Source organism: Nocardia abscessus NBRC 100374 (assembly GCF_000308455.1).
Taxonomy (GTDB): Bacteria; Actinomycetota; Actinomycetes; order Mycobacteriales; family Mycobacteriaceae; genus Nocardia; species Nocardia abscessus.
The window spans coordinates 1-57,363 of sequence record NZ_BAFP01000113.1; the positions used below are offsets into that span (position 1 = coordinate 1).

The 57,363-nt window shown below is 69.6% G+C and carries 54 protein-coding genes and 1 pseudogene (1 of these 55 only partly in view); 28 read left to right on the forward strand and 27 right to left on the reverse strand.

The annotated features are described in order from the left end of the window. The first annotated feature begins 502 nt into the window (after window positions 1-502). The 7 genes from ON19_RS23315 (at window position 503) to ON19_RS42180 (ending at window position 7,635) form a co-directional block, all read left to right on the forward strand. Complete coding sequence (locus ON19_RS23315; RefSeq protein ID WP_086006697.1) at window positions 503-1,924, forward strand: WS/DGAT/MGAT family O-acyltransferase; 1,422 nt, start codon at window positions 503-505, stop codon at window positions 1,922-1,924. A 10-nt stretch (window positions 1,925-1,934) separates the two neighbouring features. Further along, entirely contained in the window at window positions 1,935-2,483 is a 549-nt protein-coding gene (locus ON19_RS23320) for a DUF6912 family protein (protein WP_043696994.1), read from the forward strand. A 123-nt stretch (window positions 2,484-2,606) separates the two neighbouring features. Then, window positions 2,607-3,764 (forward strand): ferredoxin reductase, encoded by a 1,158-nt coding sequence (locus ON19_RS23325; RefSeq protein WP_043696839.1) that lies wholly within the window; start codon window positions 2,607-2,609, stop codon window positions 3,762-3,764. 46 nt (window positions 3,765-3,810) lie between these two features. Continuing rightward, window positions 3,811-5,247 carry a fatty acid desaturase gene (locus tag ON19_RS23330; RefSeq protein ID WP_043696841.1) on the forward strand — a complete coding sequence of 479 codons (1,437 nt, stop codon included), beginning with the start codon at window positions 3,811-3,813 and terminating at the stop codon, window positions 5,245-5,247. A gap of 99 nt (window positions 5,248-5,346) precedes the next feature. After that, window positions 5,347-6,603: a fatty acid desaturase family protein gene (locus tag ON19_RS23335; protein WP_043696844.1), complete on the forward strand. Its 1,257-nt coding sequence runs from the start codon at window positions 5,347-5,349 to the stop codon at window positions 6,601-6,603. Between the two features lie 94 nt (window positions 6,604-6,697). Next, a complete protein-coding gene (bluB, locus tag ON19_RS23340) occupies window positions 6,698-7,318 on the forward strand; it encodes a 5,6-dimethylbenzimidazole synthase (RefSeq protein WP_043696998.1) in 621 nt (206 codons plus the stop codon). Window positions 7,319-7,464: 146 nt separating this feature from the next. Next, the gene (locus ON19_RS42180) at window positions 7,465-7,635 is read left to right on the forward strand and encodes a hypothetical protein (RefSeq protein WP_157229814.1); all 171 of its coding nucleotides are present in this window, start codon (window positions 7,465-7,467) and stop codon (window positions 7,633-7,635) included. Between the two features lie 70 nt (window positions 7,636-7,705). Here ON19_RS42180 and ON19_RS23345 read toward each other — a convergent pair whose 3' ends face one another. Further along, window positions 7,706-8,998, reverse strand: a complete 1,293-nt coding sequence (locus ON19_RS23345) for an acetyl-CoA C-acyltransferase (RefSeq protein WP_043696845.1) — start codon at window positions 8,996-8,998, stop codon at window positions 7,706-7,708. Between the two features lie 310 nt (window positions 8,999-9,308). Between ON19_RS23345 and ON19_RS23350 the strand changes: the two genes are divergently transcribed. From ON19_RS23350 to ON19_RS23360, 3 genes are read left to right on the forward strand one after another with little or no spacing between them, the layout of a single operon-like run. Next, window positions 9,309-10,010: a helix-turn-helix domain-containing protein gene (locus ON19_RS23350; protein WP_051169217.1), complete on the forward strand. Its 702-nt coding sequence runs from the start codon at window positions 9,309-9,311 to the stop codon at window positions 10,008-10,010. Between the two features lie 10 nt (window positions 10,011-10,020). Further along, complete coding sequence (locus ON19_RS23355) at window positions 10,021-10,458, forward strand: hypothetical protein (protein ID WP_043696847.1); 438 nt, start codon at window positions 10,021-10,023, stop codon at window positions 10,456-10,458. Between the two features lie 47 nt (window positions 10,459-10,505). Beyond that, a complete protein-coding gene (locus ON19_RS23360) occupies window positions 10,506-11,030 on the forward strand; it encodes a hypothetical protein (RefSeq protein WP_043696851.1) in 525 nt (174 codons plus the stop codon). Window positions 11,031-11,335: 305 nt separating this feature from the next. On the opposite strand, the gene hpf is transcribed toward ON19_RS23360, so the two are convergent. The 15 genes and pseudogenes from hpf to cofD form a co-directional block, all read right to left on the reverse strand. Continuing rightward, window positions 11,336-12,022 (reverse strand): ribosome hibernation-promoting factor, HPF/YfiA family, encoded by a 687-nt coding sequence (gene hpf, locus ON19_RS23365; protein ID WP_086006700.1) that lies wholly within the window; start codon window positions 12,020-12,022, stop codon window positions 11,336-11,338. 226 nt (window positions 12,023-12,248) lie between these two features. After that, a complete protein-coding gene (locus ON19_RS23370; protein WP_043696854.1) occupies window positions 12,249-12,893 on the reverse strand; it encodes a ComF family protein in 645 nt (214 codons plus the stop codon). 276 nt (window positions 12,894-13,169) lie between these two features. Next, on the reverse strand, window positions 13,170-14,993 hold the full coding sequence (lpqB, locus tag ON19_RS23375) for an MtrAB system accessory lipoprotein LpqB (protein WP_043696857.1): 1,824 nt from the start codon (window positions 14,991-14,993) through the stop codon (window positions 13,170-13,172). Between the two features lie 616 nt (window positions 14,994-15,609). After that, window positions 15,610-17,158: pseudogene (gene mtrB, locus ON19_RS23380) on the reverse strand (MtrAB system histidine kinase MtrB); the annotation flags it as partial. Window positions 17,159-17,202: 44 nt separating this feature from the next. Further along, on the reverse strand, window positions 17,203-17,880 hold the full coding sequence (gene mtrA / locus ON19_RS23385; protein ID WP_039800350.1) for an MtrAB system response regulator MtrA: 678 nt from the start codon (window positions 17,878-17,880) through the stop codon (window positions 17,203-17,205). A 78-nt stretch (window positions 17,881-17,958) separates the two neighbouring features. Beyond that, the gene (locus ON19_RS23390) at window positions 17,959-18,606 is read right to left on the reverse strand and encodes a dTMP kinase (protein WP_043696862.1); all 648 of its coding nucleotides are present in this window, start codon (window positions 18,604-18,606) and stop codon (window positions 17,959-17,961) included. A 146-nt stretch (window positions 18,607-18,752) separates the two neighbouring features. Then, window positions 18,753-20,237 carry an adenosylhomocysteinase gene (ahcY, locus tag ON19_RS23395; RefSeq protein WP_043696865.1) on the reverse strand — a complete coding sequence of 495 codons (1,485 nt, stop codon included), beginning with the start codon at window positions 20,235-20,237 and terminating at the stop codon, window positions 18,753-18,755. 116 nt (window positions 20,238-20,353) lie between these two features. Then, on the reverse strand, window positions 20,354-21,490 hold the full coding sequence (locus ON19_RS23400; protein ID WP_227954636.1) for an alkane 1-monooxygenase: 1,137 nt from the start codon (window positions 21,488-21,490) through the stop codon (window positions 20,354-20,356). A 191-nt stretch (window positions 21,491-21,681) separates the two neighbouring features. After that, window positions 21,682-22,302 (reverse strand): TetR/AcrR family transcriptional regulator, encoded by a 621-nt coding sequence (locus ON19_RS23405; protein ID WP_051169218.1) that lies wholly within the window; start codon window positions 22,300-22,302, stop codon window positions 21,682-21,684. A gap of 40 nt (window positions 22,303-22,342) precedes the next feature. Next, complete coding sequence (locus tag ON19_RS23410; RefSeq protein WP_043696873.1) at window positions 22,343-22,525, reverse strand: rubredoxin; 183 nt, start codon at window positions 22,523-22,525, stop codon at window positions 22,343-22,345. Beyond that, window positions 22,522-22,695, reverse strand: a complete 174-nt coding sequence (locus ON19_RS23415) for a rubredoxin (protein ID WP_043696876.1) — start codon at window positions 22,693-22,695, stop codon at window positions 22,522-22,524. Before ON19_RS23415 ends, ON19_RS23410 begins: the two co-directional genes overlap by 4 nt. Next, the gene (locus ON19_RS23420) at window positions 22,692-23,948 is read right to left on the reverse strand and encodes an alkane 1-monooxygenase (protein ID WP_043696879.1); all 1,257 of its coding nucleotides are present in this window, start codon (window positions 23,946-23,948) and stop codon (window positions 22,692-22,694) included. Before ON19_RS23420 ends, ON19_RS23415 begins: the two co-directional genes overlap by 4 nt. Window positions 23,949-24,122: 174 nt before the next feature. After that, window positions 24,123-24,641, reverse strand: a complete 519-nt coding sequence (locus ON19_RS23425) for an NUDIX hydrolase (RefSeq protein ID WP_043696882.1) — start codon at window positions 24,639-24,641, stop codon at window positions 24,123-24,125. Between the two features lie 34 nt (window positions 24,642-24,675). After that, entirely contained in the window at window positions 24,676-26,022 is a 1,347-nt protein-coding gene (locus ON19_RS23430; RefSeq protein ID WP_043696886.1) for a coenzyme F420-0:L-glutamate ligase, read from the reverse strand. Further along, window positions 26,019-27,017: a 2-phospho-L-lactate transferase gene (cofD, locus tag ON19_RS23435; protein WP_051169219.1), complete on the reverse strand. Its 999-nt coding sequence runs from the start codon at window positions 27,015-27,017 to the stop codon at window positions 26,019-26,021. Before cofD ends, ON19_RS23430 begins: the two co-directional genes overlap by 4 nt. A gap of 491 nt (window positions 27,018-27,508) precedes the next feature. Here cofD and ON19_RS23440 point away from each other — a divergent pair, with 491 nt between their 5' ends. The 7 genes from ON19_RS23440 to ON19_RS23470 all read left to right on the forward strand — a co-directional run bounded on the left by ON19_RS23440 (window position 27,509) and on the right by ON19_RS23470 (window position 34,024). Next, window positions 27,509-27,742 (forward strand): WhiB family transcriptional regulator, encoded by a 234-nt coding sequence (locus ON19_RS23440; RefSeq protein WP_029901515.1) that lies wholly within the window; start codon window positions 27,509-27,511, stop codon window positions 27,740-27,742. Between the two features lie 125 nt (window positions 27,743-27,867). Next, on the forward strand, window positions 27,868-28,347 hold the full coding sequence (locus ON19_RS23445; protein WP_167477524.1) for a metallopeptidase family protein: 480 nt from the start codon (window positions 27,868-27,870) through the stop codon (window positions 28,345-28,347). Window positions 28,348-28,671: 324 nt separating this feature from the next. After that, the gene (locus ON19_RS23450; protein WP_043697013.1) at window positions 28,672-29,052 is read left to right on the forward strand and encodes a DUF3499 domain-containing protein; all 381 of its coding nucleotides are present in this window, start codon (window positions 28,672-28,674) and stop codon (window positions 29,050-29,052) included. 52 nt (window positions 29,053-29,104) lie between these two features. Then, window positions 29,105-30,481 carry a phosphomannomutase/phosphoglucomutase gene (locus ON19_RS23455; RefSeq protein ID WP_043696894.1) on the forward strand — a complete coding sequence of 459 codons (1,377 nt, stop codon included), beginning with the start codon at window positions 29,105-29,107 and terminating at the stop codon, window positions 30,479-30,481. 118 nt (window positions 30,482-30,599) lie between these two features. Then, entirely contained in the window at window positions 30,600-31,802 is a 1,203-nt protein-coding gene (locus ON19_RS23460) for a serine/threonine-protein kinase (RefSeq protein WP_043696897.1), read from the forward strand. Next, window positions 31,802-33,022 (forward strand): mannose-6-phosphate isomerase, class I, encoded by a 1,221-nt coding sequence (gene manA, locus ON19_RS23465; protein WP_043696902.1) that lies wholly within the window; start codon window positions 31,802-31,804, stop codon window positions 33,020-33,022. The genes ON19_RS23460 and manA overlap by 1 nt, the downstream gene beginning before the upstream one ends. 75 nt (window positions 33,023-33,097) lie before the next feature. Beyond that, on the forward strand, window positions 33,098-34,024 hold the full coding sequence (locus tag ON19_RS23470) for a cation diffusion facilitator family transporter (protein WP_043696905.1): 927 nt from the start codon (window positions 33,098-33,100) through the stop codon (window positions 34,022-34,024). A 73-nt stretch (window positions 34,025-34,097) separates the two neighbouring features. Here ON19_RS23470 and ON19_RS23475 read toward each other — a convergent pair whose 3' ends face one another. Both ON19_RS23475 and ON19_RS44745 read right to left on the reverse strand, forming a co-directional pair. Continuing rightward, window positions 34,098-35,567 carry a phytoene desaturase family protein gene (locus ON19_RS23475; RefSeq protein WP_043696913.1) on the reverse strand — a complete coding sequence of 490 codons (1,470 nt, stop codon included), beginning with the start codon at window positions 35,565-35,567 and terminating at the stop codon, window positions 34,098-34,100. A gap of 9 nt (window positions 35,568-35,576) precedes the next feature. Next, window positions 35,577-35,741 (reverse strand): hypothetical protein, encoded by a 165-nt coding sequence (locus ON19_RS44745; protein ID WP_342214798.1) that lies wholly within the window; start codon window positions 35,739-35,741, stop codon window positions 35,577-35,579. On the opposite strand from ON19_RS44745, the gene ON19_RS44545 reads away from it, so the two are divergent. From ON19_RS44545 to ON19_RS23485, 3 genes are all read left to right on the forward strand, one after another. After that, window positions 35,682-35,828 carry a hypothetical protein gene (locus tag ON19_RS44545; RefSeq protein ID WP_306307058.1) on the forward strand — a complete coding sequence of 49 codons (147 nt, stop codon included), beginning with the start codon at window positions 35,682-35,684 and terminating at the stop codon, window positions 35,826-35,828. The genes ON19_RS44745 and ON19_RS44545 overlap by 60 nt on opposite strands. 117 nt (window positions 35,829-35,945) lie before the next feature. Further along, window positions 35,946-36,371: a DUF4267 domain-containing protein gene (locus tag ON19_RS23480; protein WP_043696920.1), complete on the forward strand. Its 426-nt coding sequence runs from the start codon at window positions 35,946-35,948 to the stop codon at window positions 36,369-36,371. Between the two features lie 153 nt (window positions 36,372-36,524). Beyond that, entirely contained in the window at window positions 36,525-36,740 is a 216-nt protein-coding gene (locus ON19_RS23485) for a DUF4287 domain-containing protein (RefSeq protein ID WP_043696928.1), read from the forward strand. 108 nt (window positions 36,741-36,848) lie between these two features. Here the strand turns inward: ON19_RS23485 and ON19_RS23490 are convergent, their stop codons facing one another. Then, entirely contained in the window at window positions 36,849-38,213 is a 1,365-nt protein-coding gene (locus tag ON19_RS23490; protein ID WP_051169220.1) for a cation:dicarboxylate symporter family transporter, read from the reverse strand. Window positions 38,214-38,335: 122 nt separating this feature from the next. Here ON19_RS23490 and ON19_RS23495 point away from each other — a divergent pair, with 122 nt between their 5' ends. Continuing rightward, entirely contained in the window at window positions 38,336-39,904 is a 1,569-nt protein-coding gene (locus tag ON19_RS23495) for a sensor histidine kinase (protein ID WP_043696931.1), read from the forward strand. Further along, a complete protein-coding gene (locus ON19_RS23500) occupies window positions 39,901-40,605 on the forward strand; it encodes a response regulator (RefSeq protein WP_043696937.1) in 705 nt (234 codons plus the stop codon). The genes ON19_RS23495 and ON19_RS23500 overlap by 4 nt, the downstream gene beginning before the upstream one ends. Here the strand turns inward: ON19_RS23500 and ON19_RS23505 are convergent, their stop codons facing one another. The 3 genes from ON19_RS23505 to ON19_RS23515 all read right to left on the reverse strand — a co-directional run bounded on the left by ON19_RS23505 (window position 40,606) and on the right by ON19_RS23515 (window position 44,324). Next, a complete protein-coding gene (locus ON19_RS23505; protein WP_043696940.1) occupies window positions 40,606-41,907 on the reverse strand; it encodes a cytochrome P450 in 1,302 nt (433 codons plus the stop codon). Window positions 41,908-42,041: 134 nt separating this feature from the next. Beyond that, a complete protein-coding gene (locus ON19_RS23510) occupies window positions 42,042-42,764 on the reverse strand; it encodes a TIGR03089 family protein (protein ID WP_043696944.1) in 723 nt (240 codons plus the stop codon). 3 nt (window positions 42,765-42,767) lie between these two features. Then, entirely contained in the window at window positions 42,768-44,324 is a 1,557-nt protein-coding gene (locus ON19_RS23515; RefSeq protein ID WP_083899578.1) for an LCP family protein, read from the reverse strand. 111 nt (window positions 44,325-44,435) lie between these two features. Here ON19_RS23515 and rfbD point away from each other — a divergent pair, with 111 nt between their 5' ends. The 3 genes from rfbD (at window position 44,436) to manB (ending at window position 47,656) form a co-directional block, all read left to right on the forward strand. Next, window positions 44,436-45,305, forward strand: coding sequence for a dTDP-4-dehydrorhamnose reductase (gene rfbD, locus ON19_RS23520; protein ID WP_051169221.1), 870 nt, complete (start codon window positions 44,436-44,438; stop codon window positions 45,303-45,305). A 335-nt stretch (window positions 45,306-45,640) separates the two neighbouring features. Then, a complete protein-coding gene (locus ON19_RS23525) occupies window positions 45,641-46,537 on the forward strand; it encodes a glycosyltransferase family 2 protein (RefSeq protein ID WP_043697026.1) in 897 nt (298 codons plus the stop codon). 39 nt (window positions 46,538-46,576) lie between these two features. After that, entirely contained in the window at window positions 46,577-47,656 is a 1,080-nt protein-coding gene (gene manB / locus ON19_RS23530; protein ID WP_043696952.1) for a mannose-1-phosphate guanylyltransferase, read from the forward strand. 128 nt (window positions 47,657-47,784) lie between these two features. Here manB and ON19_RS23535 read toward each other — a convergent pair whose 3' ends face one another. Then, a complete protein-coding gene (locus ON19_RS23535) occupies window positions 47,785-49,380 on the reverse strand; it encodes a carboxylesterase/lipase family protein (RefSeq protein WP_083899576.1) in 1,596 nt (531 codons plus the stop codon). Window positions 49,381-49,676: 296 nt separating this feature from the next. Here ON19_RS23535 and ON19_RS40620 point away from each other — a divergent pair, with 296 nt between their 5' ends. Next, entirely contained in the window at window positions 49,677-49,904 is a 228-nt protein-coding gene (locus ON19_RS40620; protein WP_043696959.1) for an FmdB family zinc ribbon protein, read from the forward strand. 21 nt (window positions 49,905-49,925) lie between these two features. On the opposite strand, the gene ON19_RS23545 is transcribed toward ON19_RS40620, so the two are convergent. The 4 genes from ON19_RS23545 to ON19_RS23560 form a co-directional block, all read right to left on the reverse strand. Beyond that, a complete protein-coding gene (locus tag ON19_RS23545; RefSeq protein ID WP_043696962.1) occupies window positions 49,926-50,201 on the reverse strand; it encodes an Rdx family protein in 276 nt (91 codons plus the stop codon). 18 nt (window positions 50,202-50,219) lie between these two features. Beyond that, window positions 50,220-50,609 (reverse strand): YchJ family protein, encoded by a 390-nt coding sequence (locus ON19_RS23550; protein WP_043696965.1) that lies wholly within the window; start codon window positions 50,607-50,609, stop codon window positions 50,220-50,222. Between the two features lie 371 nt (window positions 50,610-50,980). After that, on the reverse strand, window positions 50,981-51,466 hold the full coding sequence (locus ON19_RS23555) for a hypothetical protein (protein ID WP_043696968.1): 486 nt from the start codon (window positions 51,464-51,466) through the stop codon (window positions 50,981-50,983). Window positions 51,467-51,473: 7 nt separating this feature from the next. Next, window positions 51,474-53,918 carry an ATP-binding protein gene (locus ON19_RS23560; protein WP_051169222.1) on the reverse strand — a complete coding sequence of 815 codons (2,445 nt, stop codon included), beginning with the start codon at window positions 53,916-53,918 and terminating at the stop codon, window positions 51,474-51,476. Window positions 53,919-54,353: 435 nt separating this feature from the next. Between ON19_RS23560 and ON19_RS23565 the strand changes: the two genes are divergently transcribed. Beyond that, entirely contained in the window at window positions 54,354-57,221 is a 2,868-nt protein-coding gene (locus tag ON19_RS23565) for an SWIM zinc finger family protein (RefSeq protein ID WP_043696971.1), read from the forward strand. Further along, a protein-coding gene (locus ON19_RS23570) for an ATP-binding protein (RefSeq protein ID WP_043696974.1) crosses the window boundary here: on the forward strand, window positions 57,218-57,363 show its 5' end (the start). The gene runs 955 nt beyond the window's last position; only the first 146 of its 1,101 coding nucleotides appear in the window; its start codon is at window positions 57,218-57,220; its stop codon lies beyond the right edge, outside the window. Before ON19_RS23565 ends, ON19_RS23570 begins: the two co-directional genes overlap by 4 nt.

Sequence of the window (57,363 nt, forward strand, 5' to 3'; positions counted from 1 at the left end):
GGATGCTCGGTCTCGCTTCGCTCGAAACCTGGGGTTGAGGTGAGCAGGGCGCGTGAGGTGGTAGCCGCACGATCGGGGGATGCCGATGTCTTCGTTCGGAACGGCGCTCGGACTGCTACGACCGAGACCGGAGGTTGGGCCGATGTGGGGCGTCGAACTACGAGCCGGTGTAGGTGAAATTCCGGAGCGCGGGTGAGCGAACGGTGTCGGCGACTGCGGCGCCCGCACCCTCGGCCGCCGCACCGCCGCACCGCGAGTATCAGGTCACAGGATCGGCACGAGGCAAGCGGTGCCTTCGACACGGCGGAGGCCAAGTGCTTCGACCGTGCATCCCGGTTCGCGCTGTGATCGAATCGGTTTGCCGAGCTCGAACGGACCAGCGTGCCACGGGACCCCCGGGACGCACCGAATCCAGCAGAAATGCCACAACGGCCGGGGTAACGGTTGCTGGGGCAGCACAATGAGCGGGGGGACCGCATCGGGCAAAGGAGTACCGGGCAGCGTGATCACGAGACTGACGCCGCAGGACACGGCGTTCTACCGGCTCGAGTCGAGCAGCAACCCGATCCACATCGGCTCTCTCGCGATCGTGCGCAACACCGAATCCGGCGACAACACCGGGCAGGCGATCCTGGACTACGACCGACTGGTCGACCTGGTCGAGAGCAGGCTCCCGCTGGTTCCGAGGTACCGGCGCAAAGTGCGCGAGATCCCGCTGTCGCTCGGGCGGCCGGTCTGGGTCGAGGACAGCCGGTTCGACATCACCTACCACATCCGGCGTTCGGCGCTCCCCGGTCCCGGCACCGACGAACAACTGCACGACCTGGTCGCCCGGCTCACCTCCCACCCGTTGGATCCGGCCCGGCCGCTGTGGGAGATTTATCTGATCGAGCGGCTGGCCGACGGTCGCTGCGCGATCTTCACCAAGACCCATTCCGCGCTGGTGGACGGGGACACCGCACTCGAGATCGGCCACGTGATCCTCGACGCGGGGCCCGCCCCCCGCGTGCTGGCCGACGACGACTGGATCGCGCCGCGCGAACCCGGCGAGGTCGAACTGCTGGTGGGCGCACTGGCCCATCTCGCCGCGCAGCCGGGCAAAGCGCTGGAAGTGGCCCGGCAGGCGAGCGCGGGCGCGTTCGCGATGCTCGGGACGGCGGGCAGGGCGGTCGAGTCGGTGGTCGCGGCGGTGCGCACCGCCGCGACCGGCGCGCCCGCCAGCCCCCTGAACACCCGTACCTCGCGGAACCGGCGCTTCGACGTGGTGCGCACCGACCTGGCGGACTACCGCACCATTCGCAGCCGATTCAACTGCTCGATCAACGACGCGATCCTCGCGGTGGTCACCGGCGCCCTGCGCAACTGGCTGCTGTCGCGCGGCGAAGCGCTCACCGAGTCGACCACGCTGCGGGCGGTGGTGCCGATGTCGGTATATGTCGAGGGAGCCGCCGGCGAGCAGGCCCACTCGGCGAGCGAGGTGTCGTCGTTCCTGCTCGACCTGCCGGTCGGTGAGCCGAATCCGGTGATGCGGCTGTCGCACATCGCGCACGCCACCGAATACAACGGACGTCAGCGGCGCGGCGTCCGCGCGCGCACCCTCGTGCATCTGGCCGGATTCGCTCCGGCCAGCCTGCATGCGATGAGTGTGCGCGCGGCGAGTACGTTCGCAGAACACACGTTCAATCTGGTGATCACCAACGCGCCGGGTCCGCAGGCGCCGATGTACATCGGCGGCGCGCGGATGCTGGAGATGTACCCGGTGTCGCCACTGCTGCGCAATCAGGCGTCGAGTATCGGGATCACGTCCTACGACGGACGCGTCTTCTACGGTCTCAACGCCGACCGCGACGCGATGGCCGACATCGGCGTGCTCGCCACGGCGGTGCGCGATTCCATGGAGGAGATGCTCGGTGCCTGCGTCTGATCAGAAGAAGCTGCGGGTCTACATCCCGGCTACGGTCCCGATGCTGCGCGAGCTGGTCGACAACCGGGAGCTGGCCCCCATCGGCGGTACCGCGTTCGCGGTGACGCCCGCGCTGCGCGAGGCGTACGCCTCCGGCGACGAGGAGGAGCTCGGCGAGGTCGCCATGAACGAGGCCGCTCGCGCATCGCTGCGGCTGCTCGCCGCCGAACGCGAGGCGATCGGGTCGGCGGAGGACTCCGAAGACGACGCCGCGCCGGTCGCGGGCGGCCGTCCGGTCTACCGGCGCGCGGTGATCGCCGCCGACGTGACCGGCGCGAAATTGCGACCCGACCTCGACGACGCGGTGGTCCGGCTCGCGGGTCCGATCAGCTATCAGCAGATCGCCTCGGTGCACGTCGACCTGGCCGACGCCGAGCCACAGGTGGCCAAGGCCGTAGACGTGGTCGACGCCGCCGACCTCGGCGACACCGACGCCGAATTCGTCCTCGGGGACGCCGAGGACCATCAACTGGCCTGGTACGCCGCCCAGGAGCTGCCGTTCCTGCTCGAATTGCTCTGATCCTCGGCATCGTTCGCGGGCTCACCCCCCGCGGTAACCTACGATGCCGTAACCTTGCCGCGTGGCCTCCGATCGGGGAGACGGCGGCCTGCGCATCCGACGACAGGGAGACCAACGGCAGCGATGGGTTCGAAAATTGGGAGCTTCTCCGTGCGAGGCGTCCGCGCGTGGCTGGAGGCACCCGCCGCAGCCGTCGCCGAGCGCGGCGGCAAACTGAACGTGCTGCGCGGCGCCGTGGCGCGGGTGACCACGCCACTACTGCCCGACGACTACCTTCACCTGGCCAATCCGCTGTGGTCGGCCCGTGAGTTGCGCGGACGCATCGTGGAGGTGCGCAAGGAGACCAACGACTCCGCGACGCTGGTGATCCAGCCGGGGTGGGGTTTCGACTTCAAATATGAGCCCGGCCAGTACATCGGCATCGGCATCCTGGTCGACGGGCGCTGGCACTGGCGTTCGTACTCGCTGACCTGCCCGCCGAATTGGTCCGCGCCCGGCCACGGCGGAAAACGGCTGATCTCCATCGCCGTGAAGGCCATGCCGGAAGGCTTCCTGTCCAGCCACCTGGTCAGCGGCGTGCCGGTCGGCACCGTCGTCCGGCTCGCCGCGCCGCAGGGCGGATTCGTGCTGCCGTACCCGCCGCCGGAGAAGGTGCTGTTCCTGACGGCGGGCAGCGGCATCACCCCGGTGATGTCGATGCTGCGCGCGCTGGATCGCCGTGAGCTGTTCACCGACGTGGCGCACCTGCACTCGGCGCGGACCGCCGACGACGTGATGTTCGGCGCGGAGCTGCGCGCCCTGCACGAGCGCAACCCGAGCTTCCTGACCCGCCTGCATCTCACCGCCGAGCAGGGCAAGTTCGCGCTCGCCGATCTGGACACCGCGTTCCCGGACTGGCGCGAACGGCACACCTGGGCGTGCGGGCCCGCCGGCATGCTCGACGAAATCGAGAACCACTGGCGCGAGGCGGGTCTGTCGGACCGGCTGCACGTGGAGCGCTTCGAGATCGAGCGCTCCGCGGTGGGCGCGGGCGGCACCGTCACCTTCGGCCGAACCGGACGCACCGTCGAGGCGGACGGCGCGACCAGCTTGCTCGAGGCCGGTGAGTCCGCGGGCGTGCAGATGCCGTTCGGCTGCCGGATGGGCATCTGCCAGACCTGCGTGGTCACCCTGAGTTCCGGCCACGCGCGCGATTTGCGCAACGGTGAGGAGCGCCGCGAAGGCGACAAGGTGCAGACCTGCATCTCGGTGGCGGCGGGCGACTGCACCCTGGACGTGTAGTCCGGCAGGTACTCTCGACGGGGAATCGCGTAAGGAAAGGACCCCGGTGGCCATCACCGACATCAAGACGTTTGCCCACCTCACGGCGGCCGATATCGAGACACTGGGGCAGGAACTCGATTCCATCCGGCGTTCGGTGGAGCTGTCGCGTGGTGAACGCGACGCGAAGTACATCCGGCGCGCGATCGCGGCCCAACGCGGTCTCGAGGTGGCGGCCCGCGCCGTGCTGTTCGGCAGCCGCAACCGCTGGGCCTGGCTGACCGGCACCGCGCTGCTGTCGGTCGCCAAGATCATCGAGAACATGGAGCTCGGGCACAACGTCAGCCACGGGCAATGGGACTGGATGAACGACCCGGAGATCCACTCCACCTCGTGGGAATGGGACATGACGGGCCCCTCGGCGCAGTGGCGCCGCGCGCACAACTACTCCCATCACACCTACACCAATGTGCTGGGCAAGGACGAAGATCTGGGCTTCGGCATCCTGCGGATGACCCGCGACGAGCCGTGGCGGCCGATCCACCTGGTACAGCCGTTGGCGAACCTGCTGCTCGCCGCGACCTTCGAGTGGGGCATCGCGCTGCACGACTGGAGCATCGAGAAGGAGCTGTCGGACACCCCGCGCCGGCAGCTGATGTCGGAGCCGAACGTGGCGTTCGGACGCAAGATCCGTCGTCAGGTGGCCAAGGACTTCCTGTTCTATCCCGCGCTCACCGGCCCGGCGTTCAAGCAGACGCTGAAGGCGAACGCGACGGCGAACCTGGTGCGCAATCTATGGGCCTACGCGGTGATCTTCTGCGGCCATTTCCCCGACGGCGCGGAGAAGTTCACCATCGAGCAACTCGAGGACGAGACCAGCGGCGAGTGGTATCTGCGCCAGATGCTCGGCAGCGCGAACTTCAAGGCGGGGCCCGCCATGGCGTTCATGAGCGGCAACCTCTGCTATCAGATCGAGCACCACCTGTTCCCCGACCTGCCGAGCAACCGGTACCCGGAGATCGCGGTGCGGGTGCGCGAGCTGTGCGACAAGTACGACCTGCCCTACACCACCGGGTCGCTGGGCAAGCAGTATCTGCTCGCCTTCCGCACGATCCACAAGCTGGCGCTGCCGGACCGGTTCCTCAAGGCGACCGCCGACAACGCGCCCGAGACCTCGTCGGAACGCAAGTTCGCCGGGATCACGCTGCCGTCGCGGGGCACGGAGTCGACGCACTGGCTGCGCATCGATCCGGAGACCGGCAAACGGCGCGGCCTGCGCTCGGCGCTGCACGAGGCGAAGATCGTGCTGCAGGAGAAGGCGCGGCAGGAGAAGGAGATGCTACGCGAGGCCAAGGCGGCCTTGAAGGTGAAGGCCGACCACGAGCGGCAGGTGCTGCGCGAGGCCAAGCACGCGCTCCAGGAGCGGGCCCGCCACGAACAAGCGGCGCTGCGCGAAAAAGCCATGCGGGACAAGCGTTTTCGCCTTCGCCGAAGGGCGCGCTAACTTACCAGCCGACAGCCGGGATCGCAATAGGGTATTTGACACATCGACGCGGCCGACTTCGCAACCTACGGTCTCGTAACTTACGATAAAGTAACCCGTATGGCGATCTCGGATGTCAAGGAATATGCGCACCTCACCGAGGCCGACGTGGAAGCACTCGGCGCGGAATTCGACGCGATCCGGCGAGAAATCGAAGCCTCGCGCGGCGAGCGCGACGCGAAGTACATCCGCAATGTCATCAGGTTGCAGCGCGTTCTCGAGATCAGCGGCCGCGCGGTGCTGTTCGCCAGCCCGAAACGCGCCGCGTGGCTGGCCGGCGTCGCCCTGCTCGGCACCGCCAAGATCATCGAGAACATGGAGATCGGGCACAACGTCATGCACGGCCAGTGGGACTGGATGAACGATCCGGAGATCCACTCCAGCTCGTGGGAATGGGACAACACCGGCGCCGCCAAGCACTGGAAGCACACCCACAACTACCTGCACCACAAGTACACCAACGTGCTCGGCATGGACGACGACATCGGTTACGGACTGCTGCGGGTGACGCGCGACCAGCGCTGGAAGCCGTTCAACCTGGGCAACCCGGTCTACAACCTGGTGCTGCAGCTGTTCTTCGAATACGGCGTGGCCATCCAGCACCTGGAGCTCGGCAAGCTGGCGGCGGGCCGGTACAAGCCCGGCTCCCCCGAGCGGGCCGAATTCGAGCGCAAGCGCAACGAGGCGCTCACCAAGATGGGCAAGCAGGTCCTGAAGGATTACGTGATCTTCCCTGCGCTCACCGGGCCCGCGTTCTCCTCCACCTTCACCGCCAATCTGGCCGCCAACGCGATCCGCAACGTCTGGTCCAACGCGGTGATCTTCTGCGGACACTTCCCCGACGGCGCGGAGAAGTTCACCAAGGCCGATATCGACGGTGAGACAAAGGGCCAGTGGTACCTGCGCCAGATGCTGGGCAGTGCCAACATCTCCGGCGGCCCGGTCACGCACTTCATGACCGGCAACCTGAGCCACCAGATCGAGCACCACCTCTTCCCCGACCTGCCGAGCAACCGGTACGCCGACATCGCGGTGCGGGTGCGCGAGCTGGCCGACAAATACGACCTGCCCTACACCACCGGCTCGCTGCCGGTGCAGTACTTCAAGGCGTGGCGCACGATCCTCAAGTTGGCGCTGCCGAACAAGTACCTGCGGGCCACCGCCGACGATGCCCCCGAGACGGCCTCGGAACGCAGGTTCGGCGGCAGCACCACGGCCACCGTCGATCCGGTGACCGGTCGGCGCCGCGGCCTGCGCACCGCGCTGGCCCAAGGCCGTCGCAGGCTCGCCAGGCGCACCGCTTCCGCAGCCCGCTGAACTTCGCGTCGCGGGGTGCGTCCGAGCCGACGCACCCCGCCGTGCGCGGGGGGATCGCCGGGTTTGATTGACTCGGGCGGTGCATCCTGAGGTTCTGAGCGTCTACGAGGTGATCCGGCGGCGCCGTGACGTGCGCGCGGAGTTCACCGGCGAACCCGTGGACGATGCGACACTGTGGCGGCTGCTGGATGCCGCGCACCGGGCGCCCAGCGTGGGGAATTCGCAACCCTGGGACTTCGTGGTCGTTCGCGAGCCGGCGACGCTTCGCAAGTTCGCCGACCATGTGGCGCACAAGCGCGTGGAATTCCGGGACGCGCTGCCACCTGAGCGCGCCGCGACTTTCGAGCCGATCAAGATCGAGGGCATTCTGGAGAGCGGCACCGGCGTCGTGGTCTGCTACGACCACGCTCGTGGCGGGCCCCAGGTACTCGGCCGGGCCACGGTGCCCGAAACTGGTATCTATTCCGCGGTGCTCGCCATCCAGAACCTGTGGCTGGCCGCTACCGCCGAAGGCGTCGGCGTCGGTTGGGTGTCGTTCTACGACCCCACATTCCTGGCCGACCTGATCGACCTCCCGGCGGGCGTCCGCACGGTCGCTTGGCTCTGCGTCGGGCCGGTGCGGGAATTCCAGCGCGTTCCTGATCTCGAGCGCTTCGGCTGGCGCGCCGGGAGACCGCTGACGGAGGCGGTGCACCAGGAAACCTATCGCGGCTGACCGTCCCGCACCGGTGCCGCATCGTTACCCAAATGTGTGGATCGTTCATGGTTCAATCGGATACCGACTGGGTACGACAAGGGCGAAACTGCTTCGCACGCAGTGCTGTTCATGAGGATGTTCGCCGGTTCCAGGAGGTTTGTGCAATGGCCAATGTCGATGCTGTTCGGCTGTCGAGCGAGCTGGGCATCGATCTGGCACAGGCGATGTTGCGCCTGCGTCGGGAAGGCATCCCCGGCGAGACCAAGCACCAGACCTGTCTGCGAATCATCGCGGACGAGGGACGCAAGCGGCGAGGCACCACCGGCAAGCCCTGACGCCGCCTGCCGCAATCGGTAATGGGCCCGCCGCCGACTCCCCTGGTCGGTCGGCGGGCGACGGGGCGCGTCAGACTCGTTCGAGCACCGCCGAGGCGCCGATCCCGCCCGCGGCGCAGATGCCCAGCAGGGCCGTGCTCTTTCCCGTGCGCGCCAACTCGTTGGCCATGGTGGTCACCATGCGCGCCCCGGTGGCGCCGAAGGGGTGACCGAGCGAGATCGAGCCGCCGTGCACGTTCAGCCGGTCGATGTCGACCTCGCCGACAGCGGTGTCGCGATCCAGCCGGGTCTTGGCCCACTCGTCACTGGCGAGCGCGGTGAGCACCGACAAGGTCTGGGCGGCGAAGGCCTCGTGGATGTCGACGAGATCGGCGTCCTCCAGCGTCATTCCGGCCTTCTCCAGCGCCCGCGGCATCGAAATCGCGGGCCCGATGAGCACCTGATCGGTCGGATCGACACTCACGTAGCTCCACGACCGGAACGCCGCCAGCGGGCGATACCCGAGGGCGTGCGCTTTCTCTTCACTCATCAGCAGCACCGCGGCGGCCCCGTCGGTGAGCGGACTGGCATTACCCGCGGTGACACTGCCGTCGGCCGCGAAAACCGGCTTCAGACCGGCGAGTTTCGCGACGCTGGTGTCGCCGCGGACCAGACCGTCGCGCAGGATCTCCACGTCCTCGGGAGTGCGCACCCGCAGCACCTCGTCGTCGAACCGGCCCGACTCGATGGCCGCCGCCGCGCGGTGATGTGAGCGGGCGGCGAACTCGTCCTGGTCGGCGCGGCTCACGCCGTGGATGCGGGCCATCTTCTCGGCCGACTCGCCCATCACCTCACCGGTGGTGCGCTCGGCGATCCTGGGCCGGCTCGGCAGCAGGTCGGTGAACGGCGCCAGGCGCGCGACCGCGGACAGGTAGTCTTTCGGCTTCGGCTTGCCCAGCGCCAGCGGCGCCGCCGCGTGCACGACCTTCTGCGGCAGTTTGACCTCGGCGTTCGAGGTGGAATCACTGCCGCCGGCGATCATGATGTCGTACTCGCCCCGCTCGATCGCCGCCGCGGCCGACGTGACCGCCTGCAATCCGGAGGCGCAGGCCCTGGTCACCGTGTAGCCCTCGCAGCCCGGGTCCAGCCGAAGGTCCAGCGCGATTTCCCTGGCGATGTTCGGCGCCGCGCCGGGCAGGATGACACCGCCCCAGACGATCGCCTCCACCTGCGCGCCGGGCAGCCCGGTGCGCTCCAGCAACCCGCGAACCGCGGCGTCGGCGAGCGCGATGGAGTCCATCCTGGTGTATCCGGTGAACGCCCGCAGGAACGGCGTGCGCGCACCGGACACGATCACGGCACGGCGAGCGGCTTTGGTGGCCATGCGATTTCCTTTCGAAAGCCGGAGACCACCAAACTTACTCTAAAGTAAGTTCACCGTCGACCCCCTTCGCCGACGGTGAACCCCGACGCAGCGACGATCCCCTCCACCGCCGCTGAACCGACCTGCCACGCGCCGTTGAGCGACAGGCCGGAGACGTCCGTCCCGGCGAACGCCCCTGCCCGTTCCGGAACCGCGCCACATGGCTCCCCGGCCATCCGACGCAAAACACCGTATCAAACTTTCGACCTGTTTTCCAAACAGTTTCTATTGGTTTGCCTAAAACCTGCGAACGGCTTACCATGAACTCACTATGCATAGCCCTTCGGAGCTGTCGCGGCAGAAGAGATTCGGGCGAATCATCAGAGAACGCCGGGACGAGCTCGGCCTCACCCAGCTACAGATCGGCGACCTCGGGGGACCTTCGGCGCCGACCATCCGGAAGATCGAAGACGGCGAGGCCGCGATCAGCATGCAAACGCTGAACAAGCTCGACGCCCCGCTGCGATGGCTGCCGGGCAGCGCCGCACGCACGTACGCGGGCGGCGTGCCCGCCGCCGACGAACCCGCCGACGCCTCCCGCGCCGCGGGCGAATCCGTGGTGGCCGGGCCCGACGCCATCCGCTTCGAAATCTCCGATCTCACCGGGCTTCTCGCGGCTTCGGGCCGGCTCACCGACGCCGTCGAAAACGGTCGCACCAGCGACCCGCAGGTGGTCGCGGCGATAGCGGAACTCAACCGGGTGGTCTCCAAACTCTCGGCGCGATACGCGACCGCCATGCTCGAACGCAACGGCGGTCCGGGCAGGCAATTGCACCCACTGGTGGAAATGGCCTTCGCCCACTTGCTCGCGGTCCCCGCGGAGTCGAGCGACCCCGGCGAGATACAGGAACGCCGGTATCGCCGCTGGCTGGCAGGTCGATCGGAGGACATCGATGCAGCGACCGAAGCCCGATTCCGCGCACGCTGGCTGGCGGCCAACGCGGCGACGGCATCGGTTCGAAACGGCGAGTGACGAGGCAGGCATGACCGAGAACGGACCGCAAGGCACGGCGCTGACCCTGAGCCACAAGATCAATCGGCTGTTCGCCGTGGTGCATCCGCGCTCCGCGCCGGAGCGCAGCACCGAATCCGTAGTCGCGCAGGTGAGCGAATTCATCGGACGGCCGGTGCCGGCGAGCTACCTGACGCGCCTGCGCGACGGAGAGTTCGACGACGAGAACTCGGCAGCCGCCGCCGATGCCGAGATCCTCGCGGCGGTGACCCGCAGTTTCGGTGTGGCCGCCGACTATCTGCTCACCCGCGGCCCAGCCGCGGCAGCGATCGACCGGGAACTGGAATTGCTCGCCACCATGCGCGACGCGAACGTCGCCAGCATCGCGCTGCGCGGTTCGAACATCGATCGGGCGATGCTGGCCAAGATCATCCAGAGCACGGCGGAGTCGACACCGCCGAGTCGGTAACATGCTGTCCTACATGGGCCACTGAGCTTTTGTAGGAGACCGATCACATGGCCATCCAGGCCCGGTTCCGGAGCTTGACCCGGGACCTCCCGATACCCCACCCATGGGATCTGCGGACCTACCTCGATGACGTCGCGGAATACCGGGGCCGCAGCATCAGCCTGCTACCGATCGATACCGCGCTGCTGGCCGGCACCGGATGCGGCACGGGCAGCGGCCTGTGGATCGCGAAACAGGACAGCGACGTCATCGTCTACGGCGCCGACACCACCGAATGGCACGCCGAGCACATCATCGTGCACGAACTCGGGCACATGCTGCTGGGACACGGGCCGGAACAGACCGCCCCCGGTGACCAGCTCGTCAGCACGCCGACCGTGGCGGCGGTGGCCGACCTGCTGCCCTCGATCTCGCCGGAGTCGATCGCCCACGTGCTCGGCCGCACCGACTACGGCACGCGGCGCGAACGCGACGCGGAGACCTTCGCCGACATGGTGATGCTGCACGCCATGCGTCCGCCACGCCGCGATTCCCTGCTGCACCGCACGTTCTTCCGCGACCGGCGGCGGTGACCTCGCCGATCCCGGCGCCGATCGCAATACCACCCTGCTGATCGTCGCCTCCGGCGGCTCGGTCGTCTCGGCGCTGCGACTCGCCGGACCCGGCACGGCCGCCGACCGGCACTGACGCGCTGGGCCGCAACGACTTTCGCGGCGTCGTCGCTCGGCGCTGCCCTGCTGTCCGTGCCGCTCCTCGCTGCGCTGCAGACCCGAGCGGGCACGCCGATGGCCGAGGTCGGCAGCATGCTCCAGCGCAATGCTCCGGGCATCCAGCCGGTGAGCCGAATGCCCGGAGCAGCGGGTATGGGACAGCGTCGTCAGGCCAGCCGGATGAGACCGTAGTCGAAGGCGTGACGGCGGTAGACCACCGAGGGCCGGTCGGTCTCCTTGTCCTGGAAGAGGAAGAAATCGTGGCCGACGAGTTCCATCTGGTAGAGGGCATCGTCGACCGACATCGGAGTCGCCGGGTGTTCCTTGGTGCGCACGATGTGGCCGGGGCCCGCCTCGTAATCGGGTTGCCTTACCTCCTCCGCGTGCGCGTGCGCGGCGGCGGACTCACTGAGCCGCTCGAACAGGGAGTCGTCCACCAGTTCGGCCGTGGCCTGGGCGACGGAAACCGGCGTCTTGTCGCCATAGTGCACCCGGCGCCGATCCTTGGTACGGCGCAGCCGGCTCTCCAGCTTGGCGGTCACCGACTCGAAGGCGGCGTAGAAGCTGTCCGCGCAGGCCTCGGCCCGCACGACGGGACCCTTTCCGCGCGCGGTGATTTCGACGCGCTGGCAGTTCTTGCGCTGACGACGGTTGCGCTCGTGGAACAGCTCCACGTCGAACAGGAAGATCGACGGATCGAAGCGTTCTACTCGGGAGAGTTTTTCCGCGACGTAAATACGAAAGTGGTCGGGCACCTCGACGTTGCGGCCCTTCACCACGATGTCGCCGCGTGGCGCACGTGGTCGTTCCGCTGCGGGTTGCTCTAGTGCTTCCTGGGTGCCGGAATCCAGCACCGAAGTAGCGGGATCTTTCACTGAAGGTCGTGAAGAAGTCGTCACGCGTACCTCCCGGATCTGGCCGCACCGACCGATTCCAGTGCGGCGGGATTGAGCGTGCCGAGCGACAAGACTCGGCACAAGATGTCCGAGGCGCCACCTCCAAACTTGCGGTTCGGGTGTGTGTTCGCGACGCTAGTCCGCCAACGGGCTGATCGCCAGTGTTCACGCAAATTTCCCCGAGTCAAGCAGCGCAAGTAACGAGAACGCCATGTGTCGGCAATCCGGCCGACCGCAAGGCGCGCACCGACTCGCGGGCTGTGGCTCCGGTGGTCAGCACGTCGTCCACCAGCACCACCTCGGCATTCGCCGGTATCTTCCAGTCGGCTGCGCGACCGGCGAGCGCGGTCACCCGCCCGTCCAGGTTCCGAGCCCGCTCGGCGGGTGTCAAGCCCACCGAATCTCGCACCCCACGCCCCACCCGCAACAGGGGTATCATGCTGCTGCTGGGCAGCCGTCGCGCAGCTACCGTCGCGGTGCGCAGCACCGGATCACCGCCTCTGCGCCGCGCCGCCACGGCTCTGCTCGGTGCGGGCACCAGCACCAGTGGCCGACCTGGCGAACGCAGGTCGGCGAGCGCGGCCGCGAACGCGGCCCCCAGCGGCTTCGCCAGATCCCGCCGTCCGCGTTCCTTGACGGCGAGCACCGCCCGGCGCGCGGGCCCCGCATACGGACTCAGCGCCCAGCACGGGACGCCCGGGTCGGTACGTGGCCACACCCGTACCGGCGGACCGGCCAGCGCGACGGCACAGTCGGCACACCAACCGACTCCGGAACGCCCGCAGCCCGCACAGACGGCGGGCAGCACCAGATCGAGCAGGGTTCGCATCGGCACAGTGTGCGCCGGGCTGCCGACAAGTTGATTCGCTCGCGCCGACGGCGATTCACGGCAGAATGCTGCTTACGTTGCGGCACCGCCGTTTACGCGGGCTCCAGCAGTGCCGCACACCGGTGCGGGCCGGACCCACGAGCGTGTGTTGCCGCCGCCTGCTCCGGCCACCGGCCCGTCCTTACGCCACTGCCCACGCGGAAGCATCCGGCTCTACCCCGGGACGTCCCAGCCGGCTCCGCCCCGCGACACCCGCGTAGGCGGCCGACCGAACCCTCAGCCGGGAAGGACGGGGATGGCGTTCGCGCCCAGCCCGGGGACCTCGCGCCAGTAGGGCTGGCCCTGGTCCGGAGCCGAGGTCAGCTCCAGCACCGCGCGCGAGTCGGCGACGTACTGATGGTCCGTGCTCGCGCTCACCGACCGCACCGGCGCCGTCAGATTCTGCGACGTCAACGGTGTCGGCTCCGAGCCGTCCACCGACACGGTGCTCACCGGGTCGATATTGCCCTCGCGCGCGATGATGATCGAATCGGCGTCCAGCCAGTCCACCGACACCGCCGCCGTGCTGAGTCCGACTCCCACGGGAAGCGCCGAGGCCAGCGAGAGCTTCCCGTCCGGTTGCGGCACGACGACCGCGACATACACCTTGCCGTCGGCGATCATCGCCGCCCGCACCCCGGTTCGGGAGATCCGGAGTTCGGTGATCGGTAGCCGGGGCGCCGACGCCGACGATGCCGCGGTCAAGGCCGAGATGTCGACGTTCTGCACCGACACGTTCCCGGTGCCTCGATCATTGACCGCACGGACGACCCGATCGCCGTCGACCACCGCCCACGCGGCGCTGCCATCCGCGGTCCACGACGGACGGGTGATGGTGAAGCCCTCCGCCACCGGGAAAGCGTTCCCGCCGTAGGTGCCGACCATCAGGGTGCGCGACGGCATGCCCGGTGGCCTCCCGGCTTCCGCCACCGCGGCCACGAACTGACCGTCCGGGGACAGGGTCGCCGTCTGCAGGTTGGTCACCCGGCCGAAGTAGCCGGGGGCGGGCGTGATGCCGCCGTTGTCGCCGACCTCCACCAATCCGCCGCCGCGCAGGGCGTGCAGCCCGACCTGATTGCGCGCGGACGTGGCCGGACTGAACTGTTGCACGTCCGCCACGTTGTATCCGTTCGCGGCGAACCGCTCGTCGAGCGGCTTGCCGTCGGCGAGCAGCTGATAGGGCCCCAGGATGTCGGCGCTGGACAGGGTCAGCACCACTTGCGCGGCGAGCAGCTCGCGATCGCGCGGGTTCAGTCCCGACGCGCCCGCGAAGTCGATCCGGACGCCACCGAGCCCGATGCCGACGTCGTCGGGATCACCGTTGATCTTGGTGATCGTGCCGCGCAGCGCGATCGGTGGGGTGAGCTCGTTGCGCAGCATCGACGCCAGCGCGGGCTGCGGCCCCTCGATCAGCGAGCTGAGCAATCGCTGGGGCAGTTCCGGTTTCTGCACCGACATCCAGCGCAGATCCGGGACGGCCGCGTTGCCGCCCGGATCGATGAAGTACAGCACGTAGCGGCGGTAGGACTTGAAGAACGCGGTGGAGTCCATCACGACGCCGTCGGGCAGCTCGTCGATACGCCACTCGCCGTCGACCTTGGTCAGCTCGATCTTGTTCTCCACCATGACCAGATCGTCGCTGGGACGGTACCCGCCGTCGGCGGCCAGCTCGCCGACCTTGCGCGCGCGGATCTGGTAGGTGGCTTTGTCACCGGAGCGCGATTCCCGCAGTGTGTCGGGCTTTTCGACGATGACGGTGCCCGCGGCGTCGTCCCACTGCGTGGAGGCCGCGGGCGTCATGTACTGCCGGGCGGCCAGATGCCGGTCGGCCGGATCGGCGGTGGCCTGCAGGAAGTCGCGCAGCAGCAGATCGGGATCACGGTTGGCGACGGGCGGCGGCGGGCCCTCGGGGGTCGGCCCGCGGTTGATGGTGCCCAGCGCCTCCGGCGCCGAGGACTCCGGCAGACTGGCGCATGCGGTGAGCGGAACCAGCACTGCCAGGACCGCGGCGGCCAGCACGGTCAGCCGCTGCGTTCGCGCAGTTCTGACACGCATGGTCATGACTGTACGTCCCCCGATTCGCGCGATCCGCCGCGCCCGGTCCGCGCCGACTCGGAGGCCTGCGATCCGTTCGCTCCGGACGCAGGCGCGTCCTCCGTCGATGCGCTGTCGGTAGGCGTCGTCGCGCCGGGCGATCCACTCGCGCTCGGCTTCGAGGCCTGCTCCCGCGCCGCGTTCGATTCGCGGACGCCGGCTTCGGCGGCGTCCGTCTCCGGTGCCTCCGCTTCGGCCGTATCCGACGTCGCGTCCTCGCCTCTCACCGCGTCCGAACCGACACGCGCGGCCGTCTCCTGGTCGCCGCCCGGCTCGGCGCTGGGCAGTGCGACCGGTCGGCTCGGATCCTCCGACAGCGCGTCCTCCGGCTCGCGGGGAGCCGCCTGTGTGGCCTCGGGGCCGCCTGCCTGCTCGGAAGCGCTCGGCTCGGTGCCGCCTCGCAGCGTGTCCGGCGCCTGCCCGGTTTCCGAATCGGTCACCGTCGGCTCGCCGCCCTGCTCCGCGATCGAGCCGCCCGGCTCGGCCGCGGCCGGTTGCGCCGGAGCCGGTTCGGCGGCATCCCCCTCGGCAGCGCCGGAATCGGCGGGCGGCTCCGGCTCGACCACGCGCATCGACTTGCGGGCCGGTTCCAGCGGCAGCGGGCTCGAGCCGAGCTTCTTGCCGCGGACCAGCGGCAGCGTCAGGCGGAAGCTGGCGCCGAGCCCGGCCTCGCCCCAGGCTTCGAGCTTGCCTTCGTGCAGGTTCGCATCCTCCACACTGATCGACAGGCCGAGGCCGGTACCGCCGGAGCGGCGCATGCGCGAGGGGTCCGAGCGCCAGAACCGGTTGAAGACCAGCTTCTCCTCGCCGGGCCGCAGGCCGACGCCCTGATCCCGCACGACGACGGCGACGGCGTTCGCGTCGAGGTCGCCGCGCATCCGGATCAGTACCGGCTTGCCCTCGCTGTGGTCGATCGCGTTGGCGAGCAGATTGCGCAGCACCCGCTCCACCCGGCGCGGGTCGACCTCGGCGACCAGCGGCTCCTCCGGCATGTCCGTGATCACCTCGACCCCGGCGTCCTTGGCCAGGTGCCGCACGGTCGAGATCGCGGCCCGCGCGCACATGCGCACGTCCAGCGACTCGACCTGGAGTTCGGCGACGCCCGCGTCGTGCCTGCTGATCTCCAGCAGGTCGTTGAGCAGGCCCTCGAACCGGTCCAGCTCGTTGACCAGCAGCTCGGCGCTGCGGGCCAGGGCGGGGTCGAGGTCGTCGCTGCTGCCGTGGATGAGGTCGGCGGCCATGCGCACGGTGGTGAGCGGGGTTCGCAGCTCATGGCTGACATCGGAGGTGAACCGGCGTTGCAGGTTGCCGAATTCCTCCAGCTGGGTGATCTGGTTGGACAGGCTCTCGGCCATCTCGTTGAACGCCTGCGCCAGCCGCGCCATGTCGTCCTCGCCGCGCACCAGCATGCGCTCCTTGAGCCTGCCGTCGGCGAACCGGCCCGCGATCCGGGCCGCGGAGCGGATCGGCAGGACCACCTGCCTGGTGACCAGCGCGGTGATCGCGGCCAGCAACACCAGCAGGACGATGCCGCCGACCAGCATGGTGCCGCGCATCAGCGACAGGCTGCGTTCCTCGTTGGCCAGCGTGAAGATCAGATAGATCTCCAGGGTGGGGATCTCCGCGCTCGGGCTGCCGATGATCAGCGCGCGACCCCGATAACCATCCGCGTCGTCGACCGTGGCGAATTGGTAGCTGACCTGGTTGCGCTGCACGAACCGGCGCAGCTCGTCGGGCACCTCTTGGATCGGGCCGCGAGGGATCTGCTGCGGGGGCATCCCGCCGATGACACTCAGCGCCGAATCGAAGCTGCCCGCGGCGCCCGTGGATTGGCCGGTGCCGCCGCGGTTGGACAATGCGTTGCGGGCCTCTTCCAACCGCTGCGGTTGAGCGCCGATGTCGTGCACACCCGCCAGCTGGCTCTCCACCGTGTTGCGCGCACGGTCCATCTCCTCGACCGCGGCGTTGATCTTGGCGTCCAACAACCGGTCGGTGATCTGACTGGTCAGCACCACGCCCAGGATCGTGATGACGATCAGCGACAACGTCAACGTCGACACGATGACACGCAACTGCAGCGAGCGACGCCAGAGGTGGCCTAAGGCAATGCCGACCGCTTGGAACCAGGCCACCACCGGAGCCAGCGATCGTTGGAGACGGGCGATCACGCCATCGATCACGGTGGTCCGGCCTTGTAACCGACACCGCGGACAGTCAGCACGATCTCCGGGTTCTCGGGATCCTTCTCGACCTTCGCCCGCAACCGCTGCACGTGAACGTTCACCAGACGGGTGTCGGCGGCGTGCCGGTATCCCCAGACCTGTTCGAGCAGGACCTCACGGGTGAACACCTGGCGCGGCTTGCGCGCCAGGGCGACGAGCAGATCGAACTCCAGCGGCGTCAGCGAGATCTGCGCGCCGCCGCGGCTGACCTTGTGCGCGGGCACGTCGATCACGATATCGGCGATCGACAGCAGCTCGGCGGGCTCCTCCTCGGTGCGGCGCAGCCGCGCCCGCACCCGGGCCACGAGCTCCTTCGGCTTGAAGGGCTTGACGATGTAATCGTCGGCGCCCGATTCCAGACCCAGCACGACGTCGACCGTGTCGGTCTTGGCCGTGAGCATCACGATCGGAACCCCGGAATCGGCCCGCAGCACACGGCACACGTCGATGCCGTTCATGCCGGGCAGCATCAGGTCCAGCAACACCAGATCGGGGCGGATCTCGCGAACCGCCGCCAGGGCCTGTGTGCCGTCGCCGACCACATGCGGGTCGAACCCTTCCCCGCGCAAGACGATCGTGAGCATCTCAGCGAGTGCCATATCGTCGTCGACGACCAGAATCTTCGGCTTCATAACTACTATGTTGTCATCTCCCAGGCCAGGATCGGGCCGCCACGCCAACACTGGTGCGAACCCGCGGCACAGCCAACCTTATCGACCAACGATTTCGGCGATCCGCGCGGCCAGCGCAGCCGGGCCGTCGTCGGATCGGTATGTCCACCACGGTCCGCGCCAGTCGCGTTCGGCCAGCTCACGGTACACCGCCCCGGTCCGGTGCTGCAGACCGCCGTCGCGCTCGTAGGCGTCGAGCGCGCGCTCGGCGTCGAGTTCGCCACGCCTGCGGGCACGCTCGGTGGCGAGCTCGGTCGGCACGTCCAGCAACACCTGTAGCGCGGGCGTCGGCAATGCGAATCTGCAGAACTCCAATTCGCCCACCCAGTCCACGATTTCACCGTCGGCCGACTGCCCGAGCCGGGCAGCCGAGTAGGCGGCGTTGGAGGCGACATAGCGGTCCAGGAGCACAACGTCGTTGTCGGCCAACAGCTTCGACAACTCGTCCTGGGCGTCGGCGCGATCCAGCGCGAACAGCAGGGCCATGCCGCTGACCGAGGCGGCGAGGTCGCCGTGCGCGCCGCGCAGCGCCTCGGCGGCCAGATCGGCGTGCACCGAGACGCGGTAGCGCGGGAAGGCCAGCGTCGCGACGCGCAGCCCGCGGCCACGCAGCTCGGCGACGACCCGCTCGATCAGCGTCCGCTTGCCCGCGCCGTCGAGGCCCTCGACCGCTATCAGCACTCCCATGACCAGGCAGCGTACCCCGCCGTCCGCTCGGTGCACGCACCGGCTGACCAGCGCGGATGACGAGCTTTCCGGCGGGTGCGCCTGCGGCTGCCCGAAGGGCCGGGTGCCCCGCGGGCAAGCGGCCCGCGGGACACCCGGCGCTGCGCTCAGTAGCGGTAGTGATCCGGCTTGTACGGGCCCTCGACGTCGACGCCGATGTACTCGGCCTGGTCCTTGCTGAGCTTGGTCAGCTCGCCGCCGAGCGCTTCGACGTGGATGCGGGCGACCTTCTCGTCGAGGTGCTTCGGCAGCCGGTAGACCTCGTTGTCGTACTGCTCGGGCTTGGTCCACAGCTCGATCTGCGCGATCACCTGGTTGGAGAAGCTGTTCGACATCACGAACGACGGATGACCGGTCGCGTTGCCGAGGTTGAGCAGACGCCCCTCCGACAGCACCAGGATCGAGCGGCCGCTCTCCGGGAACGTCCACAGGTCGACCTGCGGCTTGATGGTCAATCTCGTTGCGCCGGAACGCTCCAGCGCGGCCATGTCGATCTCGTTGTCGAAGTGACCGATGTTGCCGAGGATGGCCTGGTCCTTCATCGCCTTCATGTGCTCGAGGGTGATGATGTCCTTGTTCCCGGTCGCGGTGATGACGATGTCGGCCTGGCCGATCGCGTTCTCCACGGTCACCACGTCGTAGCCGTCCATCAGCGCCTGCAACGCGTTGATCGGGTCGATCTCGGTGACCTGCACCCGGGCGCCCTGTCCGGCAAGCGATTCCGCGCAACCCTTGCCGACATCGCCGTAGCCGCAGATCAATATCTTCTTGCCGCCGATGAGCACGTCGGTGCCGCGGTTGATGCCGTCGATCAGCGAGTGCCGGGTGCCGTACTTGTTGTCGAACTTGCTCTTGGTGACCGAGTCGTTGACGTTGATCGCCGGGAACACCAGCTCCCCCGCCGCCGCGAACTGGTAGAGCCGCAGCACGCCGGTGGTGGTCTCCTCGGTGACGCCGCGCACCGAGGAGGCGATCTTGCCCCACTTGCCCCGGTCGGTCTCGAACCGCTCGCGCAGCAGGTTCAGGAAGACCTTGTACTCGGCCGAGTGGTTTTCGTCCTCCGGCGGCACCACGCCCGCCTTCTCGAACTGCGCGCCGCGCAGCACGAGCATGGTGGCGTCGCCACCGTCGTCGAGGATCATGTTGGCCGGCTCACCCGGCCAGGTGAGCATCTGCTCGGCGGCCCACCAGTACTCCTCCAGCGTCTCGCCCTTCCAGGCGAACACGGGGGTGCCCGTGGGCTCGTCGACGGTGCCGTGCGGGCCGACGACCACGGCGGCCGCCGCGTGGTCCTGGGTCGAGAAGATGTTGCACGAAGCCCAGCGGACCTCGGCGCCGAGGCTGGTCAGGGTCTCGATCAGCACCGCGGTCTGCACGGTCATGTGCAGCGAGCCGGAGATGCGCGCGCCCTGCAGCGGCCGCACCTCGGCGTACTCACGGCGCAGCGCCATCAGACCGGGCATCTCGTGTTCGGCCAGACGGATCTCCTTGCGGCCGAAATCGGCCAGCGACAGATCTGCCACCTTGTAGTCGATGCCGTTGCGGACATCGGCGGTCAACGACGTGCGTGCGTGAAGTTCTGAGGTGGTCATCAGCCTCTCCTGGTTCGGCAAGTACCGAGGCAAGGCTAGTCGCTCACGGCCCGGCGTGGTCGACGCGCCTGTCCTGCTCGCGCGGACCGGCGTCGGACTCGCCCCGGCGGCGGCGCTTACGCGACGACCCCGCGGGCCGCCAGGATGCGGCGCCGCTTGCGCGGCTGGATGTTCGCCAGTGTGATGTCGCCGCCGTAATGGGCGAGGACGCGGTCGTCCATCACCCACCGCCACAGCGGCGGGATGGCGGCCAGCACGATCATGGCGGCGTACCCCGCGGGCAGCTGCGGAGCCTGCTGCGAGGTGCGCAGTGTCTGGTAGCGACGCCCCGGATTGGCGTGGTGGTCGCTGTGCCGCTGCAGGTGGAACAGGAAGATGTTGGTGACCAGGTGGTCGCTGTTCCAGCTGTCCCGCGGCGAGCAGCGGGCGTACATGCCGTTCGGGCGGCGCGCCCGCAGCAGTCCGTAGTGCTCGACGTAGTTCACCGTCTCCAGCAGGCCGATACCGATGACCGCCTGCAGCAGCAGCCAGGGCAGCACCTGGTAGCCGAACGCCGCGATCAGCGCGCCGAACAGCACGAGCGTCATCGACCATGCCTGCAGGATGTGGTTGTCCAGGCTCCACCAGCCCTTCCCCTTGCGCGCGAGCCGCTCGTGCTCGAGCGCGAGTGCGGAGCGGAAGCTCCCGGACACGCTGCGGGGCAAGAACTCCCACAGCGACTCCCCCAGCCGGCCGCTGGCCGGATCCTCCGGGGTCGCCACCCGCACATGGTGGCCGCGATTGTGCTCGACGAAGAAGTGCCCGTAACCGGACTGCGCGAGCGCGATCTTGGCCAGCCAGCGTTCCATGCTTTCGACCCGGTGCCCGAGTTCGTGGGCGGCGTTGATGCCGATGCCGCTGACGAATCCGAGGGTGGCGGCCAACCCGAGCTTGTCGATCACGCTCAGGTCGTCACCGGACCACATGTAGCACGCGATCACCAGGCCGATCAGCTGCACCGGGAGCATCAGGTAGGTGCACCACCGGTAATACCGGTCGTTGGACAGCAACTCGTAGTCCTCGTCCCGCGGATTGCTGCCGTCCACGCCGATCGCCCAGTCCAGCGCCGGGATGACGATCAGCACGATGATCGGGCCGATCCACCAGAAGACCTCGGCGCCGGTGTGCAGCACCAGTTGCGACGGCAGCAATGCGGACGACGGCGCGAGCAAGCCGAGAACCCACAGATGGCGTTTGGGATCGGGCGATCCCACCGGTTTGCCAACCGTTTGCACTTTTGCTCCACTCGAAGAAGACCCGAACACCGTCGCCTGAGAATACTTGTTGACTTGGTGTCTGTTACACCTATGCCGTCGGTTGAAACGTGATCGCTATTACAGGCCGTGCAGTCTGTTTTCAATGTGCTGCATATGCGCCGAGTCGCGAGCCGGTTGCCCGCTCGGGCTCAGCTCTGCACCCGCGCGGCGAGGATCGCTTCGACGTAGGGACTCAACAGCGCACTCAATTCCGCGGGCGCGTCCCGCCCCGGACCGGGCGGAGTGGGGATGTAGCTGAGGGCGATTCGCACCAGTGCGTGCGCGATGAGGTCCGATTCGGCCGCCGTCGACGCCACCCAGCTGTACTGGAAGGCGCGCGACAGCCGCTCGGTCGCATGCTCGAGCAACGGCCCGGCGTCGAGGGTGATCAGGCGCAGCAGATCCAGCTTCACCTCGCCGGCGATCAGCGACTGCACCAGCGGGTCGGACGCCGCGTCGAAGAAGAAGTTGGCCATGCCGTCCCGGAACGCGGCGCGGACGTCGCCCACGTTGCCGTTGATCGCCGCGTCGACATGGTCGACCAGGAAGTCGGCCAGGCGCAGGGCGTATGCCTGGGTGAGTCCGCTGCGCGAGCCGAACTCGTTGTACAGCGTCTGCCTGCTCACGCCGGCCCTGGCCGCGACGTCGCCGAGGGTGATCTTGGACCAATCCCGCTCGGTGAGCAGCTCGCGCATCGCGTCCAGAACCGACGTCCGCAGCAGGTCCCGCGCGGCCTCCTGGTAAGGAACTCTGGTTCCGTTGCGCGGCATACCCGCGACACTGTCACGGGCGCCTGCCGCAGTCAAAATCTCACGACCGTTCGATTTCGACCATGTAGAAGTCCGCCTTGGCGGCCCCGCAGTCCGGGCAGGTCCAGTCGTCGGGGATGTCGTCCCAGCGGGTTCCCGGCGCGATGCCGTCCTCCGGCCAGCCCTCGGCTTCGTCGTATTCGAAGCCGCACTGGATGCACTGATAGAGCTTGTACTCGTTCATTTCGTGGCCCCTGTCGGCTCGAAGTCGATCTTCTCCCGTACGCCGCAGTCCGGGCAGCACCAGTCGTCCGGCACCATCTCCCACGCGGTGCCCGGCGGAAAGCCTTCGTGCGGCGCGCCTTTCGCTTCGTCGAAGACGTAGTCGCAGACGGGACAGCGATACGCGCTCACACTGTGTCCTTTCCGCCCGTCTCGGTGGCGGCGGAGCCGTAGCGCGCCAGCACCTTCCCCCGCTTGCCCGGATCGATGTTGGCGCGGGTGATGTCGCCGTCGTAGTGCGCGAGCACCCGCTTGTCCATGACGCGCCGCCACAGCGGCGGGAAGTAGGCGAGCAGGATCATGCTGGCGTAGCCGCTGGGCAGGTTCGGCGCGCCGTCCCAGCTGCGCAAGGTCTGGTAGCGCCGGGTCGGGTAGGCGTGATGATCGCTGTGCCGCTGCAGGTGGTACAGGAAGATGTTGGTGACGATGTGGTCGCTGTTCCAGCTGTGCACCGGGGCGGGCCGCTCGTACCGGCCGCTCGCCGTGCGCTGCCGCACCAGGCCGTAGTGCTCCAGATAGTTGACCGCCTCCAGCAGGCTGAAGCCGACCACGGCCTGCAGGATCAGGTAGGGCAGCAGTTCGATGCCGAACACCGCGACCAGCGCCGCGAACAGCACCGCCGACATCAGCCAGGCGCTGAGCACTTCGTTGCGCAGGCTCCACGGCTTCTTGCCGAGCCGATCCAGCCGCGCCTTCTCCAACTGCCAGGACGACTTCAGGCTGCCCCATACGGTGCGCGGCCAGAACGCCCAGAAGGTCTCGCCCACCCGGGAACTCGCCGGGTCCTCGGGCGTCGCGACGCGCACATGGTGGCCGCGGTTGTGCTCGATGTAGAAGTGCCCGTAGCACGACTGGGCCAGCGCGATGCGGGACAGCCAGCGCTCCAGGTCCACCTTCTTGTGGCCGAGCTCGTGTGCGGTGTTGATGCCGATGCCGCCGATCATGCCGACGGTGATCGCCAGGCCGATCTTGTCCACCACGTGCAGCCCGCCGTCGATGCCGAGCCAGCTCACGTCGTCGGCGGTGATCAGGTAGGCCGCCATGAGCAGCGTGGCGTACTGGAACGGCAGGTACAGATAGGTCAGGTAGCGGTAGTACCGGTCGTTCTCCAGGTACTCCATCACCTCGTCGGGCGGGTTGTCGCCGTCCGGGCCGAAGAAGACGTCCGCGATCGGGATCAGCACGTAGATCAGGATCGGCCCGAGCCAGAACGGCACCTGCGCGAGGCGGTGCCAGCCGAGCTCGTTCAAGGCCAAGATCAGCGGCAGACCGATGACGAACAGGCCGGTCGGGGCGAACAATCCCCAGAGCCACATATAGCGCTTGCGGTCGCGCCAGGCCGGTACCTCGACCGGCTGCGCGGACATGTCGGCGTGCGTCGACATCGTTGTCTCCATTCCGAACGGCACGTTTACTGTGACGTGCATTACCTCACATATGGACGATAGAGGCACATTTGTCGCTTGTCTATACAAATCGGACAATTTGTAAACCAACGCGTGCATGAGAAAGGCCCCGGCCGGATGTGCGTCCGACCGGGGCCTCGAAGAGGGGCTAGTTCAACGCAGCAGAACGTCGGCGTCCGCGGGCAGCGCGTCCACCGGCCACCAGCGCAGATCGGTGGATTCGTGGCTGCGCACCGGGACGGCGCCCGCGGGAGCGGTGAGGCGGAACAAGAGGTCCAGGTGCCTGGTCGGCACGCCGAGCGAGCAGGTGATGGGGTGCGCCTGGGCGCCGTAGAGTCCCGGGTGCAGCCGCAGGTCCGCGATGCCCGATTCCTCGATGGCTTCGCGCAGCGCGGCGCCCGCGACCGTGTCGTCGCGCTCCTCGCAGTGACCGCCGAGCTGGATCCAGCGTCCGACCCGCGGATGCAGGGTGAGCAGCACCTCGCGTCCGTCGTGGGAGAAGACCACCGCGGAGGCGGTGATGTGGCCCGGCGCGTGCTCGCGCAGGCACCCGCGCGGAGCAGAGCCGAGGAAGGCCAACATCGCCTCGCGCAGCGAGCGGTCCGATTCGACGTCCGGACGCCATGTTTCGAGCAACTCGGTGGCCGAAGCGTGCAGCGACTCCGCGCTCACCGGCGCCCCTCGCGCGCCGCGTAATCGAGGCGCGTCACAGCTCGACCAGTCCCGAGCCCGCACCCGGCGCCTGCCGTGGGGTCAGCTCCTCGAGCGGATGACCGATGGCGATGGCGCCCAGCGGACTCCAGTCCTCGTCCAGGCCGAGGACCGCACGGGTGACCTCCGGGGCGAAGATCGTCGACCCGATCCAGCAGCTGCCGATTCCCTCGGTGGCCAAGGCGACCAGCAGCCCCTGCACCGCGGCGCCCACCGCGACGGTGAACATGGTGCGCTCGTTGGCCCGCCTGCGCTCGTCCGGATAGTCGTGTGCGCCGTCCGGCACGCAGAACGGGATGATCACCTCGGGGGCGTCGAACAGGATGCTCCCGCGCGCGATCCGGCGCTCGACCCGCTCCGGGTCGAGTCCGTCGGCGGTCAGATCGGCGCGCCACTGCCGCGCCATCGCCTCGAGCAGTCGAGTACGCAACTGCGGCTCGCGCAGCCAGACGAATCGCACCGGGCGGGTGTGGTGTGGCGCGGGCGCGGTCAGCGCGACCGACACCGCCGCGCGGATGCGTTCCGGGTCCACCGGTGTGTCGGCGAACTGGCGGATCGAGCGGCGCAGGAGGATCGCCTCCTTGCGACCGCGCTCGATCGCCTCCGCGGTGCCCAGCCAGAACAGGTCCTCGGTGCCGCCGCGCAGCAGATCGGCGGCGCAGGAACCGTCGTCGATGATCGGCAGGCCGCGCACCACCGCGACCGGGACACCGCCGAGTTTGCCCTTGACCAGGTCGGCGGCGGCGGCAAGCTCGTCCGCCACGGCCACCTGAGTGACGAACAATTCGTTGCCCTGTCCGTCTACCGCGCCCGCGTAGTCGTGCAGTACCCGCAGGCCCGCGGCGCCGATGGCCGCGTCGGTCTGGCCGTTGCGCCAGGCGCGGCCCATCGTGTCGGTGACGACCACCGCCACCGTCACACCCAGTCGTTCGGCGAGCGCGGCACGCAGCGCCTTGGCGCTGGCGTCCGGGTCGGTGGGCAACAGCACAAGTTCGCCCTGTTCGACGTTCGAGCCGTCCACGCCGGAGGCCGCCTGCACGATGCCGAGCTTGTTCTCGGTGATCAAGGTGCGGCCCTTGCGGGCGAGCACCCGCACAGCCTCTTGGTCGATGAGCCTGCGTCGGGCGGCGTCGCGTTCCTCCGGGTCCAGCGGCGCTTCCACGATGCGACCCTCGACCTTGGCGACGATCTTGCTGGTGACCACGAGCACGTCACCGTCGGCCAGCCAGGGCGCACAGCGGGCGATGTGCTCGGCGAGGTCGTCGCCGGGCCGGAATTCGGGCAGCCCGGTGATGGGCAGGATGCGCAGCTCTCCGGCCGCGTGATCGGTCGGTGTGGTCACGGGGCGACTCCAGCGAGATCCAGCGCCTGACGCACCATTTCGGCGGTGGTGGGCGGGTCGGTCATCAACAAGGGCACGCTACGCACCTCGACGCCGGGCACGTCGGCGGTGTCGGTGCTGTGGATCAGCCAGCCGTCCAGGATGCCGGTGGCCGAGCGGGCGCCGTAATACCGGCCGATCGCCTCGGCCGTGGTCTCCACACCGATCACCGACAGGCATTCGTCGGCCATACCCCGCAGGGGCTTGCCGTCGATCACGCCGGACACGCCGATCACCTTGGCCCGGGTGGTGCGCAGGGCGCCGCGGATACCGGGCACGGCGAGGATGGCGCCGATGCTCACAACGGGGTTCGACGGCGCGAGAAGGACCACGTCGGCGGATTCTATGATATCGATCACATTTGGGGCAGGTTTGGCTTCATCGGCGCCAATTGTGGCGAATCCATGGGTGTCGATGTTCGCGCGGTAGCGAACCCACCACTCTTGAAAATGGATCGCGCGCCGTTCGCCAGGCTTGTCCGGATCGGTCACGACGACATGCGTTTCGCAGCGATCGTCGGTTGCCGGGATCAGTTTCACGCCGGGCTGCCACCGGTTGCAGAGCGCTTCCGTGACCGCGGAGAGCCGGTATCCGGCGCGCAACATTTCGGTCCGGATCAGATGCGTGGCGATATCGCGGTCCCCCAAGCCGAACCAGTCCGGCTGGGCGTGATACTTCGCGAGCTCCTCTTTGGCGTGCCAGGTTTCGCCGACGCGACCCCAGCCCCGCTCGGTGTCGATGCCGCCGCCGAGGGTATACATGCAGGTGTCGAGGTCGGGACAGATCCGGAGCCCGTGCATCCAGACGTCGTCGCCGACGTTCACGATCGCGGAGACCTCCGCCTCGGGCAGCAGTTCCCGGACGCCCTGCAGGAAACGCGCCCCACCGACGCCGCCGACCAGCACGGCGATCCGGGGTCCGTTCGCGGGCGTGACGTCCGCTTGTTGTCCAGTCACATCCGCACAGCCTATGCGCTGGCGTGGCGACTCCCATTCGCGGCAAATTTGCTGTTTATTTGCTATTGCAGATCACAAGTTGGGATCGGAATGCGGCTGCGGATAGTAACGGAATAGCGACGGCGGCTTGACCATCGACGCGTCCGGCGTGTCTAATCACAGTCATGTCATTCCGGGGTCGCGCGAGAGTTCCACGCGCGAGCCGCTTTTCGAACAGATGTTCGCATGGGTATGACAAGCTCGGGGACGTCCGCGGGACAACGTCGCGGGGTATGGCCGTCGGTGCGCGTGTTGGTCCGACGGAAAGAATCATTCTGCGCTAACACACAGTGAGGAGGCGGAGCGTGGCCAACGAGATGGTCTCGCCGACCGATTCCACAGCAGGCGCAGCACGTGGCGTCTGCGCAGACAACGGCGGCTGGAAGGACCAAGAGGGGGGTGACGGAGTCACGGCGCCCCGGCTCAGCCTGGTCGTGACCGGCTTCGACGAGATGTTCGAATCCATCGAAGAGCAGTGGCAAGAGCGCGCCCTGTGCGCGCAGACCGATCCGGAGGCGTTCTTCCCCGAGAAGGGCGGCTCGACTCGTGAGGCCAAACGGATCTGCATGGGCTGCGAGGTGCGCGACGAGTGCCTGGAATACGCGCTCGCGCACGATGAGCGCTTCGGCATCTGGGGCGGGCTCTCCGAGCGGGAGCGCCGCCGCCTCAAGCGCGGCATCGGCTGACAGACATCCGCGGGGCCCGGAGCCGCCCGTCCGATCAGGGCGCTCCGGGCACGCGCGACACGACCGGACGAATCTCCACCGCCTCGATGCGGGCGACCGGAGCCAGCTGGCCTAGATTTTGTGTCATGGCACGTTCCCGTAAGCGTCGACCGCCGACCGCGCGGTCGGTTATCCGCCGTGGCCGCGGAGTGCGCGGGCCGATGCTGCCCCCCACGGTGCCCGCCTGGCGGACCCGCGGCCAGAAATTCGACCGGCTGGTGCTGGAGGCGTTCGCCCCGTTGGACACCCGCTGGCACGACCGGCTCACCAAGCTCGACATCGCGGTCGACGACGTTCCGAAAATCCGTCCGCTGCATCCCGATTCGGTCACCTGGCCGGACGAGGTGGTCGCCGACGGCCCGGTTCCCCTCTCCCGGCTCATCCCGGCCGGGGTCGACCGGCACGGCGCGGCGACCAGGGCGCGCGTGGTGCTGTTCCGCAAGCCGCTCGAGCTGCGCGCCAGCGACCCCGACGACCTGGTGGACCTGCTGCGCGAGGTGCTGGTCCAGCAGGTGGCGACCTATCTCGGCGTCGACCCGGACGTGATCGATCCGGAAGCCGAGTGAGTCGCACCCATCCACGCGGCGGTGGCCCTCGAATGGTGTTGCGGGGCAAGCGCCGGCGAGGCACGTGTAGGCCGGCGACCCGCTGGGTACCCCGGAACCTCCCGCTACGCGACGAACCGCTCGCGCCGCGCGCCCTCCCGGGTCCGGTCGGGCCGGACTCCGTTGTCCGAGCCGGGGGAACGTCGTCCAGAACACCGCCGGACGCGAAGCGCGCCCGGCGGCATCTCGTGCTGCCCTCGTTTCGCGACGCGCGAACCGAGATTCTTCAAGCGTGTCTGTCCCCATCGACGCGCCAGGGGGGTTACTCTCATCGGCGTGATTCCCATGCGTCGTTGCTGCCGTCCAGGCTGCAAGAATCCGGCCGTCGCGACGCTCACCTATGTGTACTCGGACTCGACGGCAGTGGTCGGACCACTAGCGACGGTCGCCGAACCGCACTCCTGGGATCTCTGCGAAACGCACGGCTCACGAATCACCGCTCCGAAGGGCTGGGAGCTGGTTCGCCACGAAGGTGGATTCTCCTCCAGCACACCCGATGACGACGATCTGACCGCGCTCGCCGAGGCGGTGCGGGAGGCCGGGTTGCGCCGCCGCCCGCCGGAGCACGAGCAGCGTGGCTATCGCGACTACGCTCCCCCGCCGCCGCGGACCACGCGAACCGGCCGCCGCGGCCATCTGCGCGTCCTGCCCGACCCGCCGTCCTGAACAGACGAGGACGGTGTCGGACCGACTCGGCGCAACCACTAGGGTGGTGGGCATGACAGTCGCCCGCTCTGCCGAATTCGTGAACGCGGTGATCAAGGCCTACGACGTTCGCGGTGTGGTCGGTGATCAGATCGACGCGGAATTCGTCAGGGACGTCGGCGCCTCCTTCGCCCGGCTGATGCGCGCCGAGAACGCGACCCGGATCGTCATCGGACACGACATGCGGGACTCCTCGCCCGCTCTGTCGGCGGCCTTCGCCGACGGCGTGCTCGGCCAGGGCCTCGACGTGGTGCACATCGGCTTGGCCTCGACCGACCAGCTGTACTTCGCCTCCGGCCACCTGGACTGCCCGGGCGCCATGTTCACCGCCAGCCACAACCCGGCCCGCTACAACGGCATCAAGCTGTGCCGCGCCAAGGCCCTTCCGGTCGGGCAGGACACCGGTCTGGCCACCATCAAGGGCCAGCTGATCGAAGGTGTGCCCGAGTACACCGGCGAGCGCGGCAGCGCGACGGAACTGGATCTGCTCACCGAATACGCGCAGTTCCTGCGCGGCCTGGTCGATCTCGACGACATCCGCCCCCTCACGATCGCGGTGGACGCGGGCAACGGCATGGGCGGCCACACGGTCCCCGCGGTGCTGGGCACGCTGCCCCAGGTGACGATCGTGCCGCTGTACTTCGAGCTGGACGGCAGCTTCCCGAACCACGAGGCGAACCCGCTCGACCCGGCGAACCTGGTGGACCTGCAGAAGCTGGTCCGCGAATCCGGCGCGGACATCGGCTTGGCCTTCGACGGCGATGCCGACCGCTGTTTCGTGGTCGACGAGAACGGCGACCCGGTGTCGCCCTCGGCGATCACCGCACTGGTCGCCGAGCGCGAGCTGGCCAAGGAGCCCGGCGCGGTGATCATCCACAACCTGATCACCTCCCGCGCGGTGCCCGAACTCGTGCACGAACTGGGCGGAACGCCGGTGCGCACCCGGGTCGGGCACTCGTTCATCAAGCAGGAGATGGCCGCCACCGGAGCGGTGTTCGGCGGCGAGCACTCCGCGCACTACTACTTCCGCGACTTCTGGGGCGCCGACTCCGGCATGCTCGCGGCGCTGCACGTGCTGGCCGCGCTCGGCGAGAAGGACCGGCCGGTGTCGGAGCTGATGGCTTCCTACGCCGGCTACGCGGCCTCCGGCGAGATCAATTCCACCGTGGCCGACGCCGAGGCGCGGACGTTGGCCGTGGTGGAGGCCTTCGCGGACCGCGCGCACTCGGTGGACCGGCTGGACGGGGTGACCGTGCAGTTGGCCGACAACGCCTGGTTCAACTTGCGCGCGTCGAACACCGAGCCGTTGCTCCGGCTGAACGTCGAGGCCCGATCGGCGGAGGAAGTAGACGCACTCGTGACCGAGATCCTGAGCATCGTGCGCTCCTGACTGGAATAGTGGAATCACAGGCCTTGGAGTCGCCCGACTCGGTCTCGGTGTGGCAGCTGGACCGGGTGGGCGCGGGGGCGGAAAAGACACAGCGCGATGAGGGGAGGTGGGACGCCCGATGATCGCTGGAACACCGGTGCTCGACCTCGACGATGCCGCTTCACTCGAGGCCGCCGACGCAGGCGGCGCCCTTCGCTCGGCCGCATCCGGCGGCGCCCAGGTACGTGCTACCGCGGCGGCCGTCGGTGAGGACGCGCTGGCCCGATTGGCCGATCTGCGCCCACGCAGCGTGGTATTCGTCTCCGGTTCCGGACGTGCCGCGCGTGCCGCCGGACTGCTCGTCGCCGCGCTCGGCGACCGTGCGGGCCTACCCGTCGTGCCCGCCGCCGCCCTTCCGCCATGGGTGGGGCCGCTGGACGTCGTCCTGGTCTCCGGCGACGACGCGGGCGATCCGCGCCTGATCGACGCCGTCGACCGGGCGCTGCGCCGCGGTGCGGAGGTGGTCGTCGCCGCGCCGCACGAGGGGCCGCTGCGCGCCGCCGCGGCCGGACGCGCCGCCGTGCTGGAGCCGCGGGTACCGGTGCTCGGGCACAACCGCCTGTTGCGCTTCCTGGCCGCCGGAATCGCGGTGCTGCGCGCGGTCGACCCGCAGCGCACCGGCGCCGCCGTCCCCGACCTCACCGAACTGGCCGACGTGCTGGACGCGGAGGCGCTGCGCGACAGCCCGCACAACGAGGTCTTCCGCAATCCCGCCAAGACGCTGGCCGCGCGCATGCAGCAGCGGGGCATCGTGCTCGCGGGTGATTCGCCCGCCGCCGCCGAGCTGGCCGAGCACGGCGCCGAGGTGCTGCTGCAGTCCGCGGGCAAAGTGGCCACCGCGGTGGACCTGGCCGAGGCCGTGGCGGCGCGGACCAGGATGTCCGAGGCGGCAGGCGGATCCGCGCCCGACTTCGATCCGCTGTTCCACGACGAGGAGCTCGACGGCCCCGCGCCGGTGGAGCGCATCCGGGTGTTCGTGCTCAGCGCCGATCGCGATCGCGCGGCCGCGCGCCGCCGCCTCGCGGTGTTCGGCGGCGACGGATCGAACCTGGTCGACGCCGATCTGGTGAACGCCGACGTCGACCTGCTGCACACCGAGATGACCGACCCCGCGGCTCCCACGCAGGCCCGCGCCGAGGAGTCCGCGCCTGCCGAGGGCACCGAACTCGAACAGCTCGCGGTGCTCGCGCTGCGACTGGAGATGGCCGCCGCCTACCTGCGGCTGATCGGCTCGCGCACCGCCTCGGCCGACAGCCAGGGGCAGTACGGGGGAAGCTACTAGTGCACGAACTCGTTGGTGCGCTGCGCTCGTATGCCTGGGGCTCGCGCACCGCGCTCGCTCAGCTGTGCGGCAGGCCGGTGCCGTCGGCGCATCCAGAGGCCGAGTTGTGGTTCGGCGCCCACCCCGCCGACCCGGCGTACGTGAAGATCGGTGACCGCACCACTTCGCTGCTGGAGCTGGTCGCGGCCGACCCGGACCGGGAGCTGGGCTCCGCCGCGGCGGAATTCGACGCGAAGCTGCCGTTCCTGCTCAAGGTACTGGCCGCCGAGGAGCCGCTGTCGCTGCAGGCGCACCCGAGCACGGAACAGGCACGGGCCGGCTTCGACCGGGAGAACCGGGCGAAGGTGCCGTTGGATTCGCCGCTGCGCAACTACCGCGACGATAATCACAAGCCCGAACTGGTCGTCGCGCTGGACCGGTTCGAGGCGCTGGCCGGTTTCCGCGAGCCGCACCGCACGGTCGCGTTACTGCGCGCGCTGGCGGTGGACAGCTTGCACTCCTACTGCGAACTGCTTGCCGCGCAGCCGGATTCCGCGGGCTTGCGCACACTGTTCACCACCTGGATCACGCTGCCGCAGCACGTGCTCGCCACGTTGCTGCCCGCGGTGCTGGACGGCTGCGTGCGATATCTGTCCGGCAAAGGCGCGCGGGAATTCACCGCCGAGGCGCGCACCACGCTCGAACTCGCCGAGGCATACCCGGGCGACGCGGGTGTACTGGCGGCGCTGCTGCTGAACCGGGTGACGTTGGAGCCGGGCCAGGGATTGTTCCTCGCGGCCGGGAATCTGCACGCCTACCTGCGCGGGCTCGGCGTGGAGATCATGGCCAACTCCGACAACGTGCTGCGCGGCGGTCTCACCCCCAAACACGTCGACGTGCCGGAATTGTTGCGCGTATTGGACTTCGAGCCGATCGGCCTGCCGGTCGTGCTGCCGGAACCCGCGGGCGACGGGTCGGTGCGCTACCGCACCCCCGCGCCCGAGTTCGCGCTGCGCCGCTTCGACCTGGTCGCCGGGGCCGCGCGGGTGCCGCTGACCGCGGCGGGGCCGGGCATCGTGCTGTGCACGGCGGGACGGGTGCGCCTGTTCCAGAACGGCTCCGCACTGGAGCTCACCCGGGGCGGGGCCGCCTGGATCTCCGCCGCCGACACCGATATTCGCGCACAGGCGCTGGACGGCGCCGTCCAGCTGTTCTGCGCGTGCGTCGGCGGGAGCGGCTGACCGATCCGGAACGCCGGATCACCGGTGCCCTAGTCTGGTCGCGGGTATCCCGGAGAACAGAGAGGACATGCTTCCATGTCTGCTGGTGGTGGCAAGAAGGCGATCGTCGCGGCGTTGACTGCGAACGCGGGGATCGCCGCGGCGAAGTTCGTCGGTGCGGCGATCACCGGCTCGGGGTCGATGCTCGCCGAGGCCGTGCACTCCGTAGCCGACACGGGCAACCAGGGACTGCTCCTGCTGGGGCAGCGGCGCGCCGCCAAGGAAGCGACCGAGCTGCACCCGTTCGGGTACGCGCGCAACCGGTACTTCTATTCGTTCATCGTGGCGCTGGTGCTGTTCACCCTCGGGTCGGGTTACGCCATCTACGAGGGCATCCACAAGATCCAGCATCCGGAAGAGCTGACTTCGCCGATCGTGGCGATCGTCATCCTGGTGATCGCGATCGCCTTGGAGGTCTACAGCTTCACCACTGCCGTGCGCGAGTCCGCGCCGCTGAAGGGTGAGGCCGGCTGGTGGCAGTTCATCCGTAATTCGCGCAGCCCGGAACTTCCGGTGGTTCTGCTGGAGGACACCGGCGCGCTGGTCGGCCTGATCCTGGCGCTCTCGGGCGTCGGCCTGACCATGATCACCCACGACCCGATCTGGGACGGGGTCGGCACGCTGGCCATCGGCGGGCTGCTCGGCGTCATCGCCGTCGTGCTGATCGTGGAGATGCAGAGCCTGCTGATCGGTGAGGGCGCCACACCGGAGGAGAACGGGAAGATCCGCGCGAACCTGGTGGACGACACCCGCATCGATCGGGTGATCCACCTCAAGACCCAATACCTCGGCCCGGAGGAACTGCTCGTGGCGGCGAAGGTCGGCGTGGTCCCCGGCCTGGACGTCGCGGCGATCGCGAACGCCATCGACGACGCCGAGGCCCGCGTCCGCGCGGCGGTCCCCGCGGCACGCGTCATCTACCTCGAACCCGATCTGTACCGCACCGAACCCGCCAAGGGATAGGTCCTCGCGGACCGGAGCAGTTCCCTCGCACGGCGCCAGGGTCCGTGCCGGGAGGATCCCGGCCGGATGGTTCTCAGCGGTGCTGGGTAGCGGGGGTACGCAAGAGGTCGAGCGGATCGGTGCGGATATCGAAGCGATCGCGCAGAGCGTGGCGCGCGGCATGCAATCCGCTCATGCCGTGCACCCCGGGGCCCGGTGGGGTGGCGGACGAGCACAGGTAGACACCGGGGATCGGTGTGGCGTAAGGGTTCCAGCGCGGGGTGGGGCGGAACGCGAACTGGCGCAGGGTCATCGCTCCAGCGGAGATGTCGCCGCCGATGTAGTTGGCGTTGTGCGAGGGCATTTCAGCGGCGGTGATCACATTCTTGGCCACGATCAGATCGCGGAATCCCGGCGCGAATCGCTCGACCTGGGCGATCACTTCCTCGCTGACATCGCGGGTGGAGCCGTTGGGGACGTGGGCGTAGGTGTAATAGGTGTGGCCGCCCGCGGGTGCGCGGGTGGAGTCGACCACGCCGGGCTGGATAGTCAGCACATAGGGCCGCTCGGCGTGTCGCCCCATGGCCACGGCATGCTCGGCGGCCATGGCCTCGGCGCGAGTGCCGATCACGTGCACCGTTCCGGCCAGCGCACAGCCCTCGGCTTGCCACGGCACCGGACCGGAGAGCGCGAAGTCGATCTTGCAGGCCGCGCCACCGTAGCGGAAACGCCGCAGCCGCTTCGCGTATCGGGCGGGCAACCGGTGCTCGGCGATCCGCAGCAGTTCGGCAGGGGCGAGGTCGAGCAGAACGGCGCGGGCATCGGCGAATTCATCCAACGAGTCGACCCGGTGCCCGGTGTGCACCCGGCCGCCGAGGCGTTCGAGTTCGGCGATGAGGGCATCGGGAATCGCCTGACTGCCGCCGCGCGGAATCACCCAGCCCCCGACATGGGCCAGTGTGCCGAGCAGCAATGCCGCGCCCGCGGCCGTGACGGCCCGCGGCGGAATGATCGCGTGGGTGGCGATGCCGGTCAGCAGGGCGGGTGCGACCTGTTCGCGGAACCTGACGTTCCACAGCGGCGAGCCCTGTTCCAGCGTGCGCAGGCCGAAACGGATCGCGGTCGCGAGCCCGGACGGGACGCGCCGCAGATCCGACATCGCGATGTCGACCACGTCCGGCCAGTGCCGCACCAGCGGTGCGAACAGCTTGCGCCAGGCCGGACCGTCCGGACCGAGGTCATCGACCGTCCGTTCCAGGTCCCGCCAGGCCAGTCCGGCCACGCCGCCGTCGAGCGGATGCGCGTAGGAGACCTCCGGCGCGAGCAGGTCGACGCCGTGCGCGGTCAGGTCGAACGCGCGGAACACCGGGGACGCCGCCGCCATCGGATGCGCGCCCGCGCACACGTCGTGCCGATAACCCGGCAGGGTCAGCTCGGCCGTGCGGGATCCGCCCCCGGCCGTCGGCTCGGCCTCGTAGACCTCCACGGCGAGCCCCGCTCTGGCCAGAATCACCGCGGCGGCGAGCCCGTTCGGTCCCGAGCCGACCACAACCACATCAGCCATGCCCCCACGCTACCGGCCGACCGGCCTTCGACTTGCTCGCCGACACCACCACCGCGCCGCCGACTCGCCGAGCTCGGCGAAGCCCTGTTCCGCGCCCGCCGACTTTCCCGCGAAGTGGCTGTAGAGCACGGGTTGGCTGTCTTCGATCCGCTCGGCGAGGCCGTGCACGGTCACCGCCTCGCAGCCATGGGCTTCGGCGAGTTCGTGTGCGGTCTCGATGATGCGCTGCGTTCGGCCCGCTCGCGTTCCTTGCGCGTCTGAGCGCTCATGCCCAAATTCTAGCGCCGCTAGACAATCTATCGAAGCTCTATTAAGCTCTCACTATCAGATCTAGCGTCGCTAGATATCGGAGCGGAACTTAACAGTAGGAGTGCCACCATGACCTTCTCCCGCATCGCCACCGTCCAGTCCCTGATCGGCGCCGCGTTCATCCTCTACATCGGGATCAGCTACCTGTTCGCGCCCGACACCATCGCTCCCGGCTTCGGCCTTCCCGCCTGGCCCGACGGTGACGCGGCGGCGTTCATGAACCTCAAAGGCGTGCGGGACACCGTCTTCGGTGTGTTGATCCTGGTCCTGCTCGGCCTGCGGCAGCGGTACGCGCTCGGCATCGTGACCTTGGTCGTCGCGCTCGTGCCGATCGGCGACATGCTCACCGTGCTCAGCTGGCACGGTTCGGCCGCCGCGGCTTTCGGCATCCACGGCCTGACCGCCGCCCTGGTCGCGCTGACCGGTGCGCTCTTGATCCGCGAGCACAGCCTCGGCAAGGGCCGCACGACTGCGTCGGTCGCCGTGACCGCCTGACGAGGCTGCGGTGCGGCGGATCTCTCGACCGCGCCCGCGTCGCCACGGAACTCGCCTCGCAGCGATCCGGATCACTCTCACCGGACCGCCGACGACTTTCGGGAGTTCGCTCCGTCATCACCATCGAACGCACGACGAGCAAGGAGATCGACCATGGCGACCAAGCCGCACGGCCCCGCGTCCTACTTCCCCTCCATCGAGGCCAAGTACGGCCGCGCCGTCGAGGAGTGGAAGGCCGCCATGCGCGACACCGGCCTGACCTCGCACAAGGACCTCGTCGAATGGCTGAAGACCGAGCACGGATTCGGGCACGGCCACGCCAACGCGCTCACCCAGCACCACCTGCACCCGGAGAAGTGGGCGGCCTGACCCGGACGCCACGAAGGGCCCGCAGATCCCGCGAGCCCTTCGTGGTACGCCGGGCTGCTGTCACCCGGCCCGGCGCTGCGCCGCGGACGGACTTCGCCCGGCCGCGCCCTAAACCTTGACCAGATCGATGGTCTCGGCCTCTTGCGTGAGCGGCGCCCCCGGCGTCCCGTGGTCGTCGTCGACCATGGTCCGCTCGTCGAAAGGCATCTTGCGATCGAGCACTTCGCGCACCCGGTCCACGTCGACGGTCTTGGTCCAGGTGCCGATCAGCACCGTGGCGACCGCGTTGCCGGAGAAGTTGGTCAGCGCCCGCGCCTCCGACATGAAGCGGTCGATGCCGACGATCAGGCCGACGCCGTCGAGGAGTTCGGGCCGATGGCTCTGCAATCCGCCCGCCAGTGTGGCCAGACCCGCGCCGGTGACGCCCGCGGCGCCCTTGGAGGCGATGATCATGAACAGCAGCAGCCCGAGTTGCTCGCCGATGGACAGCGGCTTGCCCATCGCCTCGGCGATGAACAGCGACGCCATGGTCAGGTAGATGGCGGTGCCGTCCAGGTTGAACGAATACCCGGTCGGCACGACGACGCCCACGGTCGAGCGCTGCACGCCCATGTGGTCCATCTTCGCGATCAGCCGTGGCAGCGCCGATTCCGACGACGAGGTCGCGACGATCAGCAGGTACTCCCGAGCGAGGTAGCGGACCAGCTTGAAGATCGACACCCGCGAGACGCTCCACAGCAGCACGCCGAGCACACCGAAGACGAAAACCAGGCAGGTGAGGTAGAACGCGACCATCAGCGTGCCCAGCTTCACCACCGCGTCCAGGCCCGTCTTGCCGACCACGTTCGCGATCGCGCCGAACGCGCCGATCGGCGCCAGCCACAGGATCATCACCAGGATCCGGAACACGAGTTTCTGCAGCAGCGCCACGCCGCGCACGATCGGCTCGCCCGCCGTGCCCATGGCCTGCACGGCGAAACCGACCAGCAGCGCGACGAACAGCGCCTGCAGGACATTGCCGGTGGTCAGCGAGGACAGCAGCGTGGACGGGACGATGTTCTGGACGAATTCCCAGGTGCCGCCCGCGCTGTGCGCGGTGCCGGCCAGGTCGTGACCGGCTTTGGTCGACTTGGCGATATTCAGTCCGGTGCCGGGTTGCAGCAGATTGCCGACGACGAGACCGATCCCGAGCGCGATGGTCGACATGATCAGGAAGTAGCCGATGGCCAGACCGCCGACCTTGCCGACGGTGGCCGCGGCGCGCACCGAGCCGATCCCGAGCACGATCGTGCAGAAGATGACCGGAGCGATCATCATCTTGATGAGGTTGACGAAGATGGTCCCCAGCGGAGCGAACGACTGCGCGACGCCGGGGGCCAGCCAGCCGACGACGACGCCCGCGACCACCGCGACGATGACGGCCAGATAGAGCCAATGGGTGCGGTCGTGCCGCGTTCGAGCCGAGTCGCTCATAGCGAGGATTTCCCTTCGAGAGGTACCGAAGCGAGGTGGCTGACGCTCGCCAGGCAGAATGATGGTCGGCTGGGTGATCCTGGTCACTGTTTGGTGCATTACGTTCAGCGGAGGAAGAGCTTGTGAGACGCGGTCGGCTCTCCCTCGCCGGTCAGGCATTCGTCTTCCAGTTGGTCGTGCTCGCGGTGATGATCGCGATCGGCGTGGTGCTCGCCGTGCTGGACGCCAGGCACGACAGCGACGTCACCACCACCCGCGAGGTCACCGACGTCGCGGTGAGTGTCGCCGACGCGCCCTCCACCGTGGCGGCGATCGGCGCGGCCGATCCGACGGCGCTGTTGCAGCCGGTCACCGAGGAGATCCGCCGCGAGACCGGCATGGACTTCATCGTGGTCATGGCGCCGGACCGGACGCGCTACACGCACCCCAACCCGGCCATGATCGGGCTGCCGTTCAGCGGCACCATCGATCGCGCGCTGGCGGGTGAGACTTTCACCGAGACCTTCACCGGCACCCTCGGCCCCTCCATCCGGGCGGTGACTCCGGTCTACGACGACGGGCGGATCGTGGCCCTGGTCTCCGCGGGCGTCACCCGCGCGAAGATCGGCGAACAGGTCGCCACCCAGCTCTCGGTGATCCTCGGCGTCGCGGGTGCCGGGCTCGTGCTGGCCGCCGGCGGATCGTTCCTGCTCAGCCGCAGGCTGCGGCGGCAGACGCACGGCCTGGCGCCCGACGAGCTGCGCGCGATGTACGAGCACCACGACGCCGTCCTGCACTCGGTGCACGAGGGTCTGGTGGTGTTCGGGCCGTCCGGGGAGGACGCCGAGGTGGTCAACGACGAGGCGCGCCGCCTGCTCGACCTGCCCGCGGGCGACGTCCGGCGCAGCGACCTTCCACTGTCGCTGCAGCGGATGAGCTGGGGCACCGTCCGCGACGAGATGCACGTGACCACCGACCGGATCCTGCTGGTCAACCAGGACACCGTCTCGTGGGAGGGCAGGCCGATCGGCACGGTGATGACCATTCGCGACCACACCGAATTGCAGGCGGTGATGGGCGAACTCGACTCCGTGCGCAGTTTCGCGGCGTCGTTGCAGGCGCAGGCACACGAGTCCGCGAACCGGCTGCACACCGTGGTCACCATGGTGGAGCTGGGCCACCACCGGGAGGCCGTCGAGTTCGCCACCGCGGAACTCGAGCTGTCCCAGTCGCTGATCGATCGGCTGTTCGCCGCGGTGGGTGCTCCCGCGCTGGCCGCTCTGCTGCTCGGCAAGGTGAACCAGGCGGCCGAACGCGGCATCGAGCTGACGATCACCGACGACACCGCCCTGGACTCGGTGGATCCGCTGTCGCCGCACGAAACCGTCACGCTGGTCGGCAATCTCGTCGACAACGCGATCGATGCCGCGGCGGGCAACGCGTCGGGCTGGGTGGAAGTCACCCTGCGCCACCAGCGGGCGGACGTCGCGAACGAGTCGCTCCACATCCGGATCGCCGACAGCGGCCCCGGCATGTCGGCGGAGATGTTCGCGCGCGCGTCCCAGCGCGGCTATTCGACCAAAGCCGACCACCACGGGCTCGGTCTCGCGCTGGTCCACCGGCTGGTGGCCCGCCACGGGGGAAGCATCCGCACCCAACGGGATCCCGAAAGCGCGGTGACCGTGACGATTCCACGAAAGGAAGCGCGATGATCCGTGTGCTGATCGTCGAGGACGAGCCGCTGATCGCCGAGGCGCACCGCGCCTATGTGGAGCGCATCGCCGGATTCACCCCCGTCGGTGTCGCCCATACCGGACGCGAGGCGATGCGCGCCGCCGCCGACGCCGCGGCCGAGGGCACGCCGATCGATCTGGTGCTGATGGACATCGGCCTGCCGGACGCCAGCGGGCTCGACGTCGCGGCCGCGCTGACCGGCTTGGCGCCGCGCCCGGACGTCATCGCCATCACCTCCGCGCGGGACCTGGCCTTGGTGCGCACCGCCGTGTCGCACGGCGTCGTGCTGTACCTGCTGAAGCCGTTCACCTTCGCCGCGTTCCGCGACAAGCTGGATCGCTATCGCGAGTTCCGCACCGCGCTTCCGGCCGGCGAGAGCGCCATCTCCCAGCACGACATCGACCGGGCGTTGAGCGCGCTGCGCACCCCGGACCAGCGCGCCGCCACCCCGAAGGGCGTCGCGCCGCAGACTCTCGACGAGATCTCCCGCACGGTGCGCGCTGCCGAGGGCGAGGGCGTCACCGCCGCCGACACCGCGACCTCGATCGGGGTGTCGCGCATTACAGCCTGGCGCTACCTGGAGAAGCTGGCCGACGACGGGTTGGTCGTGCGCCGCTCGGACTACGGCAGGGCGGGACGCCCGAAGACCCGCTACGTCTGGAAGACCACGCCCGGCTGATCAGACCGGTTCCGGCGCGGGCGCGCGCTGACCGAGCCGCACCGGCATCAGTTCGTAGCCGTGCAGGGTGAACAGCGCGCGCCGCTTCGGCGGACCATCCAGGCGCAGGTCGGGGAACCGCTCGAACAGGGCTTGCAGCGCGTAGACGCCCTCCATCCTGGCCAGGCTGGCCCCGAGGCAGACGTGCACGCCGCTGCTGAACGACAGGTGCTCCTTGGCGTTGTCGCGTCCGATGTCGAACCGCCCGGGATCGGCGAAGACCGCCGGGTCGCGATTGGCGCCCGCCAGCGACAGCACCACGGTGTTGCCCGCGCGCACCCGGATACCGTCGATCTCCACGTCGGTCAGCGCGGTGCGCGCCGTGGTCTGCACCGGTGAGTCGAAGCGCAGGATCTCCTCGACCGCATTGGGCCACAGCTCCGGTTCTTCGCGCAGCCGCTCCAGTTGATCGGGATGGGCCAGCAGTTGTGCGACACCGTTGCCGATCAGGTTGACCGTCGTCTCGAAGCCCGCGCCCATCAGCAGGCTCGCGGTGGCCTTGAGCGCGTGGGAGTCCAGCTCGCCCGCGGTGACCAGGCTGCTGAGGATGTCCTCGCCCGGCGCGCGGCGCAACCGTTCGATGTGCTGGTCGAGGTAGTCGTTCATCACCTCCATGGCCAGCAGCGCCTTGCGGTGGGCGCGCCACGGGATGCCGACGTCCAGCAACGGCGTCATCTGATCACCCCAGTCGAGGAACCTGGTCTTGTCCTCGTCGGGGAAGCCGAGCATCTCGGAGATGATCGCGATCGGCACCTGGGAGGCGAAGGAACCGATCAGATCCGCCGTACCGTACGCGGGCAGCGCGTCCAGCAGTTCTTCGGTGACCGTCTCGACGCGGTCGCGCAGCCTGCGGATCGCGCGCGGGGTGAACGCCGAGGCGACCGGTTTGCGCATCGCCGTGTGCTCCGGCGGATCGATCACCAGCATCGACGGCGGCTCGACCGGATTCGGCGGCAGCGGGAAGCGCTCGGCCAGCTTCTGCAGGGGCTTGGGGATGTTGAAGCTCTCCGTGGTACGCACGCCGAAACGGTTGTCGCGCAGGATGGAACGGCACAGCTCGTGATCGAAGGTCGCCCACGCGATCGGGGTGCGCAGCAGCGGCCCCTGCCCGCGCAACCGCTCGATCAGCGGGTAGGGGTCGTCGAAGCCGGCGGGTCCGCCCATCAGTTCGGCGAACGGGTCGCCGCGGCGGGCCTGCAGCCGCAGGGCGAGACGAGGCGCGCCCTGCACCGACAACCAGCGGAACCAATAATGTGGCTTCATTGTCCAACCCCGTCGTTGTGCGATGACTCCACCGTACGGAACGCCGCCGACTTGTAAAACGTCCTCAGGTCGGATGCCGCGCCCATACCGTGGTAGGAGCCGCTACCGGGCGCCGATCGCGATCGGATCGCCGCTCACCCGCGCTGCGCGGTCACCCGTTCGGACGCGATGCGCCGCTCCCGCGCCGCCGGATCCGGATTGACCACCTGTACCAGCGAAGCGCCCGCGGCGAGCACCGCGAGATATCCGTCGATCAGTTCGGCCGGGGTGTCCCATGGCGTGCTGGACAGCACCCGGTCACCCTCCGCGAAGCCCTGCAGTACCGCCGACTTCCTTGCCTCCGCCAGCACCTCGGCGACCGGCATGCCGTCCAGCGCGACACCGGCGCCGCGGGGCAGGAACTGGTCGCCGTGCACGCGCACCGAGGTGGCGAAATCGGTGACGCCCACCGGCAGGTCGCGCACCGGGGCGCCCATGGCGTCCAGCGACAGCGCCGCGACCTCGCCCGCACCGTCTGCCTCGTCCAGGCGATCCGGGGTCACCAGTGCCAGATCGGCGTCCTGGTCCGGTTGCAGCACCACCTCGGTGCCCGCCCACCAGCAGCCCAGCAGCACGGCGGCGGTCTGCCAGTGCGCCGGGAGCAGAACGGCGACCCTGGCGCCCGGGCTGAGGCCGAACTCGTCGCGAATCAGATTGGCGGTCTTGGCCGCCCAGTTCGCCAATGTCGCGCCGGACAGCTCGATGCGCGCTCCGGTGGCGTCGTCGTAATAGGTGACTCGCGGGCCCGCCGGTTCGCGGGCGAGGATCGGATCGAGTACCGCTTCGGTGAGGGTGTGTACCTGGTCGATGTCACGCATGTTTCAGTTCACGCATTTCGGTCCGTTCTGGCCTGCGTCGATCGGTGGAGCGGGTGGGACTGGTGTGGCGGCGGACGACGTACCGGACAGATCGAACACCCGGCTCGCCGATGAGCCCGGACCAGAATAGTCGCTCGCCAGCACGACGCTCACCGAATCCGGCGACAGGGCCGGATCCGCGAGCACCGTCAGCCCACCGAGCGCCTTGGCCACCGCCTGAGCCTTCGGGCTCGCGGTGTCCGCCGCGAGCACCCGGCTGCTGGTGACGCGGCTGCCGCTGTAGTTGGACACCGTGCCTTGACGAAATCCCTTGGCGCTCAGCGCCTGCGCGACCTCGGCCGCCAGCCCGCCGATGCCACCCGCGTTGTACACGCTGACCGTCACCGTGGCCGGATCGAAGCCCGGCTCGGCGTTGCGTGGGGCCGGACCGTCGCCGACCAGCGAGGCGATATAGGACTTGACCGCCTTGGGATCGACCTTGACCACGGATTCGCCGCTGCTGGTCTCCCCGTTGAGATCGGCGACCGGAATGGTCTCGAACTTCACCTGGCCGCCGGTCAGATCCTTCAACCGCTGCAGGAACGCCAGCACGTCCCAGTCCTCGTCCAGCACGATCGTCCGCCCGACGGCGTCGCTGAGTTGCTGGAGCTTGACCGGATTGGCCAGCGTCTTCGCGCTGAGCACCTGCCGCACCAGCTGTGCCATGAACACCTGCTGGCGCACGATGCGGTCGATGTCGCCGCGCTCCAGATCATGGCGCTGACGCACGAAACTCAGCGCCCTCGGCCCGTCCAGGCGCTGACGTCCCGCGGGGAAACGGGCGCCGGACATCCATTCGTCGACCGGGTTCTTCAGGCACACCTCGACCCCGCCGACGGCGTCGGTGAGCAGCGCGAAGCCGAGCAGGCTCACCTCGGCGTAGTGGTCGACGGTGATGCCGGTGAGGGTGGCCACCGTCTTGATCAGCGCCTGCCTGCCCGCCTGGGTGGACTGCCGCTCCGCGTCCGTCTGGGAAACCCCCTGCTCGGCCAGCTTCTGCAGCTGGGTCGCCTTGGTGGCGCCGTAGGCCGAGTTGATCTTGCCCATGCCGAGGCCGGGAATGCTGACGTAGGAATCGCGCGGAACCGAGATCGCCGTCGCCGACCGCCCGTCGTTGGGCACGCGCAGCAGCACGATGGTGTCGGTATTGGTGCCGACCTCGTCGCCCGCGTGCAGCATGGCGCGCTCGGCGTCCGACAGCGGGTTGCCGTGCGCGTCGGTGCGGCTGTCCACACCCACCAGCAGGATGTCCACCGCGCCGTCCCGGCTGCCGCCGAGTCCGAGATCGCCGATGCGCTCGATGTTGGCGACCAGCGCGTCGACACTGTGCCAGGCGAAACCGGTGAGCACCAGCACGATCACGGCGGCGGCCGCCGCGATCGAGCGCAGCGGACCGTAGGACCGGTCGCCTGCCCCGGTCGGACGCGCCGACGCCGATGTGCCCCTCCGCTGCGACAAATCTGCATCCTCTCGCCGAAACTCGATTCCCTGGCGACGCGTGCGCAACCGATCCGCCACCATGGTCACCGCTCGCCCCGCCCGGTTTCGGGGTCCCCCGATAGCTCAAGGCTATCGAACGGTTATCGCGAACGGCCGCAACCGCGGACGTGGCGGCGTGCCAGACTTGCGCCCGTGACCGACCCCACCGCACCCGAATCCGCCGTGCCCGCCCGCCTCGTCGTCACCGGGGCGCACGGACAGGTGGGCCGGGAACTGCGGCGTCTCGCTCCGGCCGCAGGCGGCTACGGGCGCGCCGAACTCGACATCACCGACCCCGCTGCCGTGCGCGCGGTACTCGCGCCCGGCGACGTGGTGCTGAACTGCGCCGCGTACACCGCCGTCGACCAGGCCGAAACCGACACCGAGGCGGCATATGCGGGCAACGCCACCGGACCGGCCGTGCTCGCCGAGGTCTGCGCCGACCTCGGTGCCCGGCTGATCCAGCTGTCCACCGATTACGTCTTTCCTGGTACCCAGGATCGGCCGTACGACACCACCGATGTGACCGGACCGACCACCGTCTACGGGGAGTCCAAGCTCGCGGGCGAACAGGCGGTGCTGAGCCGCTGCCCGAACGCGCACGTGGTGCGCACCGCGTGGGTATACACCGGGCGCGGCAGCGATTTCGTCGCGACCATGCTGCGGCTGGAGCGGGAACGCGACACCGTCGACGTGGTCGACGACGAGGTCGGCTCGCCCACCTACGCCGCCGATCTGGCCGCCGCGCTGCTGGAGCTGGCGGGCCGGCCGGACGCCCCGCGCGTGCTGCACGCCACCAATGCCGGGCGGGCCAGTCGATTCGAACTCGCCCGCGCGGTGTTCGCGGGTGTCGGCGCCGATCCCGAGCGCGTCCGCCCGTGCGATTCCTCCGCCTTCCCCAGACCCGCACGGCGCCCGGCATATTCGGTGTTGTCGCCGCGGGCCTGGAACGACGCCGGGCTGCGACCCCTGCGGGATTGGCGGACCGCGCTGGAGGACGCGCTGGCGCGACGGGCCGAGTAGGCGTACCTCCGCCTTCGCTACGGCCATGCGCAGGCTACCGACGGACGGTGCCCGACTGCACCCCAGAGGCGCACCTCCGTCTTCGCTCATGCGCGGGCTATCGACGGACGACGTCCGGGCTGCACCCCGGAGGCGTACCTTCGCCTCACTACGGCCATGCGCGGACCACCGACAGACGACATCCGGCTGCACCCCAGAGGCATACCTCCGGCCTTCGCTACGGCCATCCGCAGACGACCTCTGGCTACAGCCAGAGGCATACCTCCACCTTCACCGCGGCCGTGCACGGGCTATCGACAGACGACGTTCGGTCGCGCCCACTAGAGTTGGCTGTCGTGAGTGATTCCGATTCCGCCGCGCCCACCGGGCTGGCCGTCGTCACGGTGACCTACTCCCCAGGTGAGCACCTCGAGCACTTCATCACCACCCTCGCCGGGGCCACCTCGGAGAAACCCCAGGTGATCCTCGCCGACAACGGGTCGGTGGACGGTGTGCCGGAGCTGGTCGCCGAGGCCAATTCGCACGTGCGGCTGCTGCGCACCGGCGGCAACATCGGCTACGGCGGCGCCATCAACCGGGCGGTCGCGGAGATCGATCCGGGCATCGAGTTCGTGGTGATCGCCAACCCGGACATCCGCTGGGGCACCGATTCGATCGACACACTGCTCGCCGCCGCCAAGCGCTGGCCGCGCGCGGGTGCGCTCGGTCCGCTGGTGCTCGAACCGGACGGCAGCGTGTACCCGTCGGCCCGCCGGGTGCCCGGCCTGCTCGACGGCGCCGGGCACGCGATCCTCGGCACGGTGTGGAAGTCCAACCCGTGGACCCGCCGGTACCGGCAGGAGAACGAGGAGATCTCCGAGCGTGCCGTCGGCTGGCTGTCGGGCTCGTGCCTGCTGGTGCGGCGCGCGGCGTTCGACTCGATCGACGGCTTCGACTCGCGCTACTTCATGTACATGGAGGACGTCGACTTCGGCGACCGGATGGGCAAGGCGGGCTGGCACAACGTATTCGTGCCGGACGCCGAGGTCACCCATGCCAAGGGGCACGCGGCGGGCCGCCATCCCGAGGTGATGCTGCCCGCCCATCACGCCAGCGCCTACCGGTTCCAGGCCGACCGGCATCCGCACTGGTGGCAGGCTCCGCTGCGGCTGGCGCTGCGGGCCGGACTTGCGATCCGCTCGCGAATTGCGGTTCGATCTGCCCTGCGCCAGCAGGCGCGCGACGCCGGATAGCGGCGGCGGCGAGTACGACCTTGTGAACAGGGGAGCTTGATGGCAGGAAATACAGGCACCGACGCGGTGATCCTGGTCGGCGGGCAGGGCACGCGGCTGCGGCCGCTGACCCTTTCGGCGCCCAAGCCGATGCTGCCGACGGCCGGGCTGCCGTTCCTGACCCATCTGCTCGCCCGCATCGCGGAGGCCGGGATCACCCATGTGGTGCTGGGCACGTCGTTCAAGGCCGAGGTGTTCGAGGAGCACTTCGGCGACGGCTCGGACCTCGGCCTGGAGATCGAGTACGTCACCGAGACCGAGCCGCTCGGCACCGGCGGCGCCATCCGCAACGTGCTACCCAAGTTGCGCGCGGACAACGTGATGGTGTTCAACGGCGACGTGCTCGGCGGCACCGACCTCGGCGCGGTGCTCGACACCCACGAGTCGACCCGTGCCGACGTGACACTGCACCTGGTGCGGGTCAGCGACCCGCGAGCGTTCGGCTGTGTGCCCACCGACGAGAACGGCCGGGTCACCGCGTTCCTGGAGAAGACCCAGGACCCGCCGACCGACCAGATCAACGCCGGGTGCTACGTCTTCCGCCGCGAGTACATCGAGAAGATCCCGGCCGGGCGTCCGGTGTCGGTGGAGCGCGAGGTGTTCCCGGCGCTGCTGACCGAGGGCGCCCGCGTCCAGGGTTACGTCGACGCTTCCTACTGGCGCGACATGGGCACTCCCGAGGACTTCGTCCGCGGCTCCGCCGACCTGGTCCGCGGGATCGCGCCCTCCCCGGCCCTGCCAGGTCAGCGTGGCGAATCGCTGGTCCACCCTGGTGCGGGCGTCGCACCGGGCGCGCTGCTGATCGGCGGCACGGTGGTCGGCCGCGGCGCCGAGATCGGCGCGGGCGCGCGTCTGGACGGCGCGGTCGTCTTCGACGGCGCGGTGATCGAGGCCGGCGCCACGGTCGAGCGCACCATCATCGGCTTCGGCGCGCGCATCGGCCCGCGCGCGCTCGTCCGCGACGGCGTCATCGGGGACGGGGCGAATATCGGCGCCCGGTGCGAACTCCTGCGCGGGGCGCGCGTATGGCCGGGCGTGGAGATCCCCGACGGCGGCATTCGCTTCTCGACCGACGTCTGAGGCGCGACGCGTGCGGTATCGAGGGCCGGACGTCATCGGAATCGCACGGTCGGCGTGGAGTTGATTCCGGAGCCACCGACCGCCCCGTCGCGAGTATTCACCCCGACGGCGGGTGCGAAGAGCGCCCGCTAGGAGAAGCCGACGGCCTGTTGGCCCCAGGCGGTGTGCAGGTCACGGTCCGGGTCGTCGACCACTCGATCGACGCTGTCGATGAGCAGGGTGGTGCGGGCGGCGGGCCGGTAGGGCGGCCAGTGTTTGGAGCCGTCGAGGGCGGCGGGGACGCCATGGGCGGCGAAGGCCAGCCAGCGGCGCATCATGCGTCCGGAGACCTCCATGGCCGCTCTGCGACCACCGAGCCAGAAGGTCGGGTCGAGGTTGAGCGTGCCGAAATTGCCGAAGACGTACGGCAATTCGGTGGCGTGACCCGCGCCGACCCGGGCCGCCCGCAGCATCGGGGTGGCGTAGTCGAAGCGGTACATCCAGGTCGGCGAGTGCTCGGCATGACCGTCGGCCACCCAGTGCGCAGGCATCCGGAACGCGGCGTCGGTGGACATCGCCAGCGCTCCGCGGGCCTTGTTCAGATCGGGATAGGCGGAGGTGATCTCGGCGACGCGCTCCGCGGACATCTCCGGGTGCCCCGCCGCGACGTCCCGCAGCATCGCGTTCACCGCGTCGGGGGTCACCGGCATGATCGGCGAACGCAGCAGCCGGAACAGCGACGCCTCGTCCTTGTTGGTGCCGATGATCAGCGGCACCCGATGGGAGCCTCCGCGCTGGAACCGGTCGATCGGGTAGGTCGGCAGCAGATCGCCGTCCACCACGGGCGCGGCCGCCAGCCTGCCCGGCTCCTTCAGCGGAATCTCGTCCAGCAGGACGCCCGCCGCCGCGATGATCCGCTCGATCGGGCATTCCAGCAGTTCCTTGGCCCTGGTCGCGGGCAGTTCGATCAGCTCGAGGAATCGCTGCGCCACCGTGGCCGCCCGTTCCGGCCCGAACACCGTGGTCGCGGGCGGACTCTGCGCGATCGCCTTGTGGAACAGCCCGGCGGCGCGGGGTGCGGTGAGCAGCGCGGTGACGCAACCCGCGCCGGAGGACTCGCCGAACAGCGTGACGTTGCCGGGATCGCCGCCGAACGCGGCGATGTTGTCGCGCACCCATTCCAGCGCGGCGATCTGGTCGTGCAGGCCGAGGTTCGGTGCGAAGTCGTCGCCGAGCGAGGACAGGTCGAGGAAGCCGAGCGCGCCGAGCCGGTAGTTGACCCCCACGACCACGACGTCGCCGGCCGCGGCCAGCTTGCGCCCGTCGTAGATCTGCTGCGCGGCGGTGCCGAGGCAGTACGCTCCGCCGTGCAGCCAGACCAGGACCGGGCGCGGCTCGGCGTCCGGGACGCGGGCGGGATCGCCGGTCTCGGGCCGCGGTGACCACACGTTGAGCCAGAGACAGTCCTCACCCATGGTGAGGCCCGAGTCGATGGGGACCATCGTGCCCATCGTCTGCGGCGCGATCTGCCCGTAAGAGGTGCAGTCGCGCACTCCGTCCCAGGGCTGCGGGGGCTCGGGCGGGGCGAAACGGGCCGGGCCTGCGGGCGCCGCCGCGTACGGGACGCTGCGCCAAACGGAAATCGAACCTTCGCGCAGGCCGCGCACATCGCCGCAAGCCGTTCGCGCGATGGGCTCGGCGAAACCGTCGGGACCGGGCACCGCCTCGGAGAACTGAGCGCGCATCGCAGACCTCCTCATACTTCTTTTTCGAGAGTACGTCGAAGATCAGTACGGCAACGTTTCGATGCCGAGACATTGCTGCGTCGGCTGCTATTCATCCGCTGTTCAGGCCCCTGCCCAGAGTGCGGTGTCGAATCGGTCACGTCGGCCGGGACCGCGCCCGACGCGTCAGCTAGCTGAAGAATTGCCATTGTCTGCGGCGCGTGGCGGTCAGGTGGCGACCTCAATCCCCTATCCACAACCGGCTCGAGGTTCGCCGCCGACGTACGCGCCGACGATCGAGGACCTAAACTGAGCGGATGCCGAGTTACAGCTACCGGTGCCGCAGCTGCGGCGACACGTTCGAGGTGACCCGCCCGATGGCGGAGGCGTCGGCGCCCGCGACCTGCCCGACCGGCCACGACGACACGGTCAAGTTGCTGACCACCTTCGCCACCGTCTCCAGGGGTGGCGGGAGCGCGCCCGCGCCGAGTTCCGCTGCGCCCCCGGCCGGCGGCGGCTGCTGTGGTGGCGGCTGCTGCGGATGACCCGGTGCGGCCGGTGCGGTCTCAGTCGCGCCGGTCGACGTGGCCGAGGTCGCGCTCGGGGGCGACCCGGTCGCGCACCCGCTGCTTCAGCACCGCGATGTCGGGAAATCCGCCGTCGGCCTTGCGCTCCCAAATCTGCTCGCCGTCGACGGTGATCCGGTAGATCCCGCCCGAACCCGGGACGAGCGCGACTTCGTCCAGGTCGGTGGCGAACGTGCTGAGCAGTTCCTGCGCCATCCAGCTCGCCCGCAGCAGCCAGCGGCATTGGGTGCAGTACTCGATCGCGACGCGGGCCATGCCCGTCGACGCTACCGGTCAGGCGTCGTGCGTGCCGTCCAGGTACACCCAGGCGCCGTCGGACCGGGCGAACCTGCTGGCCTCGCGCAGTGCGCCGCGGCCGTCCGCGTCCCGGTAGTGCGCGACGAACTCCACCGTGCCGGTCTCGTCGAACAGTCCACCGCGGTCGGTCCGGGTGATCTCCAGGAACAGCCAGCGCTGCGCCGGATCGAGGGTCAGCTCGCGCGGGCGGGTGCGCGGGTGCCAGGAACGCAGCAGATAGTCGACCTCGCCCACCGCGAACGCGGTGTAGCGCGACTGCATCAGCGCTTCGGCGGTCGCGGCCGGACGCTCGCCGCGCAGCACCGGGCCACAGCACTCGTCGTATGCGTCACCGCGCCCGCACGGGCACCGTCGTGCTCCGCTCACGCTGTCTCCTCTCCGGCCCGAGCGCGACCCGTCGGGGTCGTGCTGTGCGACCACCTCCGGTGGGAGCCGGTCATGCCATCTCCCGTCCGTGCTCGGCCGGGTCCCTCATGATCGCCGTGTGGCACCGCCTCCGGCAAACCTGAGAGCCGCACGCCGTCGCGGCTCCGCACAGAGCGCAGCCCGGCGTGGTCACGCTCCGCCGCGGACGTCGATCCTGGTCACTCGTGCCGCGCCTGCCCGTTCAGGTGAACCGAGGAACCACGTGGCCGGGCCACCTCGGGGCCGACGCGGCTCATGCCCTCGATCTCGCCGCCGAATCATGGTCGACCCTCGTCGCACACCCGCAACCAGGCGCGCGCGATCGCCGGGCGTCAATCCCGATGCGCGTCCACCGCCGCCAGGTCCGCGGCCAGGGCGACCGTCTGCTCCCGCCAGCGCCGCAGATCGGTGACGCTCGGCGCGAGTTCGTAGTCGTGGTGGTGGGCGGCGCGCGAGAGGGCGGCCCAGAGCACCGCCACGCGCGCCGCCACCTCCGGTCCCGCGAAGGCGCGCAGCGCGATCAACTGCGCCCGCATCGGGCAGCGGATCAGCGCGGGCGCCAGGCGCAGCCACAGGTCGTCCACGGCCTGTTCCAGGGCGATCCGCAGAATCCAGGCGGTCGCCCGCGACCACAAGCCGCCCGCGTCGGTCACCGATCCGCCGAGCAGCAGATCGACGGTCTCCAGCCGCTCGGCGACCGACGGCCGATTCGCCCGCGGCGGGTGCGCGCCGTTCTTCCGCCGCTGCCCGTGCCGGGAACCACGGCCGCCCTCCGCGGGCCCGCGGCGCGCGCCGACCGGCCGACGCCGCCCGCTCATCGGCGCTTCACCGAACCAGCCACGCGACGAACTTCTCCGTCTCACCGATCAGCTCGCGCATGTCGCGCCCGATCGGCACGTGCGCGCCCGCCGTGGCGTCGCGCAGGGCGTCCACCACCCACCGTCCTTCGCGCGCGATGAGGTTCTTGTTCAGGTCGTCGACCTTGCTGCCGACCCCGAACACCGCCAGCGCCACCTTCGCCCTGGTCGAGTGCGCGGCATCGATGTGGCGTTCCACCTCGTTGTGGTTCATGCCCGCGGCGAGCAGGGTGCGCCGCGCCCTGGCCAGACTGGCCGCCTCCACCGCCGAGCGGCAGCACGTGGCCACCAGTTCGTCGGCGATCGCCGCGGGCAACTGCGGGGTGCGCACCAAGGCGCGCGCGTCGTCCAGATAGCGGCGGATCGGGTCGCTGGACACCCGCACCTCGACCACCGAGCGGTCGCGGCGCTGCACCTCGAGCACGGTGGCGTCCAGCTGCATCCGCCGCACCGCCTCGGCGAGGCGCTCGTCATGGGTGAACACCACCACCTGACGGCTCCAGGCGACCGTGGCGAGCACTTGCGCCAAGCCGTCCACCTTGGCCGGGTCCATCGCCTGCACCGGGTCGTCGATCATGACGAAGCGGAACGGGCTCTCCTCCACCGTCGCTCGCGGCAGGAACAGCGACAGCCCGAGCGCGTGCAACTCGCCTTGGCTCATCACACCCAAGGCGGCGCCGTCCACCTCGTCCACGGTCACGTCCAGCAGGACGCGGCGCGCGGTGCCCGCGTTGCCCTGCAGGCGGATCGCGCCCAATTCGACGTTGCTCTGCTGCCGCAGCGTGCGCCAGACCCAGCGCGCCGTCGTTTCCAGCGGCGTCATGCGTTCACCGCGCAGCCCAGCGGTGGCCGACTTCAGCCAGTCCTCGGCCTTCTTCACCGTGCGCAGTTCCGCCGCGTGCGCGGCCACCTCGCGGGCGCCATCCAGCCAGGCCACGATCCGCGGCACCAGGGGCGTCCACACCTCGTCCAAGCGGTCGAGCTCCTTGCGGGTGCCCTGCTGCAGCAAGTCGAGTTCGTCGACCAGCCGCGCGTGCGCGACGCGCAGACGTTCAGGCAGGTCAGGGGTGTATTCGGTGGTGGTGAGCGCGGCCCAGTCGGCCCAGGCCCTGCGCACCGCCGTGGTGTCCACCGACGGAGGATTGCGCGGATCGAAATCAAGTTCGGCGGGAACGAGGTCGGGAAGCGCCCGCGCGGCCCGCACGGCGTTGCCGAGCTCGATGCGGGCGGTGGTGAGCGCGTCCACCCGGGCGGCCAGCCGCTCGATGGCCGCGTCGGTCTCGCGTACCCACGCCTCGTCGAGTGCGCCGCGGCCGCACACCGGGCACGGGCAGGTTCCACTCGCCGCCTGGTGCTCGCGCGCTTTGCGCAGCAGGTCGAGCAGGCGCAGATCGGCTTCGGCGTCGGCGGTGGCGCCCTGTGCGAGGGCAGCGCCGCACGCCTCGAGCCGGGCTGCCACGGCTTGCACTTCGGCGTCGTCGGGCAGCGCGAGCCGCACGATCGCGCGCAGGCCGTCCGGTCCGGCCGGGTCGTCCACCACACCCAGCACTTCACGGCCCACGGCCGCCAGATCCGGCTGGGCGGGCCGCAGCAGCCCGGCCACCCGGACCGCGCGGTCGTCGGCCACCGACGCCAGCAGCTCCAGCAGCTCCAGCCGTTCCTGACGCGAATCCCGCACGGCGCGTTCCAGTTGCAGCCGGCGCATCCGGATCCGCTCCTGCGCCAGGGTGAGCTCGTCGAGCCCGAGCAGTTGGTGCAGCGCGTCGAACAGGTCGCTCGGCTTCCCGTCCACCAGCGCACCGAGCTCGCTGTAGGAAAGGAACGGGCGGTAGAGCTCGAGCTGTGCCGCCCAGCGATCGGTGTCGAATACGCTCGGCGACGCGGGCGGATACCGCTGGGTCCAGTGCGCGTCCGACAGATCCGCGCCGGGCGCCCATTCCTTGGTGATGGTGAGCCGGGGCGCGTCGCCCGCGGTGAGCAGCTCCAGCTCGATGCGCGCGGCCGCGCCCTCGTGCAGGTTGCGCCAGCCTTCTCGCCAGGCCGCCGATCGGCCGTCCCAGCGGCGGTTACCGCCGGTCAGGGCCAATTCGGCGGCCTCGGCGAAGCTGGATTTACCGCTGCCGTTGCGACCGACCACGAGCGTGAGACCCGGACCGGGCGGCAGTTGGAGCGTCGTCTCCGGACCGATGCCGCGGAAGCCGCACACCCGGATAGCGCTGAGGAAGATCCCGGAGTGATCGAATGTCGTTGTCGCGTCATCCGATTCGGCGGCGCCGAGAGCGCGCAGGACGGTCCGGGTGACCGAGGGCGTGACCGCCGGGTCCTCCCCGAGGCGCCGGGTCACCACCTCCGAGAGCCGGGGCGTGGCGTCCGCGGGACCGGCGGCCTGGACAGCGTCGGGATCCAGGCGCATGCGAAAAATCCCCTCCACCATCGAGCCGCACACGCCTCCGACCCCGTGCGCGGCGCCTTGTCGAAGCTGTGCGAAACGCTACCCGATCACGTTCGAATCGCACACCGCGCCCATGCGAATCTGCCCGCGGGGATGGAAATATGGTCATCGAAACGCCTGCGCCGCGTCTCGATGTCCACCCCTCGCGCCAACCCCGGCGGGCAGCCTCGATGGTGTCGACACCCGTTCCGGGTGGCTCGGTCGAGCCGAACAGGACAGAATGCCAGAGCGCCCCGATCAGCGCAAGATCGTCCGATCGGCGAATATGACGCCGGGGCAAGCGGTTCCGTTCCCGGCGCGGCACCGGCGGCCGCACTTGTCGGTGCGCTGGGGTAGAAATCCGGTCAACCGAGCAACGAAGGAAGCGATGAGGCACCACCGAGCCGGAGCCGCGCGATGACGACGCCGTGGACCGAAGACCAGGTCACGGCGTTGGCGCCGGACGCGAGTTCGCTGTCGGCGGCGCGCAAGCTGGTGAACCGCTGGCACGAGAGCGGGCAACACGGCGCGGCGCTGTGGGGTCGGTGCCAAGGCAGCGGGGCCACGCCGTACCAGACGATCGTCGACCTGTCCGGTCCGGCGTACCGGTGTTCGTGCCCGAGCCGCAAGTTCCCCTGCAAGCACGCACTGTCGCTGTTGCTGCGCTGGGCCGCGGGCGAGGTCGCCGCGACCGCGGAGCCCGCGGACTACGCGGCGTCGTGGATCGGCGGACGCGCGGCGCGCGCCGCGACCGCCGACCGCACCCGCACCCCGAACCCGGCCACCGCCGAACAGCGGCGGGTACGAGTGACCGCGGGGCTGGAGGAACTCGACGTCTGGCTCGGTGATCAGGTGCGCACCGGGCTCGCGCAGGCCGATCGCTCCTATCGCGCCTTCGAGGCCGTCGCCGCCAGGATGGTCGACGCTCAGGCCCCTGGGCTCGCCTCCGCCTTGCGCAGGCTCCCGACAGCCGTGGCCACCAGGACCGACTGGCCCGACGTGGTGCTGCGGGAATACGCGCGGATGCACCTGCTGATCGCCGCACATCGGCAGCTCGACGCGGTAGCGCCCGCACTGCGCGCCAGCATCCGAACGCACGTCGGATACCCCAGCCCGGCCGAGGCGGTGCGCGCCGAAGCTCCGGTCCGGGACCGATGGATGGTGTTCGGCCTGCGGATCACCGAGGAAGAACGCCTCTACACCCGCCGTGCCTGGCTGTACGGGCGGGAAACCGGGCGCTGGGCGCTGGTGGTCGATCATTCCTTCGGTTCGCCCGGCTTCCCGGCCGACGTTCCCGCGCTCGGGCAACTGGCCGACGCCGAGCTGCATTTCTATCCGGGCGCCGCACCGCTGCGAGCACTGTGGGGTGAACGGCACGGCGCCGCCGAACCCTTCACCACAATGCCCGCCGAAGCCGGCCGGGCCGCCACGATCGCCGCCGCGCTGGGCGCGCACGCGTCCGCGCTGGGCGCCGACCCGTGGCTGCGTTCATGGCCGATGCTGCTGGCCCGCGTGGTACCCACCCGGACCGAACAGGGTTGGTACGTCACCGAATCCGACGGCACGGCGCTGCCGATCCGACCGGGCGAACAGCCTTGGACGCTGATGGCCGTCTCCGGCGGTCACCCCGTGACCGTGGTCGGCGAGTGGAGCCCCGACGGGTTGGCGCCGATTTCGGTGTTCACCGCGGGCGAGGTGACCGACCTGACGCCCACCGAAACCTTCGGCCGCGACGCGCCCCGTCCGCCTGCCGGGTCGTCCGCGAGCGCGGACCTCACCTCCGTCGCGCTGCTGGGCACCGCGCGCCGGGCCCCGGATCTCACCGCGCTGGCGCCCCCGATCGCGCGCGCTGCCGAGCGATTGCCGATAGACCCCGCGTTGCGGCTGCTCGAATCCGCGGCGCTGCACGACCTTTTCCGCCGGGGCGGGGTCGCGCCCGCCACCGCGGCGGCACCGGAAGCCGCGGCGGACGATCCGCGCCCGATGCTGCCGCGCCCGGCAGCCGCCCGCTTGGCGCGCATGCTGCGGGAGCGCTCGGCATTCCTTCCCGAGTGGTTCGACGCGGCAGCGCCGCACGACTATCGGGCCCCGGACGCGCTCTGCGAGCAACTGCTCGAGCACGCGAAGATCAACGCCACCTTGCGGGAGCCGCTGCTGCGCCTGGCGGGCACTCGGGGCAGCTGGCTGGCGGCCCGGCATCCGGACTGGCACGACCTGGTGCGGCACCCGTCGCCCGCGTCCGAACGCTCCACGGACACCTGGCTGTTCGGTCAGCCCGCCGAGCGGCGCGACTGGCTCGCCGCCCTCCGGCGCGACGACGCCGAGGCGGCCAGGACGACGCTCACCGCGGCGTGGCCGAAGGAAACCGGGCCGCTGAAGGCCGAACTGCTGGCCCTGCTCGCCGACGGACTCGGGCCCGACGACGAGCCCCTGCTGGAAACGGCGCTGGACGACCGGCGGGCGGACGTGCGCCGCACCGCCGCCGGACTGCTCGCGCTGCTCCCGGAATCGGCGTTCAGCCTGCGCATGCGCGGCCGGGCGAGCGCGTGGCTGCGCGCCGAGCACCGGATGCTGCACACACACGTCGTTCTCGCTCTTCCCGACGCGCTCGACGCCGCCGCGCAGCGCGACGGAATCAGCGATCGCACAACCGAATTCGCCTACCGCTGGAACGGCGCGCCCGACGTGTCCGCGGCGCGGCTGCGGCAGGTGGTCGCCGCGACTCCACTGACGCACTGGACCGGTGTGCTGGGCACGCCGCAGCAGGCGGTCCGCGCCACCATCGAGGACCGGTTCCGCCAGCCGGTCTTCGACGGCTGGGTGGACGCCGCACTGGCCCAGCGCGATTCGGCGTGGGCGCGGGCGCTGTTCGAAGCCGGTGTGCCCACCGACCTGGCGATGTTGCGCAGGCGCGAGCTGTTCGCGCTGCTGCCGCTGCGGGACCGGACCGCGCACCTGGGGCGGCTGGACGGCTCGTGGCTCTCGGAGATCGAGGCGCTGCTGCCCGCGATGGGCCATCCGTGGCCGGAAGCGCTCGCCCAGCACGTGGTCCTGCTGCTCTTCGAACGGGCGCGGGCGGCGGCGCGCCGTCCCGAGACGCACGGCGCGTCGCCGAACGCGCACCGATCGCTGCTCGCCACGGCCGCCGTCCACCTCCCGATCACCGCCGCGGGCAGCCTGTCCGCGGTGGCCCGCCGATGCGACGATCCCGCCTGGGAGCGCGCCTTCGACCAGCTCGCCCACGATCTCAACCACCGCTCGATGATGCTCGAGGAGTTGCAGTGACGACCACCGACCCCACACCGGCCCTGCTTCGTCCGCACGCCGAGCAGGCGTACGCCGACGAACTGCGCGCCCTCGCCGCCGCCGACGACCGGACCCGCCCGCCCTCGTGGCGGTTGTCGCCCTGGGCGGTGGTCACCTACCT

Coding starts and splice junctions, on each gene's coding strand:
- ON19_RS23325 (WP_043696839.1), top strand. CDS start 2,607: ATGGGTTCGAAAATTGGGAGCTTCTCCGTGCGAGGCGTCCGCGCGTGG.
- ON19_RS23335 (WP_043696844.1), top strand. CDS start 5,347: ATGGCGATCTCGGATGTCAAGGAATATGCGCACCTCACCGAGGCCGAC.
- ON19_RS42180 (WP_157229814.1), top strand. CDS start 7,465: ATGGCCAATGTCGATGCTGTTCGGCTGTCGAGCGAGCTGGGCATCGAT.
- ON19_RS23345 (WP_043696845.1), bottom strand. CDS start 8,998: ATGGCCACCAAAGCCGCTCGCCGTGCCGTGATCGTGTCCGGTGCGCGC.
- ON19_RS23350 (WP_051169217.1), top strand. CDS start 9,309: ATGCATAGCCCTTCGGAGCTGTCGCGGCAGAAGAGATTCGGGCGAATC.
- ON19_RS23355 (WP_043696847.1), top strand. CDS start 10,021: ATGACCGAGAACGGACCGCAAGGCACGGCGCTGACCCTGAGCCACAAG.
- ON19_RS23360 (WP_043696851.1), top strand. CDS start 10,506: ATGGCCATCCAGGCCCGGTTCCGGAGCTTGACCCGGGACCTCCCGATA.
- ON19_RS23370 (WP_043696854.1), bottom strand. CDS start 12,893: ATGCGAACCCTGCTCGATCTGGTGCTGCCCGCCGTCTGTGCGGGCTGC.
- lpqB (WP_043696857.1), bottom strand. CDS start 14,993: ATGACCATGCGTGTCAGAACTGCGCGAACGCAGCGGCTGACCGTGCTG.
- mtrA (WP_039800350.1), bottom strand. CDS start 17,880: ATGAAGCCGAAGATTCTGGTCGTCGACGACGATATGGCACTCGCTGAG.
- ON19_RS23390 (WP_043696862.1), bottom strand. CDS start 18,606: ATGGGAGTGCTGATAGCGGTCGAGGGCCTCGACGGCGCGGGCAAGCGG.
- ahcY (WP_043696865.1), bottom strand. CDS start 20,237: ATGACCACCTCAGAACTTCACGCACGCACGTCGTTGACCGCCGATGTC.
- ON19_RS23405 (WP_051169218.1), bottom strand. CDS start 22,302: ATGCCGCGCAACGGAACCAGAGTTCCTTACCAGGAGGCCGCGCGGGAC.
- ON19_RS23410 (WP_043696873.1), bottom strand. CDS start 22,525: ATGAACGAGTACAAGCTCTATCAGTGCATCCAGTGCGGCTTCGAATAC.
- ON19_RS23420 (WP_043696879.1), bottom strand. CDS start 23,948: ATGTCGACGCACGCCGACATGTCCGCGCAGCCGGTCGAGGTACCGGCC.
- ON19_RS23440 (WP_029901515.1), top strand. CDS start 27,509: ATGTTCGAATCCATCGAAGAGCAGTGGCAAGAGCGCGCCCTGTGCGCG.
- ON19_RS23445 (WP_167477524.1), top strand. CDS start 27,868: ATGGCACGTTCCCGTAAGCGTCGACCGCCGACCGCGCGGTCGGTTATC.
- ON19_RS23450 (WP_043697013.1), top strand. CDS start 28,672: ATGCGTCGTTGCTGCCGTCCAGGCTGCAAGAATCCGGCCGTCGCGACG.
- ON19_RS23455 (WP_043696894.1), top strand. CDS start 29,105: ATGACAGTCGCCCGCTCTGCCGAATTCGTGAACGCGGTGATCAAGGCC.
- ON19_RS23460 (WP_043696897.1), top strand. CDS start 30,600: ATGATCGCTGGAACACCGGTGCTCGACCTCGACGATGCCGCTTCACTC.
- ON19_RS23470 (WP_043696905.1), top strand. CDS start 33,098: ATGTCTGCTGGTGGTGGCAAGAAGGCGATCGTCGCGGCGTTGACTGCG.
- ON19_RS23475 (WP_043696913.1), bottom strand. CDS start 35,567: ATGGCTGATGTGGTTGTGGTCGGCTCGGGACCGAACGGGCTCGCCGCC.
- ON19_RS23480 (WP_043696920.1), top strand. CDS start 35,946: ATGACCTTCTCCCGCATCGCCACCGTCCAGTCCCTGATCGGCGCCGCG.
- ON19_RS23485 (WP_043696928.1), top strand. CDS start 36,525: ATGGCGACCAAGCCGCACGGCCCCGCGTCCTACTTCCCCTCCATCGAG.
- ON19_RS23490 (WP_051169220.1), bottom strand. CDS start 38,213: ATGAGCGACTCGGCTCGAACGCGGCACGACCGCACCCATTGGCTCTAT.
- ON19_RS23500 (WP_043696937.1), top strand. CDS start 39,901: ATGATCCGTGTGCTGATCGTCGAGGACGAGCCGCTGATCGCCGAGGCG.
- ON19_RS23505 (WP_043696940.1), bottom strand. CDS start 41,907: ATGAAGCCACATTATTGGTTCCGCTGGTTGTCGGTGCAGGGCGCGCCT.
- ON19_RS23510 (WP_043696944.1), bottom strand. CDS start 42,764: ATGCGTGACATCGACCAGGTACACACCCTCACCGAAGCGGTACTCGAT.
- ON19_RS23515 (WP_083899578.1), bottom strand. CDS start 44,324: ATGGTGGCGGATCGGTTGCGCACGCGTCGCCAGGGAATCGAGTTTCGG.
- manB (WP_043696952.1), top strand. CDS start 46,577: ATGGCAGGAAATACAGGCACCGACGCGGTGATCCTGGTCGGCGGGCAG.
- ON19_RS23535 (WP_083899576.1), bottom strand. CDS start 49,380: ATGCGCGCTCAGTTCTCCGAGGCGGTGCCCGGTCCCGACGGTTTCGCC.
- ON19_RS40620 (WP_043696959.1), top strand. CDS start 49,677: ATGCCGAGTTACAGCTACCGGTGCCGCAGCTGCGGCGACACGTTCGAG.
- ON19_RS23545 (WP_043696962.1), bottom strand. CDS start 50,201: ATGGCCCGCGTCGCGATCGAGTACTGCACCCAATGCCGCTGGCTGCTG.
- ON19_RS23555 (WP_043696968.1), bottom strand. CDS start 51,466: ATGAGCGGGCGGCGTCGGCCGGTCGGCGCGCGCCGCGGGCCCGCGGAG.
- ON19_RS23560 (WP_051169222.1), bottom strand. CDS start 53,918: ATGCGCCTGGATCCCGACGCTGTCCAGGCCGCCGGTCCCGCGGACGCC.
- ON19_RS23565 (WP_043696971.1), top strand. CDS start 54,354: ATGACGACGCCGTGGACCGAAGACCAGGTCACGGCGTTGGCGCCGGAC.